This window comes from Chelatococcus sp. GCM10030263 (assembly GCF_042666455.1).
Lineage (GTDB): Bacteria > Pseudomonadota > Alphaproteobacteria > Rhizobiales > Beijerinckiaceae > Chelatococcus.
Map to the genome: position 1 here is coordinate 509,424 of NZ_JBHTDB010000003.1, position 55,678 is coordinate 565,101.

Genomic DNA, 55,678 nt, shown 5'->3' on the forward strand with positions numbered 1-55,678 from the left:
GATCATCGATCGTCCCCGATAAGCCCCTGCAACGGTCAGGCTAGCGCCCGAGCGTAAACTTCAGGTTCTCGAATGGAAACAACCGCGACCGGAGAGTGCTGCTGATGGTTAATCGCCGCCGCCTCGGCGAGACGCCGCGGGCTTAGGGCGAATAGATCTCGAACGAGCCGTCGAGACCGTCGAGCGTATAGAGCCCGAGGCTGCGCGGATCGGCCCAGAGATGCTCGACGAAGGCGCGCGACAAAAGCAGCGGCTCCCCGAGCACCTTGTTGAGCCCGGCGATGCGGCTCGTCAGATTGACGTCGCGGCCGACGACCGTGAAATCGAGCCGCTGGCCGGAGCCGACATTGCCATAGGCCGCCTCGCCGTGATGCAGGGCGATGCCGGCCTGCAGCGGCACGCCGGCGACCCCACTTGCATTCGCCGCATCGATCCGTGCCAGCGCATCGAGCGCCGCCGAAAGTGCCGACTGCGCCGCCGCGCCCGTATCGTCGCCGCGGTCGCGGAAGATGGCGAGCAACCCGTCGCCGAGATATTTGAGCACCTCGCCGCCCTCCGCCTCGATCGGCGGCACGAGGCAATCGAAATAGATATTGAGGAGGCTGACCACGTCCTCCGGATGCATATTCGACGTGAGCCGCGTGTAGTTACGCATGTCGGCGAAGAGAATGGCCGAGCGGATGCGGCTGACCTGCCCCCGCCTGACGTCGCCGGAGAGAACCCGCTGGTGGGGCTCGTCGCCGATATAGACCCTCAGGATCTGGTCGAGCGTCGCATAACCGGCACGGATTTCCATGGCGGCCGCCAGCGCCGGCACGATGCCTTCGAGCAGCGACATATCCGATTTCGAGAACCCTTCCGGCGATTGCGTCGCGAAAGACACGCCGTTTTCGTCACCATTGGTGAAGAACACCGGAAAGCAGGCATAGCCGACATAGCCCGCAGCCTTCAGCTCCGGGACAATTCCGAAGCGCTCGTCCGGCGTCTCCCGCAGATCGAGCAGCAGCGGCCTTTTTGTCTGGTGGACGTGGTAGAAGGGGCTACGCTCATAGGTATCATCCGCCATGCCGGAATAGGGAAAGGCACGCCGCTCACTGGTGCCCCCCTTGAGCCACAGGCTCGTGACCGCGGAATGCTCGGTGTGCAGGGTCACCATCGTCATCGATGCACGATCGATCAGCACGCCAGCCGCATTGAGCTGCTCGGCAAGCGTGGCGAGCAACGAATCCTGGTCTTTCTTTTCCCGCGCCTCGGTCAGCAGCCAGTCCCGGATGGTGATCATCGACCGCAGCGCTTCCGGCGATAAGCCCTTCAGCGACTTCTCGAGCGCAACCGCCGCCCAGTTCGCGTCGCCGAGCGTCCGCTCGTTCGATCCGACAGCCGGACCAGACGCCGGCGCAACGGCGGGTGCCGCGCTCATCAGCGTCATATCGGCTTCGGTCAGCGGAGGATCTCCGGTCATGCGCACATTCATTTGTGCATGCCTTTCCGAAACTGCAATCCATCGACGGGCGACAAACGCGACCTGTCGCCAATCGCGGCGGAACGAGAGTCATCCATTGATGTTCTCATTATGTTCTCACCGATCTAAGCCGTCAAGGTAACAGGAACCGCGCCAGGGAACGAATCGGGGACTTGGCCGTCAAGTCCTACGACAGGCGAGATTGCTCGATGGGAAATCCGGCGGGCGATGAAAAGCCGCTATTTGAAGAGGCGGTCGCCCTGCTCGTCGACGATCTGCCGGCCCTTCGTGAGGGAAAACTCGGCCGTCTCCTCAAGCGAGCTGAACCGATCAGCGCGAATGAAACGATGTTCCTTGCGCACGCCGTCGATTTCCTTCTCGATCACTCCGGCGGTCTGATATTGGCCCTCGGCCAGAAACGGCTCGGCGCGGATGTGGAAGCCGTTGTGGTCGAGCGTCTTGACCGTTTTGGGCGCAGCCGGCTCCTCTGCAGGGCGGCGTGAGAAAAGCGACTTGAAGAAAGACATGACACACTCCGCTGCCATGGCCGATGGCGATCGCTCAATACCGCCAGTGACCTGAAGCCGCTCCCATCGCGCCGAAAACCTCGACGCGCGTAGCGCAATCCGGATCATCCTAAGGCCCTGAGAATGCCGATCGGCATCCCAGAGCCCATTCGATTCAGGAGCGCCAAGCTCTCAGTTGTCGAGGAAGCTCCTGAGCTTCCGCGAGCGGGACGGGTGCTTGAGCTTGCGCAGGGCCTTCGCCTCGATCTGGCGAATGCGCTCGCGCGTCACCGAAAACTGCTGGCCGACCTCTTCCAGCGTGTGATCAGTGTTCATGCCGATGCCGAAGCGCATGCGCAGCACACGCTCCTCGCGCGGCGTGAGCGAGGCGAGCACCCGCGTCGTGGTCTCGCGCAGGTTCGACTGGATCGCCGCATCGATCGGCAGGATGGCGTTCTTGTCCTCGATGAAGTCGCCGAGATGCGAATCCTCCTCGTCGCCGATCGGCGTCTCCAGGGAGATCGGCTCCTTGGCGATCTTCAGCACCTTGCGCACTTTCTCGAGCGGCATGGCGAGCTTCTCGGCCAGTTCCTCCGGCGTCGGTTCACGGCCGATCTCGTGCAGCATCTGGCGCGAGGTGCGCACGATCTTGTTGATCGTCTCGATCATATGCACGGGAATGCGGATGGTCCGCGCCTGGTCGGCGATCGAGCGCGTGATCGCCTGGCGGATCCACCACGTGGCATAGGTCGAGAACTTGTAGCCGCGCCGATACTCGAACTTGTCGACCGCCTTCATGAGGCCGATGTTGCCCTCCTGGATGAGGTCCAGGAACTGCAGTCCGCGGTTCGTGTATTTTTTGGCGATGGAGATCACGAGGCGGAGATTGGCCTCGATCATTTCCTTCTTCGCCTGGCGGGCTTCCTTCTCGCCCTTCTGCACCATCGAGACGATCTTGCGGAACTCGAGAATCTCGAGCCCGGTCTCGGAGGCGAGCGTCTGGATTTCCTGGCGGAACTCGCGGATGCGATCCTTCTCGTTCGCCACGAACTCGCGCCACCCGCGCGTGCCGAGCTTGGAGACGCGCAGGATCCATTTGGGATCGAGCTCCGAGCCCTGGTGCTGCTTGAGGAAGTCCTCGCGCGCCACGCCATAGCTCTCGGACAGGCGCATCAGCCGGCCTTCGAGGCCGATCAGGCGCTTGTTGATGTCATAGAGCTGCTCGACCAGCGAATCGATGCGATTCTGGTTGAGCGACAGCGACTTGACATCGACGATGATGTCTTCCTTGAGCTTCTTGTACTTGCGCTCCTGGGAGGGCGAGAGCTTCAGGTTCTGCAGCCGGTTCTCGATGTCCTGGTCCTGCAGGCGGCGCAGCTTCTTGTAGTTCTCCGCGACCGCATCGAAGGTGGCGAGGACCTTCGGCTTCAGCTCCGCTTCCATGGCCGACAGCGAGACGTTGTTCTCGAGGTCGTCGTCGTCCATGTCGCTGTCGGGCAGCGGCGGCTCCTCGGCGAGCATCGCCTCCGGCGCGTCCTCGCCGCTCTCCGGCTGGGGGCTCGCCTTGCCATCGGGGCCGGCATAGGTCGCTTCGAGGTCGATGATGTCGCGCAGGAGGACCTTGCCCTCCATGAGCTCGTCGCGCCAGATGATAATGGCCTGGAAGGTCAGCGGGCTCTCGCACAAGCCGGCGATCATCGCCTCGCGGCCTGCCTCGATGCGCTTGGCGATGGCGATTTCGCCCTCGCGCGACAGCAGCTCGACCGAGCCCATCTCGCGAAGATACATGCGCACGGGATCATCCGTGCGTTCCGCCGGCTCGCTCGCCTTCTCGACCTTGGCGGGAACGGAGCGCGCAGCCTCGACGAGGTCGCCGCCTTCCGATTCTTCCTCTTCGCTGCTTTCGCTCTCGGGCGTTCCCTCTTCCGCTTCCTCGGACTCGATCACATTGATGCCGAGTTCGGACAGCTGGGCGTAAACGTCCTCGATCTGGTCGGAGGTGAATTCCTCCGACGGCAGAACCTCGTTCAATTCGTCATAGGTCACATAGCCGCGCTTCTTCGCGACCTTGATCATGCGCTTGACGGCGCCATCCGTCAGATCGAGCAACGGGCCGTCGGCTTGCGGTTCAGCGACGTCCTGGTTGTCTTCGCGCTCGGTCGTCTTGGTCGCCATCTTCATGCTCCACTCGCACCGGCCATTCGCAAGCCGGGTGCGCTCATAGCCAAAGGGGCAGCGTGGGCGAAAGCCCCGCCACCCATCTCTTCACTGATACAAGCGCGTGACCGCTTGACTAATCGTTAACCACCCTCCGGTCGCAGCATGCCGCGCCGAAAATACGTAAAATAATGACGGCCTGCGCTTGACCCCTGCCAAGCGATCGGCCCTCGCAAACCGGCCCGTCGTCACGAACGCCGCCCCGGATTAGGGGCCTGACCGGCCACCAAACCGAAGAGACCAGAGCCGGCTCCCGCCTCCCGATCAGCCGCCGCGCCTTCGAGCGACGTCAGCTGGGCACGGATCTCCGCCAGCCATGCAAGGCTCGCCTCGCTCTCCTCATCGACCAGGGCACGCTCGGCAGCTCTCAACTCGCTATGTAGCGTGTAAGCGCGCCGATGCAAGATGAATGCCTGACAGAGCATCTCATCGACGGCGGAAATATCCGCCTCCCCATCGAGCGCCCAGACGTCGCCGGGGCGTACGGCGGCCCGCAGCCGCGCGGCGCTCGCCGTGAGTTCAGACGCCAGGACGATGGCCTCACGCCCGTCCAGTTGCTCCCGTCCCGCCAGGTCGACGAGCCAGGCGCGCAGCCGGATCGCGTCCGCATGCGTGAATTCGAGGGTCGCTACCTCCTCGCCGTAGCGGTGCAGCAATTCGGGATGGGCAAGGAGCGTCAGCATGATCAGCGCCTCGCGCGGCGCGCCCGATCCCGCCGATGCGAAAAGCGGATGGCGCGCCAAGCTCGGGCTCGCCTTGAGTGGCGCCGTTCCCCGCGCACGGAAATCCGGCCGGTACGGCTGACGACCTCCCCGGCCGCCACGGCCGCCTGCATAATCCGACCGCCCTTCGTTGCGGCGGCCGCCTTGCGGCAGCAGCTGCCTGAGCCGATCGCCGATCTCGGCGCGGTAATGCCGGCGCAGATCCTCGTCGCGGATGCCGGCGAGCAGGCCGAACAGGCGTTTTTCGAGCGCCGCCCGCCGCTCGGGCGTGTCGAGCGGGGCCGCCTCCACCTCGCGCGTCCACAGAAGGTCGACGAGCGGCCGGGCGGCATCGAGCACGGCGCCGATGGCGCTCGCGCCACCGCTGCGGGCAAGATCGTCCGGATCCTGTCCCTCGGGCAACAGCGCAAAACGCACCGACTTCCCCGGCACGAGATGCGGCAGCGCCACGTCGATCGCCCGGTATGCGGCGCGCCGGCCTGCGCCATCGCCGTCGAAGCAAAGAATAGGCTCCGGCGCCATGCGCCAGAGAAGTGCCAGTTGCTCCTCAGTCAAAGCGGTGCCGAGCGGCGCTACCACATGGGGAAAACCCGCGAGCGCCATGGCGATGACGTCGACATAGCCCTCGACGGCGATCACCGTGCCCTTGTCGTGGGCCGCCTTGCGTGCCGCATGGTGGTTGTAGAGCACATGCCCCTTATGGAAGAGCGGCGTCTCCGACGAGTTGAGATATTTCGCCTGCACATCGGCGCTCATGGCGCGACCGCCGAAGGCGATCACCCGGCCGCGCAGATCGCAAATGGGGAACATCACGCGGTCGCGGAAGCGGTCATAGGGCACAGCGACATCGTCGCGGGTCGCGAGAAGCCCCGCCTCGACCATCGCATCCACCGAAACGCCTTGTGCGGCGAGATGGTCGCGCAAGGCGAAGCGCTCGGGCAGCGCATAGCCCAGGCGAAACTGGCGTCGCGCCTCCTCGCCGAGCCCACGACCCTCCAGATAGCGCAGGGCCTGAACGCCCGCCTTGCCCGCCAGATTCGCCTCGAAGAATTGGGCCGCCAGATCCATCACCTCATGGAGGCCGCGACGGCGCTTTTCCTCGACTTCCGCTTCCTCCGAGATCTTGGGCAGTGCGACCCCCGCCTCCGCCGCGAGCCGCTCCACGGCCTCGGGGAAGGAGACCCCCTCGGTCTCCATCAGGAAGGTGAAGATGTCGCCGTGCTTGCCCGAGGAGAAGCAGTGATAGAAGCCCTTCTGGTCATTGACATAGAAGGACGGCGTCTTCTCGGCATTGAAGGGCGAAAGCCCGCGCCATTCCCGCCCCGCTTTGGCCAGGCGCACGCGCCGGCCAACCACGGCCGTGACCGGCAGACGGGCCCGGATCTCCTCGAGGATGGACGGCGGAAAGCGCATGAGCAGGTTATAGGCCCCGACGGGTCGAAACTGTCACAAAGCCGATTACACCCGATCGCTCTCCGAGGAGTGAATGCGACGGCACAAGCGAATGCAGTGTACTCCTCATTTACCCTGCCAGGCTCGCCTTATCCACAGTTTCCACAAGGATCGCCGCCAATCTTTGTTGCTCGCCGCGCGAGGCGGCAGGTGCAACCTGATTGCTCGCGAATGCAAGCCGAAGTCACGAAAGCGCCGGTAATCTCCCACCCTGCGGCCATCAGTTCTACGCATCAAGGGCCGATCGGAACAGCCACGTTTCGGGAGTTTGGCCATGAGTCTTCGGTTGCCTGTTGCTCTTTCGATCGCCTGTGCGCTCGCCGGTCTCGGCACGGCGCGTGCGACGACGGCCTGCCCTCCGCATGGGGCTTCTCGACGCAGCGAATCGCCTGGACGATCCCCTATTTTGCAGTCAATGCCGGCTTCACCGCCACGTCGCTGTCGGGCATGACGCTTGCAGGTCCGAGCCTGGGGGGCTCGGCCGGCTTCTGGCAGCCGGCGGGCCCTGTCTATTGGGGGCCGGCCTTCGACGTGGCCATGGAGCCGGCCTGCGGGCATCGTTTCGCAGGCCCCTCGCGCATCGACGTCAACCGCTACGCAACCGCCCGCGCGAGCCTGCGCCTCGGCACCCTCGCAACAGATAGGCTGATGATCTACGGCTTTACCGCCCTCGACAACACATTCTACGTCAAGGACGATCCTTACGGCCGTCAGACTATCCTCAAGCCGGAGCCTATCGTGGGCGTCGGGGCGGAATACCGCTTAGACAACGGCACTTCGATCGGCGTGAGCGTCGGTATGAAGCCGAGGATATAGCTGCTCGACGCCGGCACGGGGGGCCACAATGGCCCCTTCTTGTTGACAGCCTTGGCGGTTGCCCCGACATTCCGGCATGGTCGAGGAACCAGACAATATCGCTCTGCACTACCTCGGGCGTCTCGACGAGAAGGTCGATGCGCTACGCGAGGACAATCGCGAGATCAAACAGCGCCTCGGCCTTCTTGAGCAACGATACGTGCTTCTCGAACAGCAGTACGCCTCGCTCTCCTCCCGCATGGACCGCATCGAGACGCGCCTCGACCGGATCGAGAAAAGGCTCGATCTCGTCGAGGTTTGACATCAGCCGCCGGAGAGCTGTGCCTTCACGAGCCCGCTCGCCTTGGCGAAGTCCATCTGGCCGGCATGCCGGCCCTTCAGATGCCCGATGACCTTGCCCATGTCCTTCATGCCGGCAGCCCCCGTCTCGGCGATCGCGGCCTTGATGGCCGCCGCCATCTCGTCGTCGGAGAGCTGGGCGGGCAGGAAGCTCGCGATGACCTCGGCCTCTGCCTTCTCCTGCGCTGCGAGCTCGGGGCGTCCGGCCTGCTCGTAGATCGCGGCCGATTCCTGGCGCTGCTTGATCTCCTTTTGCAGCAGGGCAAGGATTTCCTCCTCGCTCGACTCGCCGCGTCCGGCACCCCGCGCCTCGATATCCTTGTCCTTGAGCTTGGCCTGGATGAGGCGCACAGCCGAAAGCCGGCTCTTGTCGCCGGCCTTCATGGCTTCCTTCATGGCCGTGGTGAAGCGCTCGCGTAGCATGGCGACCTCTCGACGAATCTCTCGGTGACGAATGAACGTTGACGTATATGGTGGCAGTTCATTAAACGACCACCCATATGACCTGCGGGCGGCCTTCGGGCTTTTTGGCCCGTTTTTGTTGCGCCCGCACTCCGGGCTGACCGAGGGCTTAAACGCATCATGACGAAGCTGCAAGACGATGCGCCGGCGCAGGCCGGGCTGTCGGACGGCTGGGACGAGCCGCGTCCCACCGCCCTCCTGGTATTGGCGGACGGCACCGTTCTCGAAGGCTTCGGCTTGGGGGCGATCGGCGAGGCGCCCGGCGAGGTCTGCTTCAACACGGCGATGACCGGCTATCAGGAGATCCTGACCGACCCGTCTTATGCCGGCCAGATCATCACCTTCACCTTCCCGCATATCGGCAATGTCGGCGTCAATGACGACGACATCGAGACGGTGAATATCGCCGCCTCCTCCGGCGTGCGCGGCATCATCGTGCATGCGGATGTCACCGAACCCGCCAACTGGCGCGCCACTCGCCATCTGGACCAATGGCTGAAATCTCGCGGCATCGTCGGCCTCTCGGGCATCGACACCCGCGCCCTGACCGCGCTGATCCGCGAAAAGGGCATGCCGAATGCCATCATCGCTCATGCCCCAGACGGCAATTTCGATTTTCCCCGCCTGAAGGCGGAGGCTGCCGCCGTCCCGTCCATGGACGGCCTCGACCTCGTCCCCCTCGTCGGCACGACGCAGCGCTACGAATGGGACGAGACCACATGGGTGCTCGGCAAGGGCTACGGCCGTCGCGAGGGCGCAGCCAAGCACCATGTGGTCGCCGTCGACTTTGGCGTGAAGCGCAACATCCTTCGGCTTCTCGCCGAACGCGGCTGCAAGGTCACCGTCGTGCCGCCGACCGCGACCGCCGAGGACATCCTGGCGCTCGAGCCGGACGGCGTCTTCCTGGCCAATGGCCCGGGCGATCCGGCAGCGACGGGCGAATATGCCGTGCCCGTCATCCGCCGGCTGCTCGACGAGAAGCTGCCGACCTTCGGCATCTGCCTCGGCCACCAGATGCTCGGCCTCGCGGTCGGCGCCAAGACGGCCAAGATGCACCAGGGCCACCACGGCGCCAATCACCCGGTGAAGGACGAGACGACCGGCAAGGTGGAGATCGTCTCCATGAATCACGGCTTCGCCGTGGACCGCGAGACCCTGCCCGCCAACGCGGTCGAGACGCATGTCTCGCTGTTCGACGGCTCGAACTGCGGCATCGCCCTGACCGACCGGCCGGCCTTTTCCGTGCAGCATCACCCGGAAGCATCGCCCGGTCCGCAGGACAGCCACTACCTGTTCGACCGCTTCGTGGCGATGATCGAGGAGGAGAAGGCCAAGCGCGCCTGAGCCCATATGCGGCGCGCTTGAACGCTCTATATATCCAGGGAAAGACTGACGAGGAGGCCCAGCGATGAGCCAAGTCTTTCCCCCACGCCATGCCTGCTTCACCTTCATCGGCGACGGCAGGGTTCCCAACAGTCGCCTGCCGCTCCTCCTCTACCGCGGGGTCGTCAAGCTCGACGAGAACGATCCGGCGGCGGCGATCGAACGGCTGTTTACCGAGAATGGCTGGACCGGCCTCTGGCGCGACGGCATCTACCCCTTCCACCACTATCACTCGACGGCGCACGAGGCGCTCGGCATCGCCCGCGGCAAGGCCCTGGTGCGTTTCGGTGGCGAGAATGGGCGAGACGTGGAGGTCGAGGCTGGCGACGTCGTCGTCATCCCCGCAGGTGTCGGGCACAAGCGCCAGTTGGCCTCGGACGATTTCCTGGTGGTCGGCGCCTATCCGCCGGGCGTCGAGGTCGATCTCATCAAGGCCGACCCGGCCGGTTACACGGCGGCCGCGGCGCGCATTGCGCAAGTACCGATGCCGGCAACCGATCCCGTTACCGGCAGGACGGGCGGCCTGACGGATCTCTACCGCGCCTGAACGGGCAGGCGTACCGGCGGCTGCACGCCTCGCATGTGCACGGCTGAGCTTTCAGGGCTTCCTTTGCCGGGCCGCGCCGTGTAAACGAGGCCTTCAGCCGTCATCCTTCAATCCTGCGGTCCTTCCGCGCATACTGGCGAGCCTTGCCGAGGCATGCCGGGCGGATCGCGCTGCCGAAACTTGTCAGAGTCTCACACCGACCGGACGATCATGCCAAAACGCACCGATATCTCCTCGATCCTCATCATCGGCGCGGGGCCGATCGTCATCGGACAGGCCTGCGAATTCGATTATTCCGGCACCCAGGCCTGCAAGACGCTCCGCGCCGAGGGCTACCGCATCGTCCTGGTCAACTCCAATCCGGCGACGATCATGACCGACCCCGATCTCGCCGATGCGACCTATGTCGAGCCGATCACGCCCGAGGTCGTCGCCAAGATCATCGAGAAGGAGCGTCCGGATGCGCTCCTGCCGACGATGGGCGGGCAGACCGCGCTCAACTGCGCGCTGTCGCTGCGCAAGATGGGCGTGCTCGAGAAATTCGGCGTCGAGATGATCGGCGCGACGGCGGAAGCCATCGACAAGGCCGAGGATCGCGAGCTCTTCCGCGAAGCGATGAAGAAGATCGGCCTGGAGACGCCGCGCTCGCACCACGTCAAGACCTTGGCACAGGCGCTTACGGCACTCGACGATATCGGCCTGCCGGCCATTATCCGCCCCTCCTTCACCATGGGCGGCACCGGCGGCGGCATCGCCTACAACAAGGGCGAATTCATCGACATCGTCGAGCGCGGCATCGACGCCTCGCCGACGAGCGAGGTGCTGATCGAGGAGAGCGTCCTCGGCTGGAAGGAATATGAGATGGAGGTCGTCCGCGATAAGGCGGACAACGGCATCATCGTCTGCTCCATCGAGAATATCGATCCGATGGGCGTCCACACCGGCGATTCGATCACCGTCGCGCCGGCGCTGACGCTCACCGACAAGGAATATCAGATCATGCGCAACGCATCGCTGGCGGTGCTGCGCGAGATCGGCGTCGAGACCGGCGGCTCGAATGTGCAATTCGCCGTCAATCCCGCCGACGGGCGCATGATCGTCATCGAGATGAACCCGCGCGTGTCGCGCTCCTCGGCGCTCGCCTCCAAGGCGACTGGCTTCCCCATCGCCAAGGTCGCGGCGAAGCTCGCGGTTGGCTACACCCTCGACGAAATCGCCAACGACATCACCGGAGGGGCGACGCCCGCCTCCTTCGAGCCGTCGATCGACTATGTCGTCACGAAAATCCCGCGCTTCGCCTTCGAGAAGTTCCCCGGCGCCGAGCCGACCCTGACGACCGCCATGAAATCGGTCGGCGAGGCGATGGCCATCGGCCGTACCTTCCAGGAAAGTCTGCAGAAGGCCCTGCGCTCGCTTGAAACCGGGCTCACCGGTCTCGACGAGATCGACATTCCCGGCCTCGGACATGGCGATGACCGCAATGCCGTGAAGGCAGCGCTCGGCACCCCGACCCCCGATCGCCTGTTGATCGTCGCCCAGGCGCTGCGGCTGGGGCTCACCACGGCGCAAATTCACGAATCCTGCCGCATCGACCCCTGGTTCCTGGAACAGCTCGCCGAGCTCGTCGCGACGGAGACCAAGGTCCGCACCCACGGACTGCCGCAGACGCCGCGCGCCTTCGCCAAGCTCAAGTCCATGGGCTTCTCCGACGCCCGGCTCGCGGTTCTCTCCGGCCACAGCGAGGCGGAGGTGAAGACGCATCGCCGCGCCCTCGGCATTCGCCCAGTGTTCAAGCGCATCGACACCTGTGCGGCCGAATTCGCCTCACCCACCGCCTATATGTATTCGACCTATGCCGCGCCCTTCGCCGGCACGCCGGCCGACGAGGCGGCGCCGAGCGGGCACAACAAGGTGATCATTCTCGGCGGCGGACCGAACCGCATCGGCCAGGGCATCGAGTTCGATTATTGCTGCTGCCATGCGGCCTTCGCACTGAAGGACGCGGGCTACGAGACCATCATGGTCAATTGCAATCCGGAGACGGTCTCGACCGATTACGACACCTCCGATCGGCTCTATTTCGAGCCGCTCACCGCAGAGGACGTGCTCGAAATCATCGACACGGAACGCCAGGCGGGGCGGCTGCACGGCGTCATCGTGCAATTCGGCGGCCAGACGCCGCTCAAGCTCGCACGCGCCCTGGAGGCTGAGCAGGTGCCGATCCTGGGCACCTCGCCCGATGCCATCGATCTCGCGGAAGACCGGGACCGCTTCAAGCGCCTGCTGGACCGGCTCAACCTGAAACAGCCGAAGAACGGCATCGCCTATTCGGTCGAGCAGGCGCGGCTTATTGCCGCCGAGGTCGGGCTGCCGCTCGTCGTGCGGCCCTCTTACGTGCTCGGCGGACGTGCCATGGCGATCATCCGCGATGACGAGGCGCTCTCCGATTATCTGCTCGACAGCCTGCCGGCGCTCGTGCCGCACGACATCAAGGCGCGCTATCCCAACGACAAGACCGGCCAGATCAACACCCTGCTCGGCAAGAATCCGCTGCTCTTCGATCGCTACCTTTCGGACGCCATCGAGGTCGATGTGGACGCGCTCGCGGACGGGCGCGACGTCTATATCGCCGGGATCATGGAACATATCGAGGAGGCGGGCATTCACTCGGGCGACAGCGCCTGTTCCCTGCCCCCGCATTCACTCGGTGCCGATATCCTCGCCGAACTCGAACGCCAGACAAAGGCATTGGCTCTCGCTCTCGAGGTGGGCGGCCTGATGAACGTGCAATATGCCATCAAGAACGGTGACATCTACGTGCTGGAGGTCAATCCCCGCGCCTCGCGTACGGTGCCCTTCGTCGCCAAGGTGATCGGCCGGCCGATCGCCAAGATCGCGGCCCGGGTAATGGCCGGCGAGGCTTTGACCGCCTTCGACCTGACCGCGCGCAAGCTCGATCATATCGGCGTCAAGGAAGCGGTGTTTCCCTTCGCCCGCTTTCCGGGCGTCGACGTCCTGCTCGGCCCGGAGATGCGCTCGACCGGCGAGGTCATCGGCCTCGATCGCTCCTTCGGCATCGCATTTGCCAAGAGCCAGCTCGGCGGCGGCACCAAAGTGCCGACCGAGGGCACCGTCTTCGTCTCGGTGAAGGATGTGGACAAGGAGCGGATTCTGCCGACCATGCGACTCTTGGCCGGGCTCGGCTTCAAGATCGTGGCAACCTCAGGCACTCAGCGCTTCCTTGAGGAGAACGGCATCGCCGCCTCGAAGATCAACAAGGTGCTCGAAGGCCGGCCGCATGTGGTCGACGCCATCAAGAATGGCGGCATCCAGCTCGTTTTCAATACGACCGAGGGCGCGCAGGCGCTTGCGGACTCGCAATCGCTGCGCCGCGCCGCCCTCTTGCATAAGGTCCCCTACTATACCACTCTTGCTGGTGCCGCCGCCGCCGCCGAAGGCATCAAAGCCTATCGCGACGGCGAATTGGAGGTGCGTGCCTTGCAGGAATATTGGCCGGCACAGCACTGATCCTCCGCCCGACGCGACAGATGATAGTGAGTGTCGCGTTTAACCCCGGCCGTGCCGTCAACCGGTTCTCGCAAGACGGGAACGGCGCGGCTAGTTCGGCATGACGAGAGAAGGACGAATGGAGAAGATCCCGATGACCGCGGCGGGCTATGCCGCCCTGGAGGCGGAGTTGAAGCGCCGCCAGCAGGAGGAACGTCCGCGCATCATCCAGGCAATCTCCGAGGCGCGTGCGCTGGGCGATCTGTCGGAGAACGCCGAGTACCACGCCGCCAAGGAAGCGCAGGGCTTGAACGAAAGCCGCGTGCAGGAGCTGGAGGCGCTGATCTCGCGCGCGGAGATCATCGACGTATCGAAGCTCGATGGTCAGGTCATCAAATTCGGCGCGACCGTGACCCTCGTCGACGAGGACACGGAGGAGCAGAAGGTCTACCAGATCGTCGGCGAGCCGGAGGCGGACGTGCGCCTCGGACGGATGTCGATCACCTCCCCCGTTGCGCGCGCCCTCATCGGCAAGACGATCGGCGACTCCGTCGAGGTGAATACGCCGGGTGGCGGGAAATCCTACGAGATCGTCAATGTCGCCTTCCGCTGACCTCGCGGAGACGGGGGAACCGGTAAGCGACAGCGCCCCGGGCGAGTTGGCCGGCCGCCCGGATGGCGTACGGTCTCGCAGGGCCATTGTGGCCGGCTTGGCGGCGCTCGCCGTTCTCGGCGGAGCAGGCTGTGTGTCCGCCCGCAATACCCCGCTGCCGGCGGGGCTCGCCTCATCTTTGGTCATCTCCTCGATCCGGGTCGATGTCTCGCAGCTGCGCGCCAAGGGGCTCGGCCCCTGGTCCGACCTCATCCAGCAGGCGACGGCCGACCAGCTCCGGCGGGAATTCGCCGGGCGCATGGCGAGCGGCGGCGCCCAGCTGAGCGTGGTGATGCAGGGCGTGACGCTGGAGAGCTACGTCGGTGGTGGCGGAAGCGACTTCCCCGGCGATGCCGAAAACACCAATGACTATCTCGAAGGCGATGCCTTCGTGCTGTCACGCCGCGGCGAGGTGCTGGCCAAATACCACATTCTGCTCGCCCTGCCGTCCTCGACCGCCGGCGCGTGGTATCTTCCCAATATCGACGAGCGACGCATCGTCAGCCTCTCGCAGAACTTTGCGCGCTGGGTAAAGCGCGACGTCCTCGGCTAACCTCGCAGTCGCGTCAGCTGCGCTCCATGGGCACGATCGGCTCGTCCTTGACGACGTCGAGCGTCACCGCTGTGCGCACGTTTCGCACATTGGGCAGTCCGGTCAGCTCCAGCACGAAGCTCTGGAAAGCCCTGAGATCGGGCGCGACGCATTTCAGGATGTAGTCGATATCGCCCGAGAGGGTCCAGCATTCACGCACCAGCGGCCAGGCGCGGATGCGCTCCTCGAACTGGGCGAGGTCGGTCTCGGCCTGACTCGCCAGATGCACCATCGCAAAACAGGTCACCTGGTAGCCGAGCTGCTTCTCATCGAGAAGCGCGCGATAGCCCTTGATGATGCCGGCTTCTTCGAGCGCACGCACCCGCCGGAGGCAGGGAGGAGCCGACAACCCCGCCCGCTTGGCGAGTTCCACATTTGTGATGCGGCCGTCGGCCTGAAGCCCGCTGAGGATCTTCCAATCGGTGGCGTCCAAGGTGAAACGCAAGGGGAAACCATCCCTTCCCGCGGCTGCGCAGGCTGTGTAGACCGGACGGCAGAGTGACACAAGGGCGCGGCAGGCGCCCGCTGATCGGAGCCCATCGTGACGCTACCGGCGAAGACGAGCGCATGGGTGCTGACGGACGGCAAGATCGGCGACGAGGCTCAGTGCCTGGCCATCACCGATGCGCTCGGCCTCGAGCCCGCCGTGCGGCGCGTTGCACCCCGCCCGCCCTTCTCCTGGGCCATGCCTTACGGGCCGATCGACCCGCGCGAGGCGCCTGGCCGGCCGGCAAGCCCGGTCGCGCCGCCCTTCCCCGATCTCCTCATCGCCTCCGGGCGGCGCTCCATCGCCTATGTCCGCCATGTGAAGCGGGCTTCGCGGGGGCGTACCTTCACCGTCATTCTCAAGGACCCGCGTACCGGCACCGGCGCGGCGGATTTCATCTGGGTGGCGCAACATGACCGCCTGCGGGGCGACAATGTCCTCGTCACCTTGACGAGCCCGCATCGCGTCTCCGCCGAGCGGCTCGCGGCGGCACGCGAGAACCCGCCGCCGGCGCTCGCTGCTCTGCCTGCCCCGCGCGCGGCGGTGCTCGTCGGGGGCAACAGCCGCCATTACCGCTTCACCGAGGCCGACATCGCCCGCTTTCTGGCCGACCTGCGCCGCCTCGCCGACTCAGGCGTTGCGCTGATGATGACCGCATCGCGGCGCACGCCCCCGCCCCTTGCCGCCGCACTCGCCGAGCTCGCCGCATCGGGGGCCGGCTATCTATGGGACGGCATGGGCGACAATCCCTATATCGCGCTTCTCGCATTGGCTGATTCGGTCGTGGTCACCGCTGATTCGACCAATATGTTGAGCGAGGCAGCGGTAACGGGAATGCCCATCCTCGTTTTCGAGCCCTCCGGCGGCCACGATAAGATCAAAGCGTTGCTCCAAGGCCTCAGGTGCGCAGGAGCTGTGCGCACTTTCGCGGGAAGGCTTGAACAGGGCGCATACGTGCCATTAAATTCAACATCAATCATCGCGGATGCGATCGCCGTAGCTTTTCGACGGTATCAGGCGCATCTGTGATCCCCTCCCGCGGCGCGAGCGCCGCATCGGCAGCGGTCGAAAAGGCCGCGCACCGGACCAGACTATGACCCACACGCATGCCCAAGTTCTCATCGTCGGCTCCGGGCCTGCCGGCTATACGGCCGCCATCTATGCAGCCCGGGCAATGCTCGAGCCGGTGCTCGTCACCGGCATTCAGCAGGGCGGGCAACTCACGATCACCACGGATGTGGAAAACTACCCGGGTTTCGCCGATGTCATCCAGGGCCCGTGGCTCGTCGAGCAGATGCGGCTTCAGGCAGAGCACGTCGGCACCCGGCTCGTCAGCGACCATATCTCGTCCGTGAACCTCGGCCGCAGGCCCTTCGAGCTCAAGGGCGACGGGGGCGACACCTATTCGGCCGACACGCTGATCATCGCGACCGGGGCCCAGGCCCGCTGGCTCGGCCTGCCGTCCGAGCAGAAATTTCAGGGCTTCGGGGTCTCGGCCTGCGCCACCTGCGATGGCTTCTTCTTCCGCAACAAGCAGGTGGTCGTGATCGGCGGCGGCAATACCGCGGTCGAGGAAGCGCTCTATCTGGCCCAGATCGCCGCGGAGGTCACGCTCGTCCACCGCCGCGATAGCCTGCGCGCCGAGCGCATCCTGCAGCAACGGCTGTTTCAGCACCCGCGCATAAAGGTGCTCTGGAATACGGAACTCGAGGAAATCTGCGGCTCCGAGGCGCCGCTCTCGGTCAGCCACGTTCGTCTCAAGAACGTGTTGACGAAAGAGATCACGGAACAGAAGACGGACGGCGTCTTCGTGGCGATCGGGCACAAGCCGGCGAGCGAAATGGTCGCCGGGCAGCTCGACCTGACCCCTTCCGGCTATATCCGCACCGTTCCCGGGTCGACGGCGACCTCCATTCCCGGAGTCTTCGCCGCCGGCGACGTGACCGATGAGGTCTTCCGCCAAGCCGTCACCGCAGCCGGGCTCGGCTGCATGGCGGCCTTGGAGGCAGAACGATGGTTGGTCACACAAAAGGCCGACCTCAGGGCGGCCGAGTGACGGGACGTCGCGGATCCGAAATCAGAACATAGAAGACGCCCGGGGGGCGGCCGTGGATTGGGATAAAGTTCGCATTTTCTACACCGTCGCCGAGGCGGGCAGCTTCACGCGCGCCGGCGATGATCTCGGACTGAGCCAGTCCGCTGTCAGCCGACAAGTCAGTGCGCTCGAGCGGGAGTTGCGAGCGCCCCTGTTTCATCGGCATGCCCGCGGTCTCATCCTGACCGAGCAGGGCGAACTGCTTTTCCGCGCCGCGCGCGATATGACCATGCGACTCGATTCGACGCGGGCGCGGCTCGCCGAATCACGCGAGCGCCCCTCCGGCAATCTGCGCGTCACGACGACGCTTGGCCTCGGATCCCATTGGCTGACGCCGCGGCTGGGCGAGTTCCTCGATCTCTATCCGGATGTCCGGGTGGAGTTGATCCTGACCGACGACGAGCTCGATCTTTCGATGCGCGAAGCCGACGTGGCGATCCGCCTGCGGCAACCCGTGCAGGGCGATCTCATCCAGCGCCGCCTCTTCACGGTGCATTTTCATGTCTATGCGTCCACCGAATACCTCAAGCGATTTGGCCAACCCGACAAATTGGCGGACCTGGACAGCCACCGCATCCTGACCTTCGGCGGGTCGATTCCCCATTACCTGTTGGCGGTGCATTGGCTCGCTACCGCCGGCCGCGACTCCAAGGATCCGCGCCCCTACCATCTCGTGGTCAACAACATGACCGCTCTGAAGAAAGCAACCGAGCGGGGCGCCGGCATTGCGGTGCTGCCGGATTACATCGTCGAGCCTGGGCTTGGCCTTGTGCAAATTCTGACCGACGTCGAGATGCCTTCGCTGGACAGTTACCTGGTCTTTCCGGAGGAGATGAAGAACGTCGCTCGCGTCCAGGTTTTCCGCGATTTCCTGATCGGCAAGGCCCAGCGGTGGACCTACTGATAGGGTTGTGAGGCCGATTAAATATGCGGCATCTGCATAGCAGTCATGCCACGTGTTGCATTGCAAAAAGGCAGTTCCGGGATCATATTGATGGTGGCTGAAGACGTTGGGCTCCGCACCACCTCCCGGCGTAGAGCTTGTTTTCGGCCGTTCCCCTCTGGAAGTGTTCTGACTTCGGTCAGGCATTAACTCGGGCCGGATTTCCTCACGGATTTCCGGCCCCTTTTATTTGCACCGGCTGCATTGCACGCCGCCCCGGCCCCAGATGGGCCTCGGCATCCCCCTTGCGCGAATCAAAACGTCGGCCATGCGCCTGCTTCGGCCGTCACAGGCGCGAAGGGCGTTACTCAGCCGTGCGGGATCGAGCGCCGGCACGCTCCGATGCGGCGACGCCTACGTCTTGGGCCGGCCGCCGCTCACATGAACAGCTTTTCCCCGTCCATGCCCTTATAGAGATCGGCGACATACTCGCCGTAACCGTTGTAGATCAGCGTCGGCCGATAATCGCCGGTTCCCAGGATCTCCTCGCGCGCCTGGCTCCAGCGCGGATGCGGCACCTCCGGATTCACATTGGCCCAGAAGCCATATTCCGAAGATTGCAGGCTCTCCCAATAGCTGACTGGCCGCTTCTCCGAAAAGGAGACGGCGACGATCGATTTGATGGACTTGAAGCCGTATTTCCACGGCGTCGCGAGCCGGATCGGCGCGCCCATCACTTTGGGCAGCGGCTTGCCATAGGCGCCCGTGACGATGAAGGCGAGATCGTTCGTGGCCTCGGCGATCGTGAGCCCCTCCGTATAGGGCCAGGGGTACCAGGTCTGCTTTTGCGCCGGCGCGATCTTGGGATCGAGGAAGGTCTTCATCACCACATATTTTGCGGAGCCGAGGGGCTTTGCCATCTCGACGAGCGCACGCATGGGAAAGCCCGTCCAGGGCACGGCCATCGACCAGGCCTCGACGCAGCGGTGGCGATAGAGGCGTTCCTCCAGCGTCACCCGCTTTACGAGATCCTCGAAAGCGATCTCGAAGGGTTTCTCAACGAGCCCGTCGACCTTGATGGTCCAGGGATGAGTCGGCAGGGCCTCCGCCGCCGAAGCGACGCGCTTGGAAAAGCCGAATTCGTAGAAATTGTTGTAGTTGGTGTTGTCGGCCTCGGGCGTGATCGGCCGGTCGAGCGTGTAGTGACTGTTGCGTGCGGCCGGATAGAGGCTCGCGGTCGGATCCGCCGCAGCCCGTGCCAGCCCCGGTAGGAAGGCGGTGCCGGCGATCGCGCCCGTCCCAGCCATGACGGCCCGTCTGTTGAAGAAAAGCGGCTCGGCCGTTGCGTCCTGCTCGGGCAGTTCCCAGCCACGTCTTTTTTTCACGAACATCGAGAGCCTCGCTTCCTCGTTTGTCAGGAAACAAGCGCGCATTTTGCGCCGGCTGCAAGTCACGCCTTCGGGAGTGATCAGGCCTGCGCGCCCGCCGTTTCGCCCGCCAGCACCTCTTCGCGCAACACGCGGCGCAGCACCTTCCCGACATTGGACTTTGGCAGGCTCTGCCGGAACACGATGCGCCGCGGCAGCTTGTAGCCGGTCAAGCTCTCCCTGGCGAAGGCGCGGATCTCCTCCTCGGTGAGCGAGGGATCGCGTGGCACGATATAAGCGGTGACGATTTCACCGGATTGTGCATCGGGCAGGCCGATGACCGCGACTTCCAGCACCTTCGGATGGCGGGCAATGACGTCCTCGACCTCCGTCGGATAGACGTTGAAGCCGGACACGATGATCATGTCCTTGATGCGGTCGACGATGCGCAGCACCCCGTCCGGCTCCATCACCGCGAGATCGCCGGTGCGGAAGAAGCCGTCGGCGGTCATCACCGCCGCCGTCGCCTCCGGGTGGCGCCAATAGCCGGCCATGACCTGCGGGCCGCGCACGCAGATCTCGCCGACCTCGCCCAGGCCGAGATCCGTGTCGCTGCCCGGCGCGCGGATGACGACCTCCGTCGAAGGCAAGGGATAGCCGACCGTGCCGGTGAAGGCTTCGATATCCAGCCGGTTGACCGAAATCACCGGTGAGGTTTCCGAGAGCCCGTAGCCCTCGATGATCGGCCGGCCGGTCAGATCCTTCCAGCGCCGGGCGACCGCCTGCTGCGTCGCCATGCCGCCCGATACGCAGAAGGCGAGATGGGAGAAATCCACGCTCTTCGCCGCCGGGTGATTGGCGATGGCATTGAAGAGCGTGTTGACGCCGCACAGCATGGTGAAGCGCTCGCTCTTCATCGTCTTGATCAGGCGGCCGATGTCGCGTGGATTGGCGATGAGCAGCGAGGTCACGCCCGCCGTCAGCCGGCTGACGCAACACGCCGTGAGCGCGAAGATGTGGTAGAGCGGCAGCGCCGTCACCATCACCTGCCCAGGTGTATCGTCCGGCACCCAGGTGCCGACCCAGGCGCGGATTTGCGCGGCATTCGCGACGATATTGCGATGGGTGAGCATCGCGCCCTTCGGAATGCCGGTCGTGCCGCCGGTATATTGCAGGAAGGCGATATCCTCGCCGGCGATCGTCACTGGTGCGGGCGCCGCCTTTCGGCCGGCGGCGAGGGCCTTGGCGAAACTGATGCCGTTCGGCAGCGAGAAAGGCGGCACGGCCTTTTTGACATGCCGCGAGACCAAATTGACGATCCCGCCCTTCAAGCCCATCAGGTCGCCGGGCGACACCACGACGACCGCCTCGAGCGGGAGTTCCGGCAGGACTTCCTGCACTACATGCGCGAAGTTCTCGAGAACGAAGACGACGCGCGGCTCGGCGTCGGCGAGCTGCAACCTCAGCTCGCGCGCCGTATAGAGCGGATTGACATTGACCACCGCATAACCGCCGCGGATCGCGCCGATCATGATCGCCGGATAGGCGAGCACATTCGGCATCATGATGGCGATGCGATCGCCTTTACGCAGCCCGCGGCTCTGCAGCCAGGACGTCACCGCGTCGGCGGCGCGGCCGAGGTCGCGATAGCTCAGGCTGGCGCCAAAGCTGCGGAAGGCGGCACGCTCGCCGTAGCGGTCGATGGCCGTCGTGAAGAGATCGGCGAGCGTGCCGAGGCTTGCGCTATCGATCGCCTGCGGCATGCCCGGCGGATAGGCCGAGAGCCAGGGGGCAGCATGGGCCGATGATGCCCCCGGGCCCCTCCCCTCGTTCACGCTCTTGGCGGAGGTGGCACTTGCCCCCGGCGAACCCGTCTTGGCCATCGATCGTTTCCTGCCCGGCCCTCAGGCCAATCTGACAAGCATCTTACAACGAAGTCTCTCGTTGGCATGGCCATTATGCATGCGCGGCGCTATGCGTGCGCCGCTTGCGCCACGCTTTCGGCAGCTTTGCCGGTGAGCTCGGCGAAATGATCGAAGCGGGCAGAGAAGGTGCCGACCCCGGCTGTGGCCGAGCGCAAATCGACGATCAGGTCGCCGATCTCCGCTTCGGGGATCTGGGCGCGAACAACATCCCATCCATCCCAGCCCGGGCGGCGATCATAGCCGAGGATCTGCCCCCGGCGCGCCGAGATCAGCCCGGTGATTCTCACCATCACCTCCGACGGCAGCGCGAGCTCGACGCCGAGCACCGGCTCGAGCAGCACGGGGCTGGCCTTCGGCAGGGCCTCGGCGAGCGCAAGCCGCGCCGCCGCCCGGAACGCCATATCCGAGGAATCGACGGAATGGTACGAGCCGTCCTTCAGCGTCACTTCGAAATCGACGACCGGGAAACCGAGCGGCCCGCGGCCTGCCGCCTCGCGCACCCCGGCTTCGACGGAGGAGATATACTGCCGCGGCACAACCCCGCCGGTGATCATGTCGGTGAAGATCAGCCCCTCACCGCGCGCCAGCGGCGCGACGTCGATCACCACGTCGCCATACTGGCCGTGGCCGCCGGATTGCTTCTTATGCCGGCCGCGCGCCGAGGCCGGGCTGCGAATCGTCTCGCGATAGGCGACATTGGGGCGACGGACGGAAACCTGCACGCCGTAACGACTCTGCAGGCGCTCCAATGCGACCCGCAGATGCATCTCGCCCTGACCGCACAGGCGCATTTCGCCGAGATCGGGCCGGTGCTCCACGGTAAGCGATGGATCATCTTCCATGAACTTGGCGAGAGCGGTGGCCAGGCGGACGTCGTCCTTGCGATCGCTGGTGGCGAGTGCGCTCGCGAAAACAGGCTGCGGGGGAGCGACCGGTGCCAACGCCAGCGGCGCGACACGGCCCTCGGCGATCGTTTCGCCCGTGGCGATGCCTTCGAGGCGCGCGAGGGCCACCGTATCGCCTGCCTGCGCGGCCGAGAGCCGCGTCGTGGCAGCGCCTTGGAGCCGCAGGATGCTGGCGACGCGCGCCTCCGCGCCGCTCGATCCGGTAACGGTCGTGCCCTCGCTGAAGCTGCCGCGCAGCACGCGCACCAGGGAGAGCTTGCCGCCCTGGGCCACATGGGAGGTCTTGATCACCTGCGCGAGCGCCGGGCCCTCGGTGGGCACACCGAGCCGCACCGCAACCGCGCTCACATCCGGCGCCTCGTGGCGCAAGGCCTTCAGGAGCCTCGTGACGCCGTTGCCGCGCTCGCCGGCCCCGAGCAGCACCGGAACCACATGCTGCTCGCGCAATTCGCGCGACAGATCGTCGAAAATGCGGTCTCGCGGCGGTTCGATGTCGTCGAGAAGCGCTTCGAGAAGGGCGTCGTCATAGTCGGCGAGCTTCTCGAGCATCGAGTAGCGCGCTTCCTTCTCGGCCGGCAGTTCGGTTTCCGGCAACTCGACCACCTCGCTCGCCGCATGCTCGCGATAGACGAAGGCCCGCTCCAGGGCGAGATCGATGAAGCCGACGGCGATGCCGTCCTTCCAGATCGGGATCTGGCGCAGGAGAAGGCGCGTGCGCGACGCGCTCTGGAGAAGCGTGAGGGCGTCCCAGAGTTCAGCCGTCGCCCCATCGACCTTGTTGAGAAAGACGAGGCGAGGAATGCCGGCTTCCTCGAGCTCGCGCAGCACCACTTCGAGGGCGCGCAGCTTGCGCGGGTCTGCCTCGCACACGACCACTGCCGCATCGCAGGCCGGCAATACGGTGCGCATCTCGTGCTGGAATTCGACCGACCCCGGACAATCGATGAAGGTATAGCGGTCGCCGAGATAATCGATCGAGGCGACATTGGCCTCGACGCTCATGAGATGAGCGCGAGCCTCCGGGCTCGCGTCGCCAAGGGTATTGCCGTCGGCCACCCGGCCCTGCCGATCGATGGCGCCGGCCCGCGCCAGGATAGCTTCTAGGAGTGTCGTCTTGCCGCTCTGCTGGGGACCGACGATCGCGATCAATCGCGGCCCCGCGGCGTCTCTGCCGCTTTGCGCAACCATGGCATTCTCCTCTCCCGCGGAGCCACCGCCATGGGGCGGTGGTCGCATCTGTCGGGCTCTTTGCGGCCCCTCGGGAGATGGTCACGCCATCGGCGTCGCGAATCAAGCTGTATTCGGAGGGCCGTCGCTGCGCGTCACGAATCGGCGCGCGGCGTCAGCGACGCCGGCCGGTGACGCGCGCCGGCGCCAGTTCGAGCGCAGCCACACCGAGCGCGATATTGACGCCGCGCTGTCCCTGGACGGACAGGGGTTGCAGGCTGAACGACCGGCGCGATCCACCGACCAGGAGATTGGCCCCGACGCCGGCACCCGCTGTGGCTTCGCCGGATACGCCGCCATAGCCACCCGCAAGGGCCCCACGGCGTGCGCTCCTGCTCGTCGAGAGCACATCCCAGACGAGCGTGCCGCCGGTGGTCGCGCCGAGGTCGAGACCGAAGCGCCGGATCGTGCCGACATAGTGGTCCTGCCAGCCGGCGCGGTCGTGATAGACGCAGCTCAGCGCCTTCGCCGAGGTGATGAGGAGCCCCGGCCCGCCGGAGACGTTGCAGGTCAATCGGCCGACGCGGTTCTCGCCGCGTTGGGCAGCCGCCGGAAGACTCGTCGCGACTACGACGACACCGAGAGTCGCGGCGCCGAGAAGGCGCGGAAGGATGCGGTTGTTCATGGAAGCTCTCCGTCGATCGTCAAGAAATCGATCGCTGTCGATGCTTCCCCAACGCGCCCTTCCGCCGCCGAGTTCCGGTCCGGCGCGCTCGCCTCAGCGGAGCTCCGCGCAAAAACGCTGGATGCGCGAGCAGGCATCTTCCAGCTTGTCGACGGAGGTGGCGTAGCTCACGCGGAAATTCGGCCCGAGGCCGAAGGACGAGCCGTGCACGGCCGCGACGCCTTCGATGGCGAGCAGCTCCATGACGAAGTCCTCGTCCGTCTCGATGACCTTGCCGGACGGCGTCCTCTTGCCGATCAGCGGCGCACAGGAGGGATAGACGTAGAATGCGCCCTCCGGCGTCGGGCAGGTCAGGCCGCGCGCCTGGTTGAGCATGGAAACGACAAGCGCGCGACGCTCCTCGAAGGCTTTGCGGAAGACCTTCAGATGGTCCTGCGGACCGTCGAGGGCCTCCACCGCCGCCCATTGCGCGATCGAGCAGGCGCCGGAGGTCTGCTGCCCCTGCACCATGTCCATGGCGCGGATGAGCTGTTCGGGGCCGGCCGCATAACCGATGCGCCAGCCCGTCATGGCATAGGACTTCGACACGCCGTTCATGGTCAGGGTGCGGTCGTAGAGCGCGGGCTCGACCTGCGCTGGCGTCACGAACTCGAAGTCGCCATAGACGAGATGCTCGTACATGTCGTCCGTGAGCACCCAGACATGCGGATGCCGGACGAGCACGTCGGTGAGCTTCTTCATCTCGTCGTGGCTATAGGCTGCGCCGGACGGATTCGACGGCGAGTTGAGCAGAACCCACTTCGTCTTCGGGGTAATCGCCCGCTCCAAGTCTTCGGGTTGCAGCTTGAAGTTTTTCTCCATCATCGTGTTGACGATCACCGGTGTGCCGCCGCACAGCGCGACGATCTCCGGATAGCTGACCCAATAGGGCGCGGAGATCACCACCTCGTCGCCCGGATTGAGGGTGGCGAGCAGGGCATTGTAGATGACATGCTTGCCGCCCGTCCCGACGATGACCTGCGAGGGCTTGTAGTCGAGGTGGTTCTCGCGCTTGAACTTGCGGGTGATCGCCTCGCGCAGCTGCACGATGCCGGGCACGGGGGTATATTTCGTCTCGCCCCGGCGAATGGCGGCGATCGCGGCTTCCTTCACATTCTCCGGCGTGTCGAAATCCGGCTCGCCGACGGACAACGAGATCACGTCGCGACCGGTGGCTTTGAGATCTCGGGCCTTTTGCGTCAGCGTGATCGTCGCGGACGGCTTGATGCGCGAGAGGGCATCAGCAAGAAAGGCCATGGCACCGGCTCCTCAAGGGGTTTTTCGAAAGGCGCCGGACACTAGTCGCTCGGGCATTGCCGCGCAAGGCGACACCGCGCAGCGGCGGGAACTTTCCGTTAACTGCCCCATTGACTTGCAGAAGCCACGCCGACCGGCATCTGCCATGGTGTGCCATCGCACCGCTGGCAATCCCAGGCAGATCTACGTTCGGAACATCAGTCGTAGGGCTCGGAGGGAGCTCGTATGAATATCAATGATCCCATCCGGATGGCGGATATCCGCAAGTCGCGTACCGTCGCCGCATCCATGTCGCGTTTCGAGGTCGAGCGTCAGTTCAAGATGTCGCTCATGCTCGTTATCGTGCTGACCGTAGCCACTCTCGCAATCACCGCGATCAATCACATTTCCACGACCGATACCGTCCGCCTGCCCGTCCCGACGCGCGTTTCATAGGGACGCGCTTGACGAACCGTCCTCCGGCCCCATGTGCACGCTTGATGCGTGCCTATGCTGGGCAACGACGGAGGACGGACGATGCGTGCACTCGCGCTGGGCTTGCTCGCCTGTTCGGCGATCTTGGCGGCTGAACAGGGACGGGCGCAAAGCGCTCCGGACCGCGCCCGACGTGGGCAGGCTGTCGATGGGCAGGTTGTGGTGGAGACGGTCGCGAACGGCCTGAACCGCCCTTGGAGCCTCGCCTTCCTTCCGGACGGACGGATGCTCGTCACGGAGCGTGGCGGCAGCCTGCGCGTGGTGTCGAGCGAAGGGGCGAAATCTCAGCCCGTCGCCGGCGTTCCCGAAGTGAAGGCACGCGGCCAGGGCGGACTGCTGGACGTTGCGCTCGATCCCAATTTTTCCAGCAATCGCCTCATCTATCTGAGCTATGCCGAGCCGCGAGCCGGCGGGCGCGCCGGCACGGCGGTCGCGCGGGGACGGCTCGACGAGGACGCGCTGCGCTTGAGCGACGTCGCGGTCATCTTCCGCCAGGAGCCGGGCTACAGCGGCAACAATCACTACGGCTCGCGGCTCGCCTTCGCGCCCGACGGCACGTTGTTCGTGACCCTCGGCGAGCGCTTCGACCTGCGCGACAGGGCGCAGGACCTGTCGACCGATCTCGGTAAGGTGGTGCGCATCAACCGCGACGGGTCGATCCCGAGGGACAATCCCTTCGTCGGACGAGAAGGCGCGCGGCCGGAGGTCTGGAGCTATGGCCACCGCAATCCGCAGGCGGCAGCGATCAACCCACGCACGCGTGTGCCGTGGGTCATCGAACATGGGCCGCGCGGCGGCGACGAGGTCAATATCATTCGTAAAGGCGCCAATTACGGCTGGCCGGTGATCGGCTATGGCGTGCACTACTCCGGCGCCAAGATCGGCGTCGGCACAACGCGGCCCGGCATGGAACAGCCCGTCTTCTATTGGGACCCGTCCATTGCCCCCTCGGGCATGGCCTTCCTCACGAGCAACCGTTATCCCGGCTGGCAGGGGAACCTGTTCACCGGCGCGCTCGCCGGCCAGATGCTGGTGCGGCTGGAGCTCTCAGGCGATCGCGTGTTGCGCGAAGAGCGGCTGCTGACGGACCTCGGCGCCCGCATCCGCGACGTGCGCCAAGGACCCGACGGGCTGCTCTATCTCCTGACCGACGAGAGCAATGGCCGGCTGCTCAGGCTCAGGCCAGCGGGCTCTTGAAAATGAAGGCCGCCCCGAGCGCGATCAGCGCGAAGCCGATGGCATGGTTGATGGTGAGCGGCTGCTTCAGGAAGAACACCGAGAAGCCGGCAAAGACGACAAGCGTGACGACCTCTTGAATGGTCTTCAGCTGGGCGGCCGAGTAGACGCTCGCGCCGATGCGATTTGCCGGCACCGCGAGACAATATTCGAAGAAGGCAATGCCCCAGCTCACCACCACCGCGGCCCAGAGCGGGGCGGACTTGTAGTTGAGGTGCCCATACCAGGCGAAGGTCATGAAGACATTCGAACAGATGAGCAGGGCGATCGGCAGGATTGTGGCAGTGGACTGAAGCGCGAGGAATTGCGGCATGGAGGCTCGGAAGGCTCACGGGAGACGGGCGACGAGACCGGCACGATAGAGCCTTGTCGCCCTCCGTTGAATGCGAATGCTGCGCCCCAGCCTTGCGCAGTCAGCTTATTGGAAGCCCTTGAACGTCAGACGCAGCATGGCCGCCGCATCGAGTTGCCCTGCGCTGCTCGCCGTCACGGGAATCGAATAGCCGACGCGCGTGTCGATATTGGCGTCGAGCCAGCCGCGGTCCGAGTGGAAGATGCGTGCCGACGCAGCGACGCTCGGTTTGACAGTGGTGCCCCAGCGCGAGGCATTGTCGGGCTGATAGGTCGAGTTCACGGCAACCTCGGGCGTCACCCGCCAAGCGCCATCGTCTTTGCCGCGGCGCAGGCCGAGGCTCACCGCGAAGGCCTGGCTTGGCGTCCCCTGCACGTCCACGCCGCCCGAGGCGGAGCCGCCCCAGATGAACCCCTGCGTGGACTGCGGCGCCTGACGCGTCAGGGCCCAGTCCATACGTGTACCCTGGTGACCCCACCGTCCGTCGTCGCTGGCAACTTCAGTCGACAGGCTGAGCCCCGGCATCGGCCCCACGACCATCCCGACCGCCTTCTCCGTAGGCTGCGGAACGGCGGGTAGCGGCAGGGTGGGCTTGGACGCGCTGACTCCACGGACCAGCGGCGAGACGTTCCATGCGGCCGTCGCGCGGGACGTCTTTCGCCGGCCGGTATAGGGTGTCAGTGAATTGAGGTCGGGCAATTCGAGTTGCTTCAGCGTCTCGTCGTCCATCCACTGGAGCAGCGGTTCGGCAACCGTCAGTTCAGCCAAGCTCGGCATTTCGAAGCCTGCATGCGGCGTCCGGCCGGCGGCGGCGGCTGCCGGTGTCTGCCCGTTCGCCGCCGGCTCCTGCGCCAGGGCGGGTGCGACTGGCCCGATTGCCCAGGCGGATAGCGCCAAGCAAGCGCCAAACAGGCGAGAATACCGCAAAACTCGCATTGATCGCGCCGACCCCACACAGCTCATGTCAATGTCGCAGTGATCGTTTGCGGGCCAGATCAACAGGCCCCGAACACCCCCGTACAGCCCTCACGCTAGCTGTCCAGCCATGGGCCCTTCCGTGCGCTGCCGCACGCCCGACCCGGCTCGTTACGCTGCACTGCAACACAAATCGCCGGAAGCCGCAAGGCAGATGCAAGGAAAAGTTAGGGCGATCAGCCGAAGCGTAGCTTTACCTGCAGGATGAGCAGCGTCAGCAGCAGGGTGACGGCGTTGGCGCCGATCAAGGGCCAACTCGCCACCAGGATGCCATAGAGCAGCCAGAAGAAGACGCCGGCCGCGAAGGCGACTTGCGTGGCGAGCGACAAGGCCCGCGTCTCACGCGTGCGGATCACCCGGACGGCTTGGGGAATCCAGCACAGCGTCGTCAGCAGCGCAGCAAGGGAACCGAGGAACTCGGTAATGATGGCATCAGTGAGGATGATTGGCATGGACGACAGTCGAAATTGCAGCTCCAAGCGAGCCGATAACTTTCTGCCATACTCATCTGTGTCGGGCAATAGTTTCCCATAGATAAAATGTAAAAAAATATAAACCGATTTTATCCCCCCTTTACTTATGTAAAACAAGTTAATTCTCGAACTATCACTGAGCAAATATTGTCGCACTGTGCGATCATGCGGCAATCGTCACCCGATACGCCTGCAAAGATGCCGCTTCGTTCCGCTCAAATGCGCAGGTCCGCCCTTCGCACAGCGAATATGCTGGTGCCGCTAAACCCGGACCAGAGGTGCTGCGGAATATTGGCTTCGCGCAGCACGGCCTCCGGAAATGCGCGGGTGGCGTCGAAGACGGGATCGATGTGGAAAATCATGCCGAGCGTATCGGCGATGAAGCGCCTGCCGAAATGCCGGCGATGGCCGTGCAGGCCGAAGCGCGCCGGATCGACCGTCTCCGGCCTTGTGATCTCCTCCCAATAGTCATCGCCGACGATGGGCACAGAGAACAGCATCACGCCGGTATCAGTGAGGGCGCGGGCAAGCTGCACCAGCACCACGGTGTAATTGCAGGCGATATGCTCGAGCACGTGGTGGTGCAGGATGAGGTCGAAGCTGCCGGCTTTCAGCGAAAAGCCGTCGCGGCAGAGATCGAAGGCGGCGACGGCCACGCCCGCGTCGGCATAGCGTTCTGGGTCGATATCCACGGCGCGGTAATTCTCGCCGCCAATGGCGTGGAGCTTCGCCGCGAGGCCCCTCTCCGGCGCGAAATGGAGAATATGCGCACCCGGATCAAGGTTGAGCCGGTCGATATGCAATGCCGCCATGCGCGTGCGCTCCAGCGATCCGCATTGCGCGCAGCGCACGGCCGGCCGCTTGGCCATATCGACGAAAACGCTGCCGCCACAAATATTGCAGTGCATCGGGCCTCTCATGGCCGGCGGTTCGGACCGGCCTAAGCGTAACCCAATGCCCGGCGTCCATGTGAGATGGCAAGCGGGAAAGTGGGACGTGTCGCACCCTCGTTGCCCGCGCCGCTCTCTCCCGGCTCTCGCGATCGATCAGTGCCTGCCGAGCAGGCCCCGCAGCACGGGCCCCATTTCTCCGTAGACCACCGGTGCTTCCCGCTCGCATGCGAAGCCGTGGGCGAGCTCATCCGCGGCGCGGCGTGCCAGAACATTGGCATTGGGGTTGGCGCGCGCATCCACATAGGCCACATGGCAGACCCGCCCGGGCGACAGCCGCGTGACCACGAGGAGGCTCGTGCTCAACTCCTCCGAACGAACGGACCAGCGCTGAATGGTAGCGAAAGGTGAACCGCCGTCCCGACGCCATTCGATCGTGCGGCCGACGTCCGTGAAAGCCGGAAAGCGCTGCCGCGCGGCAGGCTCGGCCTGCGCCTCGCCGGCCGTTCTGCCGAAGGACACCGTCTGGCGATCATCCTCGTCGTTCACGAGCACGAAATAGCCGTCTCGCCCGCGGCAAAGCTGAGTTGTCCCGTAGACCTGCCGTCCCACATGGGTTCTCTCGACGGTGCGGCAGGTTCTCGCATCCAGCTTGCTGTAGCTGCTGTCGAGAGCCATCGCCACGTCTCCTTCCAGGGGCACGAGACCACCGAAAAAGAGGAGCAGCCCATTACGGAAAAGCGCAGCGACTTTGGTTACATTCACTTGACGCATATCGTCCTCGGCACTCGATTACGGGTCGAGGACTGTTTGAAACGCAGGAGCGCCTGTCGCGGGACGCGCGGCCGGAGATGTCGCAGACCATGCCCTCGTCTTTTCCTGGCCGCTATTCCGTACCATATTGGGAACCATGAGCCGTTCCCCCAAGACGCCCCGCTCCAAGGCCGCGAAACCGGCGGTCCAGCCGCTAGACCCCTTCCTCGCGGATCTCCTCAATCCGGCGATCAATCGCGGCCGGGCCGGTCCCGGCGGCTCGGCATCCGGTACGGGCGAGACGGCCCCGCGCGGCTTCGAGGAGATGCCGCAGGCCGGCTTCGATGCCGGCGTAACGGCCTGGGAGCCCGGCGCCACGGCGCCCGTCGGCCGGGCCCGCGGTGGCAAGCGCGGCGCGCCCGGCGCCGCGACCACGCCTGCCGATCCAGAAACCTCATCCGGCGTCTCGGCCACCGTACAGGCACTGTCGGCGCTGCTCGAAAGCGGCAACCCACTTTTCAAGCACGGCAAGCTGTGGACGCCGCACCGGCCGCCCCGGCCGGAGAAATCGGAAGGCGGCATTCCCTTCCGCATGCAGGCGGATTTCGAGCCGGCCGGCGACCAGCCCGCCGCGATCGCCGAACTCGTCGACGGCATCCGTCGCGGCGACATGGACCAGGTGCTGCTCGGCGTGACCGGCTCGGGCAAGACCTTCACCATGGCCAAGGTCATCGAGGAGACGCAGCGCCCGGCCCTCATCCTGGCGCCCAACAAGACGCTCGCGGCCCAGCTCTATGGCGAGTTCAGGAGCTTCTTTCCCGACAACGCAGTCGAATATTTCGTCTCCTACTACGACTATTACCAGCCGGAGGCCTATGTGCCTCGGTCGGATACCTATATCGAGAAAGAATCCTCCATCAACGAGCAGATCGACCGCATGCGCCACTCGGCGACGCGCGCCCTGCTCGAGCGCGACGACGTGATCATCGTCGCCTCCGTATCCTGCATCTACGGTATCGGCTCGGTCGAGACCTATACGGCCATGACCTTCTCGGTGAAGGTGGGCGAAACCATCGAGCAGCGCCAGCTCATCGCCGACCTGGTCGCTCTGCAATATAAGCGCACGAGCGGCGACTTCGGCCGCGGCACATTCCGCGTGCGCGGCGACGTCGTCGAGATCTTCCCCGCCCACTATGAAGATCGCGCCTGGCGCATTTCCCTCTTCGGCGACGAGGTCGAATCGATCGTCGAGTTCGATCCCTTGACGGGGTCGAAGACGGCGGACCTCGGCTTCGTCAAGGTCTATGCCAATTCGCATTATGTGACGCCGCGCCCCACCCTCCTCCAGTCCATCAAGGGCATCAAGGAGGAGCTGAAATGGCGGCTCGATGAATTGCACCGCATGGGGCGGTTGCTCGAGGCGCAGCGGCTCGAGCAACGCACCACCTTTGACTTGGAGATGATGGAGGCGACCGGCGCCTGCGCCGGCATCGAGAATTATTCGCGCTATCTCACCGGCCGCAGGCCAGGCGAGCCGCCACCGACCTTGTTCGAATATCTGCCGGACAATGCTCTTGTCTTTGCCGACGAGAGCCATGTGACGGTCCCGCAGATTGGCGGCATGTATCGCGGCGACTTCCGCCGCAAGGCAACGCTTGCCGAATACGGCTTCCGCCTCCCCTCCTGCATGGACAACCGGCCGCTCCGCTTCGAGGAATGGGACGCCATGCGCCCGCAGAGCGTGCATGTCTCCGCGACCCCGGGCTCCTGGGAGATGGAGCGCACCGGCGGCGTCTTCGTCGAGCAGGTCATCCGCCCGACCGGCCTCGTCGACCCGCCGGTCGAGATCCGCCCGGCCCGCAGCCAGGTCGACGATCTGCTCGGCGAGGTGAAGGAGGTTGCCGCCCGCGGCTACCGCAGCCTGGTCACCGTGCTCACCAAACGCATGGCCGAGGACTTGACCGAATATCTGCACGAGCACGGCGTGCGCGTGCGCTACATGCATTCCGACATCGACACCATCGAGCGCATCGAGATCATCCGCGATCTCCGGCTCGGCGCCTTCGATGTGCTCATCGGCATCAACCTTTTGCGTGAGGGCCTCGACATTCCCGAATGCGCGCTGGTCGCTATTCTCGATGCCGATAAGGAGGGCTTTCTGCGCTCCGAGACCTCGCTGATCCAGACCATCGGCCGCGCCGCCCGCAATGTCGACGGCCGTGTCATCTGCTATGCCGACAAGATCACCGGCAGCCTGGAGCGGGCCATGGCCGAGACGGGCCGGCGCCGCGAGAAGCAGCTCGCCTACAACGCCGAACACGGCATCACGCCGCAGTCGATCAAGAAGAACATCGGCGACATCCTCGATTCGGTTTATGAACGCGACCACGTCCGGGTCGACACCGGCCTTTTGGCGCCTGCCGCCGCGGGGGCCGGCCACAATCTGAAGGCAGTGATCGCCGATCTCGAAAAGAAGATGCGGGAGGCCGCCGCCAATCTCGAATTCGAGACCGCCGCGCGCTTGCGCGACGAAATCAAGCGCCTGCAGGCGACCGAGCTCGCCATTGCCGACGACCCGCTCGCCCGCCAGGAAGAGGTGGAGGCCAAGGCCGGCCGCTTCGCTGGCCAGCGCAGATACGGCGCCAAGGCCAATCAACCACCCGCCGATGAGGAGGGGTCGGCAACGCGCGCGCGCAAACCGACGCTCGACGAAATGGGCCCCCACAACCGCGAAATCCCGCTCGGCGCCGAAGAGTTCAAGCCGCGCCCGCCCGGCGACTGGACCGCCACCGCCAAGGTGAAAAAGGGTGGGAGACGGCGGCGGTAAATCGCCCGGGGCCGCAATAATTACGGCCAATCCGCAAGCGGCCCGCGGCGACGGCCCGTCTCTGCGAGCTGAAAGCGAACAGTTCCGCAGTTGAGCATTTCAGAGCCTGACAATCAGAGATATTTTTTGCGGGTAAGTACTAACCAATGATACTCATTTCTTGAGATTATATATTTGTAATATACAATTGCCAGTTGAACTATGACATGTATATGAGTATCCTGCTTCTTCAATGGCAGGACATCGATGAAACGCCCGCGAATCTACATTCTCGACAAGACTGAGAAATTAACTAAAGATAATAATAAAACAATCGCAGACATAATAGAAGAATCTGTATACGACTGGAGTAAATTTATATCAATACAAGAAGAACTCACTCTTTCTATCACGATAGAGTCCTCTTTAGGAGACGCAATAGCCAACACAGAGGTCGAATATACAGTTCAAGTCGGCAGTATAGGGGAGCATAAAGTCGTCACATCAATCCCGGCGTACAAGGCGACAACTGGGACGGATCTTAACGGTGACGCACCAGATATAAATATAAATTTCACCTATTATATGGTAGAACGCTGCCTCAAAGGCGACTTTAAAGCTTTTAAGGCAACATGCCTTCACGAGCTCGGCCACAACTTCGGAGTACACGAGCAAAAAAGATATAACTTCTATGATGCGATTACAGTATTTGATAAATATACCATACATGGCCCATATGGACATGAGTTTCATGGGCCAAATACGAAAAAAATCGCAAAGGACGGCGTTCCATTATCAGCGTCGACAGGAACACATATCGCGTCAAACTTCGCTGAAGCATTCCAATCGCCTTTGGGCGCGGCGCTTCAGCGCGGAACCTCTTCTTCGCTCAGCGAGCTGGACGTGAGAATTGTTTCCGACTGCGGCTTGGCAACCGATTTGAACGATGTGATCCCGGTGGGTCATTTTCCCGGCCAAATCGATGGCCGGAAAGGCACAGATACGGTCATCATCGATGGTGATGCCGGCTCCTACATTGTCTCCTCCCGGGAAACGGATTGGGTCGTCGCGCACTACCGTGGAGATTATGAAATAGAGCTTCGCAACGTCGAATTGCTGCAGTTCCGGGATGGGAAGTTGCTGCTGGACAATTGAATGGCATCGGCGACCGGCACGGCCGACCGCGTTTTTCCTGATTGTGAAGATCCGCCCGATTGTACGACCGCCCGCGAACGGCATAGGCTGCGCTCCGGCTTTCATGTGTGGAGAAAAGCGCCTATGACGTTTCGCCACTCTGTCCTGGCGGCCGTGAGCATTGCCGCAGGCCTCGGTTTTCATATCGATCAGGCAGAAGCCCAGCAACGCATTGAAGCCGGACAGCGAAGCTGTTCAGCGCTGCAAAACCTCGTGCAGCGCAACGGACATGTCCTGCTCTACACCGGTCCCTATCTCTACGACACCTATGTCACGAGCTGCGGTATCCGGCAGAGCCAGGTCCCGGCCTATCTTCAAAGCCGCGACAATCCGCAATGCCTCGTCGGCTACACCTGCGGGCCGCTCAACGGCGGCAACTGACGCCCACTGATCGCATCACGCCCGCATCCGCGGCGTCGCGCACAAAAAAACCCGGGTGGTCCGTGACCACCCGGGCATGTCTTATCCCGTCTTCCGCCTGTCAGGCCTGCTGAACAGCGGCGACCATCCACTGCCCGCCGCGGGCGCGGCGGAAGGTCCAGAGTTCAGTCGCCTCGACGGGCTCGGTCGCATTGCCCTCGACGATCCGGCCGGTCTCGCGCTCGACGACGGTGTCGATCAGCGAGAAGCGCATGGCGACGGTCGCATAATCGGTGTCGCCCTCACGCCAGGATTCGGCGAGGTCGCCCTGCAGCAGCTTGACGTCTGACAGGCGGTTCACCTGCCCCTGGGAGGCCATCTCGGCCAGATCGTCGGCCATGAAGGACACCACCTCAGGCGTCGCAAACCGCCTCAGTGCATTGAGGTCCTCATTGGAATAAGCGGCCTGCACCTCGCCCAGCCTACGCTCGAAGGTCTCGAAATCGGCCGCATCGATGCCGATGCCGTCAACCGGCTGCGTCGGATTGCGCGGCGCCGCAGAGCCGCCGCCGAGACCGCCCATGCCCGAACCGCCCATGCCCGCGCCGAGTGCAGTGCGCGGCAGCGGGCCGGCGCCCGCCATCGCGGGCTCCTGCCGGCGCCGGAAGAAGCGCATGGCGAGCGCGATGACGCCAACAATGAGGAGCGCCTGCAAGAGAAGCCCGATCAGCGAGCCGAAGCCCGACATGCCGCCGAACAAGCCGCTACCGGAGAGCAGGCCAAAAAGACCGGCGCCCAAAAGACCGCCCATCAGCGCGGTGCCGAAACCGCCACCGAACAGGCCGGGGCGCGAATTGGCGCGCATGCCCGGTTGTGCCATTCCGGGTTGGTTCATGCCAGGCTGAGCAACGCCCGGCTGGGTCGTAGAGCGTTGCAGCGGCGCGGCCTGGCTCGGCGCGGTTGCAGTCGGCGGCGGGGCGCTGTAGCTGCGCGTGCCGCGACTGCCGAAGCTGCCGCCGCGCCCCATGCGGGCCTCAGCCACGCTGACTGCGAGCGTCAAAGCGACGGTCGCTATCGCGAGAAGGCGGCCATGACGGCCGAAAGACATCAAACTCATCACCGACAACCCCTCTGGGAGGCTTGCGCCTCGATACTCGGTTGATATGGGGAACCACGCCCGTCCGAACAAGACGATCCAAGCCCGATCCGCGATGCGGATGCAGGTGACGGACGACATGCTGACGACCGACATGCCGTCTCCGGACCGCGGCCCCCGGTCCGGAGACGATTCGATGCGATCGGCCCTACTGCGGCACGACGAGATAAGTGAAGGGCGGCAACTAGGCCTGCAGGAATGCGAGGATACCGACGAGGCAGGCGAGTGTGATCGAATGCCAGCAGCGAGTTGATCTTTCACAGGCCGCCGAACATGAGGTCCGATCCCATGTCCGCTCTCTCAAGGCGCGCCTGGTCAGCCGAGCGGGTGACGAAGAACGGTAGAGTGCCCCCTCTCCCCATGCGGACCAGCACAACCCTGAGGTGCATCGGCTGAATGCCGCCCGTCCTCTCGCGATGCAACGCGTTGATGATCCGTTAGGAAAATTCCGTGCATTCTCTCCACTAGATCTGCGCTTTTTTCCACTCGATGACGCGCGCGGAGTGTTGCGTATGGCGCGCCCGATTGGTCCGCTTTCCCGGAAGGTCATTGTTGCGGCGCTGCTTTGTGCGGCTGTGGCCGGTTGCGGCCTCTTCGCCATCGAGCAGCGTGCCGCTTGGCGCGGCCAGGCCGAGGAGGCCTGCCTCGCTTCAAGGCAGGTGCAGGCTTCCGCCTATGTCCAGCCGATGCGCGCGATGTCCGGCCCCGGCGTCTGCGGGATGGATCATCCCTTTCGCGTCACCGCCTTTGCCGAAGGCAGTGTCACGCTGACCTCGCGCGCCACCCTCGCTTGTCCCGCCATCTCCACGACCGATCGCTGGCTCGCCGAGATCGTGCAGCCAGCCGCCATGCTCTATTTCGGCTCACCCGTCGCCAAGATGAATGCCGGGTCCTATTCCTGCCGTTCCATGAACAATCAGGCCGGTGCGTCGCGATCGGAGCATTCCTATGGCAATGCCGTCGACATCATGTCGCTCAGGCTCGTCGACGGGCGCGTCATCGATGTCGAGAAGGGATGGCGCGGGGCGCCCGCGGAGCAGGAGTTCCTCCGGGAGATCTTCGTCGGCGCATGCCGCTATTTTTCCACCGTCCTGGCGCCAGGGTCAGACCGCTTCCACTACAATCACCTTCATCTGGATCTCGCCCGCCACGCCAAGGGCCGCAAGATCTGCAAGCCCATCCTGAAATTCACGCCGCGCATCGACCCGGACAATCCAACCCCGGTTTATGACCCGCAGGCGGTGAGCGGATTAGGCGGCGAGAGCTATCCGATGACGCAGCCAGCATCAGGCATCGATGCGGCCGACCCGCAGCTGCCGGCTGCCCCGGAGCTCGAGGGCATGACGAGCCATGACCACGGCCCCTTGGAGGAGGCGCCGATCTCGCTCGCCCCCGCTGCCTCGCCGTCGCCGGAATTCGGGAGCCCGCCACAACGGCCGGTCGCCGCACGTTATTCCCCATCGCCCGTTCCGCCGGTAGCGCCGCCCGTGCGCAGTTGGGGCGACGCGGGTTTGCGGCCCCCTGGCCTCGTCGGACGCTGATAGGTTCTCTCGAGCCGGGAGCGCTCACGCGCCGATGAGCGTGTAGACATCTGCCCTTGGAATGGCCGACAGGAGCGCCAATCCCATCAAGCCCCTGGTGCCGGCCAGGACACCTCGAAGAGGGGCGGATACCCGACCTGTGCCGGTAGGCTGTGTCGCGCAATATTAGAGCGTGACTGTGGCTTAGCTGCGCTTGACCTGGCATGCGGCTTTCCGCATGGTCGGCAGATCCATGTTGGCGTCGGAGTTACCATGCGCAGGTTGATCGCCGTTCTTCTGGTCCTCGCTGCGGCGAGTTCTCCGGGTCTGGCCGAACAGCGGATGCCGCTGGATCTCGATCCCATCCCCTTGCCGAGTTCGCTGCCGGCCTGCGATTCGGTTGCCGTTCTGGGGAAAATCAGCTCGGAATTCGCCAGCAAGGAATCCGAATACTGGCATTCCAACCTGCAGCTCGCATTCTTCGAACGCATCCGGATGATCGCCTGGAAGCCCTGGGGCGAGGACTTCGTGCCACGGCGGTTCTGCAAGGCGGTATCGCTCGTCACCGATGGCGTGAAGCGCGAGGTGATCTATTCGGTGCGCGCCGGCCTCGGCGGCATCGGCCTCACCTGGGACGTCGAGTGGTGCGTGCGTGGCATCGATCGTGGCTGGAGCTACGCGCCCTGGTGCAAGATGGCGCTGCCCTAGGCCCCAAGGTGCGACGCAAGGCAGATCAGGCGACGCGGCCGGCGGCCCGTCTGGCGAAATGGCCGAGGCGCCTCGCCGCTGCGATCCTGGTGTCGCTTGCGACGATATCTGTCATGTCAGCTTCCACCGCCACTGCGCAAAGCGGCGGTGAACGTAAGGGCGCTCGGCCCGGTCAGTTTGATTTCTATGTGCTCGCCCTGTCCTGGTCACCCGGCTTTTGCGCGCTCGGCGGTGCCGAGAAGAATCGCAAGCAGTGCGACAGTGAACTCGGCTTCGTCGTGCACGGCCTTTGGCCGCAATATACCAGCGGCTATCCAAGTGAATGCGCGACCTCCGCGACGCAGCCATCACACGCCGCATTGGCAGCCACGGCAGGCGTCTACCCGGATCTGGGACTTGCCCGCTACGAGTGGCGCAAGCACGGCACCTGTTCCGGCTTGAGCCCGACCGACTATTTCGCGGCCGTACGCAGGGTACGCGAGGCGGTTGTCATACCGCCCGCGATCGCGACGATGAACCAGGACGCGACCTGGACGCCGATCGATCTGGAGCGGGCTTTTGTCGCCGCCAATCGGGGCTTGCGCACCGACATGATGTCGGTTTCCTGCCGCAGGGGCGTGCTCAGCGAAATACGCATCTGCTTCACCAGGGACCTGCGCGGGTTCCAGACCTGCCCGGAGCTCGACCGCCGCGGCTGCCGGGGCGGCTCCGTGAAGCTTCCGGCCCCATGAACTACCGCCATGGCTATCACGCCGGCAATTTCGCCGACGTGATGAAGCACGTGCTTCTGACGCGAATCCTGGCTCACCTCCTGAAGAAGGAGACACCTTTTCGTGTCATCGACACGCATGCCGGCATCGGGCTCTATGACCTGGCCGGCGAGGAGGCGAGCAAGACCGGGGAATGGAGAGGCGGCATCGGCCGCATGGAGGAGCCGTTCACCGACACGGTCGAGGCCCTGCTCGCGCCCTATCGAGAGGCCGTCGCGGCGGCGCGCCTAGACAATCCGCAGGACACCGCGCAGCACGATGCGATGGCTTATCCCGGTTCACCCCTGATCTGCCGGTCCATGTTGCGGCGTCAGGACCGCGCCATCTTGATCGAGCGCCATCCGCAGGATGCTGCGCGGCTCATCCGCCTCTTCGCGCGCGACCGCCGGTTCAGGGCGCTCGAGCTTGATGGCTGGGTTGCCCTGCACGCCATGATTCCGCCGAAGGAGCGCCGCGGCCTCGTGCTCATCGATCCGCCTTATGAAGAACCGGGGGAACTCGCCCGCCTCGGACGAGAACTGGTGCGGGCGCAGCGCAAGTGGCAGACTGGCATCTTTGCCGGATGGTATCCGATCAAGAACCCAGTCGATGCAGATCAACTCGCCGCAGGGCTCGCGGCCGAGATCCCGGCGGAGGCACTGCGCCTCGAACTCATGGTCGACACCCCGACCGATCCAGCCCGGCTCAATGGATGTGGGCTCCTGGTGATCAACCCGCCCTGGCGGCTCGCCGAGGAGGCGGACGTCCTTTTGGCCGCGCTTGCCGAGCGGCTGGCGCGCGACGCCGTTGCCGGTTTCCGCTGCGAACGGCTCGGCCGTTGACGTTATTCCGCCGGACCTCCAGCGGCTCATCGCTCGCCTTGCGGTTAGGCGGCTCACAGAAGGACACTGTCATGCTGATACTGCGTTCCTCGCCGTTTTCTCCCTTCGGCCGCAAGGTGCAGATAGCCGCCAACGTGCTCGGCCTTGGCGACCAGATCGAGGTGGTGGCTGCCGATACCGCGGACCCGCGGGATTCGATTCGCCGGCAAAATCCGCTGGGAAAGATCCCCGCGCTCGTCCTCGAGAATGGGCAGGTACTCTATGATTCGCGCGTGATCACCGACTATCTCGACCATCTCGCCGGTGGCGGCCGCATCATTCCCACGGGCGAGGCGCGCTATGCGGTTTTGGTCATGCAGGCGCTCGCCGACGGCATCCTCGATGCGGCGCTCCTCGCCGTCTATGAAAAACGCTGGCGTGAGCCCGACATGCACGCGCCGAAATGGCTGGCACATCAGGGCGGCAAGATGGAGCGCGGCTTGGCCGTTCTGGAGGAGACGACACCGGCAGCACCGGGCGCCATCCCCGATGTCGGTCAGATCGCAGTCGCCTGTGCGCTCGGCTATCTCGATCTGCGTTTCGAGGGTGAATGGCGCTCGCAGCACCCCCGTCTCGTCGAGTGGCTCGACGACTTCTCGGTGAAGATCCCCGCCTTTGCGGCAACCCGTCCGGCCTGAACGGCTCGCCATCGTAAGCCCGGACACCGGTCCGCGCTCACGCCTTCCGACCCATGCCCCCGATTCTCCACACGACTTCCGGGGGTAAGGGGCTGCCGCCTCTGGCCTGGACCGCGGCGGTATTCACGAGCGAGCTGGCTTCTCAACGAAAAAAGCCGGCGGGTTGCCCCGCCGGCTTCATGTTCTCTAACCGAGCTTGGATTAGAAGCCGGAGAACTTGTAGTTGAGACCAGCGCGGACGACGGCGAACTCCGTGTCCTTGCGGTTGTTGTAGACGCCGGAGAAGATGTTGCCGTCTTCTTTGCCGAGGTTCACATAGAGACCCTCGACCCGGGCCGTCAGGTTGTCGGTGAAGGCGTATTCGAGACCACCACCGAGCGTCCAGCCGGTGCGGACGTCGTCACCGTTGTCGTAGTAGTAGCCGTCATAGTAGCCGCCGCTGCCGTTGCCGCCGCCGCCGTAGGCAAAGCCGCCCGTGGCATAGATCAGCGCGCGGTCAATGGCGAAGCCGAGGCGAGCGCGCACGGTGCCGAACCACTCGATGCCGTGGCTGCCGTAGCCGGCGCCGTAGTTACCGGCGTAGTACGAGCCGTTGTCGTCGGAGTTCAGGTCGGCATACTGGATGTCGGCCTCGACACCGGCAACGAACTGACCGAACTGGTAGTTGTAGCCGATCTGACCGCCGCCGACGAACCCGCCGTCGTTGCTGTCGGTACCGGCATAGCCGACGCCCGGGATGAACACTTCGTCATCGCTGTTGGTGTTCCAGCCATAACCGGCGTTCACACCGACATAGAAGCCGGTCCAGGTGAAGATCGGCACGACGATCGGCGCCACAGGAGCAACCTGGCGGCTCGGGAGGTCAGCCGCGAAGGCTGCGAAACCGGAAGCCAAGAGACCTGCGGTAGCCACGCCCGCAAGAAGAACCTTCTTCATCACTCACTCCTTTTTTCTTCCATCAGGCGTTTCAGGGGCGCCCTGGAGTTGTTCTCTTGTAACCCAACCCGGGCTCCGCGTCTGTTGCAAGCCGGCCACAGCAAACTTAATGATATGTGGCGAGACGATGGCAATCCGCCGCCAGAACGGCGGCGAATGGTTAACAGAAATTAGGAGTGATTAATATCCCCGCTCAAAGGCCGGGGAATGCCGGACCAATTCGTTAACGAAGCGCGAGCTTAGCACTTTCCGGACGACCAGCGAATGCTCGCGATGCGCGGGGATGAGCTCGCTCACCCCCGGCAAAGCCCCGAGCCACGGTTACGGAACCGTGAACGGGTACAACTCTACTGACGTACCGCCGCTTCGCTTAGAACTTATAGTTCATGCCGGCGCGGACGATCGAGAAGGTCGCGTCCTTGTTGCTATAGCCGCTTTTTTCGCTCGAAATCGAACTGCTGTTCAGCGGATTGAGCTTGGCATAGAGATATTCGCCCTTGACGCTAACATTGTCGGTCACGGCGTATTCGACACCGCCGCCGACGACGAGACCGCCGAGATAGGAGGTGCGTTTCGACGTTTCGACGTCAAAACCGCCGGCGTCGCTCGTATCTGTCACGCGCTGGCTCGACTTGGCGACGCCGTAACCCGCAGTGCCGAACACGAGAAGGCGGTCGAAGGCATAGCCGATCCGGCCCCGAACCGTGCCAAGGCCGCTCAGCGTCTGCTTCAATGTTCCATTATAGCCAAGGTCCTTTTGCGTGACCGTCGCTTCTCTGGATAATGTCAGCATCTGCACGTCGGCTTCGACACCGAGAACGACTTGGCCGAGCTGGTAGTTATAGCCGACCTGAGCGCCGCCCATAACGCCACCCTTGGACTTCTCGGAGAAGCTATAGCCCTTCTCCTTGAAGCCTTGCCGGTCTGCCTCGCCATAGCCACCGCCACCGCCACCGCCACCGAAGAACGGATCCGCCTTCTTGCCGCTCGCGAAGTCGTAACCGAGGTTCACACCGGCATAAAGGCCGGTCCAGGTGAAGATCGGCGGCGCCACGACGACCGGAGCGATCGGTGCGCTGTTTCGCAACGGGAGATCTGCAGCCGAGGCCACCCCCGCCAGCGCGCAAACGCCAAAGGCGATGCTGCATGTAACGCTCGCAATACGTGAATACCCTTGCATACATATCTCCGTGAAATTTGATCTGCAGAATAATTCGCAGATGTCCCGCTCCGGATACGCTCCAACCAGGGACATCTTCATTCAGGTATAAGCATCGTTATTCATGTTTGCGCAACAAAAACCAAGACGTACTATCGATATACTTAGAAGATATAGACGATATGGAAGCCGCCACGCATCAGACGGCAAGATCTTGAGAGTATTTCCGATGGGCAGCTCACCTTGCGGGGCCGCCTCGGAGGCGACGCCCATCGGCATTCATGCTGGAAATCTTGCGGGTCGCTGCAGACCGTGCCTTAAAGCAGCATGCCAACGCCGCAGCCGCTTCCTCTGTCCGTGTTCATCATCGCCCGCAACGAGGCCGACCGAATCGCGGCAACGATTCGCGCCGTCCGGCATCTGACGGACGATCTTCTGGTCGTTGATTCGGGCTCGGATGATGAGACCGTCGCCATTGCGGAGGAGCTCGGCGCCCGCGTCCTTTATAATCCCTGGCCCGGTTACGGCCCGCAGAAGCGCTTCGCCGAGGAGCAATGCCGCCATGACTGGCTGTTGAACATCGATGCGGACGAGGTGATTCCGTCTGATCTCGCGGATGAGATTGCGGCGCTCTTCACCGCCGGCGAGCCCGGCGCCGATGCCTATGAAATCCGCATCGCCGAGATCTTCCCGGGCGAGGGCCGCCCGCATCCGCTCGCCTATGCGCTCGCCCCGGTCCGCCTCTACCGGCGCGACATGGGCCGCTATTCGCCCTCGACCGTGCACGACCGGGTCGAGCTCGTGCCGGGCGCGCGGGTGAAGCGGCTCAAGGGCACGATCCATCATTTTTCGGTGCGCTCGCTGGGCGATCAGCTCGCCAAGCTCAACAGCTATACCGATGCCCTCGCCGACGACCTCGATGTCCGCGGCCAGCGTGTTTCGACCTTGCGCCTGTTCCTGGAATTTCCTGCTGCCTTCATCAAGGCTTATATTGGTCGCCGGCACGCGGTGCGTGGCCTCTACGGTTTCATGACGGCCATGAATTTCGCCTTCTACCGCTATCTGCGGGTCGCGAAACACATCGAACGGCGGCTGCTCGCCCGCGCAAAGCGGGAGGGGCGGCTGTGACGAACGAGGTCGCACTCGTCACAGGCGGGGCCCGGCGCATCGGCCGGGCCATTGCGCTCACCCTCGCTCGCGCCGGCTATGCGGTCGCGGTGCATTATGGCCGGTCGGGCGCCGAGGCGCAGAGTGTGGTCGATGAGATCCGCCAGGCGGGCTCCCGCGCTGATGCCTTCGCCGCCGATCTCGCGGCCCATGACGCGCCGACGCGGCTCATCGAGGCCGCCGATTCGGCGCTCGGGCCGGTCACCCTTCTCGTCAACAGCGCCTCGCTGTTCGAGCCCGACACGCTGCCGGCGCTCAGCGAAGATCTTTGGCAGGCCCATATGACAGTCAATCTGCGCGCGCCCATTTTCCTGGCGCAGCAGATGGCGGCCCGCTTGCCGGCCGGGCGCAGCGGCGCGATCGTCAACCTGCTCGACCAACGGGTGCGCAAACTCACGCCCGATTTCTTCTCCTACACCTTGGCCAAGGCGGCCCTCGCCACGGCCACCTGCACGATGGCGCAGGCACTCGCACCGCGCATCCGCGTCAACGGGGTGGCGCCTGGCCCTACCCTGCCCAGCAAGCGGCAGACGCCGGAGGTTTTCGCGCGTCAAAGGGCCGCGGCCCTCCTCGGTCATGGCCCCTCGGTCGATGAGATCGCCGAGGCCGTGCTTTATCTCGCGCGCGCCAGGAGCATTACCGGCCAGGTCCTCGCGGTGGACGGCGGGCAGCATCTCGTCTGGCGGACCCCAGACGCCGAGGTCGGCGAGTGATCAGCCGGTCAGGGCAATGGCCGCGATCAGCCGGCCGTAATCGGGTTCACCGCGGTGCGTCGCCCGGCGGTAGCTGAAGAAGCGGTCCTCGTCCCCATAGGTGCAAAGGTCGAGATCGGCGAATCGCCCGACTCCGGCCGCCGTCAACCGCGCGCCGATATAGGCCGGCAGATCGAACATGCGATGGTCGGCGCGGGTTGAAGGCGTAAAGAACCTGGCATTGTCCGGATCCGCCTCCCTGAAGCGGGCGGTGAATTCCGGCCCGACCTCATAGGCCGCACGGCTGATGGTAGGGCCGAGCACCGCGGTCACGCGCTCACGTTTCGCGCCGAGCCGCTCCATCGCGGCGAGCGTCGCCTCGCCAACGCCGGTGAAGGCGCCGCGCCAGCCCGCATGGGCAGCGCCCACCACACCCGCCTCGGCATCCGCAAACAGCAACGGTCCGCAGTCGGCACTGGAGACGCCGAGGGCGACCCCGGGGCGTTTGGTCACCATGGCATCGGCCCGCGGCCGCTCGCCTTCCGGCCAGGGCTCTTGCACCGTGACGACCTCGGGTGAATGGATCTGGTAGAGGCCGAGAAGATGCTCGCGCTTCAGGCCGAAGCGCGCCGCCATGCGGTGCCGGTTCTCGGCGACCGCATCAGGGTCGTCGGCCGAGCCTGCGCCGCCGTTGAGGCTCGCATAGATGCCGCCCGACACACCGCCCTGCCGTGTGAAGAAGCCGTGGATCACCCCGCTCAGGCGCAGAGCCTCGGCCTCGATGGCAACGGCAATGGACGTATCGGTCATGACGGTACTCGCGTTACGGCGAAAAGCCCGGCAGGGGCGGTAGGGCGGGATGCGCGAAGGCGGCCACCTTGAAGAGACGGCCCATGCCCGCCTCTGTTCTAGCGCCTTCCCCTTTCCCATTGGTTTCATCGCCGACAAGGCGGGCGAGCGCCTCGTCGATGGCAGCCGTAGCGGCGGCATCGCGATTGCGCTTCAGCACCGCCGCCCGCTCCCGGATGCCGAGGCCTGCGAGAAAGTCGCCCTGCGACACCGGGCCATGCACGGCAAGCCCTGCCTGCCGCGCTGCCCGGCCGAACAGCGCGAAATCGACATGGCTCGTGAGATCGGCTTCGCCGGGGTCAGCCAGCACATCGATATAGCGATGCTGGCGCACCGCCTGCAGGGTGTCGCCGAAGCCCTGCTCCGTATGGCCGTAATCGATGGCGACGAGCACCCCGCCGTCGCGCGCGAGCCGTGCGCCGAGTTCGGCCAGGAGCGCGAGCCCGTCGCGCGGCAATTCGAGCACAGCCCCGACTGGCGCCGCCGTCGTGATCTCGCGGGTGGGCTCGGCATCGAGGCCGAAGACGAGGGCGCCGTCCTCCCCGAGCCCGACGCGGCGCTCGCACCAGCCGGCCGGCGTGCGCACGAACTGTCGCACCGGCAGCGCGTCGAAGAATTCGTTGGCGAGGATGATGGATGGCCGTTCCGGCAAGGTCGCCACTGTCCCGTGCCAGGAGACGCCTTTCTCCCCGGCGAGCGTCGCCTGCTGGCGGGGGCGCAGCACCGGGCTCGTCTCCACGAGATGGATATCGAGAGCGTCGCGGAAGGCCGGCATCACGCGGGCGGCGCGCAGCGCATCGGCCATCAGCGTGCCCCGGCCCGGGCCGAGTTCCACGAGATTGACCGTCGCCGGCTCGCCCATCAGCCGCCAGGTCTCGGCCGCCCAGAGCCCCAGAAGTTCGCCGAACATCTGCGAGATCTCGGGCGCGGTGACGAAATCGCCGCTGGCGCCGAAGGGATCGCGCGTCATGTAATAGCCGTAACGGGGATGGCCGAGGCAGTGCGCCATATAGGCCTCCACCGTCAGCGGCCCCTCGACGGCGATGAGGCGCTTCAGTTCGGCGGCGAGTGGCGTCGTCACGCCGGCGCGTCCTTGACCGGCGCAGCCGCCTCCGCGTCCGGTGCAGGGCGCCTGAGGGCGCGAACGATCAGGATGAGGCCGGCGATGAGCACGGGTATCGACAGGAGCATGCCCATGGTCACGCCGCCCTCGAGCGCGCTGACGTTCTGGCCGAAGAGAAAGCCGAGCTGCGGATCGGGCTCGCGGAAGAATTCGCAGACCGAGCGGGCGATCGCATAGCCCACGCCGAAGATGCCGGCGACGAGACCGGGACGGCGATAGCCGACGATGCGTACGGTGAGCCCGACGACGATGAAGAGGAGAAGGCCTTCGGCAAAGGCTTCGTAGAGCTGGCTCGGATGGCGCGGCACCGGCCCGCCGGACGGAAAGACGATCGCCCAGGGCAGATCCGCCGGCGCCTGGCGTCCCCACAGCTCGTCATTGATGAAATTGGCGATACGGCCGAGGAAGAGGCCGATCGGCGCAACCGTCCCGGCGAGATCGAAGATCGGCAGGATGGGCAGACGCCGCGCCCGCGCAAAGAGGATCATCGCCACGATCGCGCCGGTGAGGCCGCCGTGAAACGACATGCCGCCGCGCCAGACGGTGAAGATTTCGCTCGGCGCATGCAGGTAGTAGCTGAAGTTGTAGAACAGCACGTAACCCAGCCGGCCACCGAGGACGACGCCGAGCGCGATATAGACCAGCAGATCGTCCAGATCGGTGGCGCTCGGCCGTTTGACGGCGCCCCAGAGCGTAGGCCGGCCGACCAGGCGGCGCATCAGGAGCCAGCCGCCGACGAGCCCCACCACATAGGCGAGCGCATACCAGCGAATGGCGAAGGGGCCGATGGCGACGATCACCGGGTCGATGACCGGAAAGGCGAGAACGAAAGGTGTCACGTCGACCTGAACCCCTTGCACGACCGCGGCAGCGGACCGACCTAGGGCCTTGCGCGGCGCGCCGACACTGTCAATCCCGAGACCGGCCGGTCAAGCCGTGATATCGAAGGCGAGAGGGAGCTTGGAAATCCCCGGGCCAACGAGCGGCATCGAGCGAATTCCGCCTCCATCGCATGCAATGAGGTTCTTATCATGACGCAGACCACGGGCCGCCTCTTCGATGACGTCGCCCGCCTCTTTTCGGACGCGGCCGGTATGGCGGAAGGTGCGCGCCGGGAGGCCGAGACCATTTTGCGCGCGCAGATCGAGCGGCTATTGCGCGGCATGGATGTCGTTACACGCGAGGAATTCGAGGCCGTTCGGCAGATGGCGATCCTTGCACGCGAAGAGAACGACCGGCTGAAAGCCCGGCTGGACACTCTGGAAGCGCGACTTTCCGCCGCAGATCCTGGCACGACACAGGGATTGTGACGGCGTTTCCACATGCGCAATTCTCGTTGCAGTGATGCAATAATGCAACGAGTCTTCGGCAAGACTTGTGGACGGCGCCCAAGGAGCAGTTGTGCCGCGAGGGCGAATCCCGGAGCGTCCGTTCCGTCTTCTTGCGGTGGGACTCATGCGGGATATAGTCAATCAGACAAGTGATTCGCTCGATGGCGGAGCCTCGTTGGTTAGCGAGGTTCTGTTCGGCGGATACGCCCGTGGATGTATCGACTCTGTGTTCGGTCTTTCGCAGCGTGGTCGCGTCGTCGGTTTTTATGTTTGCCCGATGTTCTCCCGTGCCTTTACGGCAACCGTCTCGATTGACCCCGTACGAGCCGAGGGATCGGCATGACCCACGTCGAGTTTGAAGTGCACCGCTCCGAACATCCGCTCGACGTCGTCGAGCGGCTGGCGTCCGATCACGACTGGACCTTCGACCGGGCCGAAGACGACGAGATGTCGGTGTCGGTGTCCGGCAGCTGGACCGACTACCACATCGCCTTCACCTGGATCGAGGATGTGGAGGCGGTCCATATCGCCTGCGCCTTCGATCTCAAGGTTCCCGACCGCCTGCAGACCGAGGTGATGCGCCTCGTCGCGCTCATCAACGAGCAGCTGTGGGTCGGGCATTTCGATCTCTGGCTCCAGGAAGACGTGGTGATGTTCAGGCATGCGCTGCTGCTCGCCGGCGGCGCGGAGCCGAACCACGGCCAGTGCGAGATGCTGCTGCGCACCGCGACCGAGGCCTGCGAGCGCTACTACCAGGCCTTCCAGTTCGTCATGTGGGCCGGCAAGAGCGCCCGCGAGGCGCTCGACAACGTGCTCTTCGAGACCGAAGGCGAGGCCTGAGGCCAGCGAACTATCCACCCTCCGCCCCAGCCTCCCCGCTGGTGCCGAGGGTGAGCGGCGCACCTCGCAGGCCGATCCGGCTTGACCTTCCCCTCCGCGCGCCTGACAAGAGGGCGAATGCTGGAGGTCCCTCGGGTCATGACTGTCCAACTCCCCACCTCGCTCGCTCTCGTCGGTGCCGGAAAGATGGGCGGCGCCATGCTCGACGGCTGGCTGAAGACCGGCCTCCCTCCCGAGCGCATCACGGTCATCGATCCCAATCCCTCGCCCGCCATAGCCACCCTTGCGGGTGAGCGGGGCATGATGCTGAACCCGGCGGCCGGCGGCACGCCGCCACAGGCGGTGCTCGTGCTCGCGGTCAAGCCGCAGATGCTCGACGAGGCGGCGCCGCATCTCGGCAGCTTGTTGAAGTCCGACAGCCTCGTCCTGTCCATTCTTGCGGGCAAGACCATCGCCGACATTAAGGCGCGCCTACCGCGAGCCGGCGCAGTGGTGCGGGCCATGCCCAATCTTCCGGCCTCGATAGGGCGCGGCATCACCGCCGCGGTGGCGAGCCCGGAGGTCTCAGCGGGCCATCATGAGCTGGCGCAGATCTTGCTCGCCGGTGTCGGCGCGGTGGAATGGCTCAGCGACGAGCGCCTCATCGATGCGGTCACGGCGATCTCCGGCTCCGGCCCGGCTTACGTCTTCCATCTCGCCGAATGCCTGGCGGAGGCCGGCCGGGCGCTCGGCCTTCCCGCCGATGTCGCGGTGCGGCTCGCCCGGGCGACGGTGAGCGGCGCCGGCGAATTGCTGCACCAGTCGGATCTGCCGGCCGGGACCTTGCGCGAGAACGTCACCTCACGCGGGGGCACTACCGCGGCTGCTCTGCAGATCCTGATGGCGCCCGATGGCTTGCAGCAGCTCATCACGCAGGCGGCCGAGGCGGCGCGCTGCCGGGCTGAAGAGCTGTCGGGCTGAAAAAGCGTCGCAGCGGCGCCTTTTTAACGAGTGACGCTTTTTCGCCATGCCGGGCGTACTATCTTGTTCTGATGGAGCATGAAGAGGAGCACGGCCATGGCTGACATTCCCAATACAGACGCGCCTGCCGCGGGGCAGCCCAAGCCGAATAACCGCGATGCCGCCATCGACGCCTTGATGAAGCTTGCCGCTGAGCGGGACTGGCGGGAGATCGGCCTCGCCGATATCGCGCGCGAAGCAGGCATCGGCCTCGCCGACCTGCGCGATGCCTTCCCCTCCAAAGGCGCCATTCTCGGCGGCCTCATTCGCCGCATCGACCGCCAGGTGCTGGAAGGCACCACCGCCGATTTGGCGGAGGAGCCGGCGCGCGAGCGGCTGTTCGACGTGCTCACCCGGCGCCTCGATGCTTTCGCACCCTACAAGGCGGCGCTGCGGCGCATCAGCGCGGAGTTCCGGCGCGATCCGCTCTCGCTCGCTGCCATGAACAAGCTCGCGCTCAACTCGCACCGCTTCATGCTTGCCGCGGCGGGCATCAATACCGAAGGGGCCATGGGTCTCATCAAGATCCAGGGCTCGGTATGTGTGTTCTCGGACGTGTTCCAGACCTGGCTCGACGACGACGACCCGGATATGGCGCGGACATTGGCGCGGCTCGACCGCGAATTGCGCTCCGGCGAACGCCTGCTCGTCTGCTTCGAGGATGTTGGCCGTCTCACCGCACCCTTCCGCGCCATGGCCCGCACGTTCCGCTCAGGCCGGCACCGCTACCGGCGTGACGACTACCGGGACCGCAGCCGCGACGAGGGGGAGGATTTCGTCCCCGCGATCTGAATGGTCTTTGCATCCCGGCCTTCGGCAGGATACGAAAAAGGCGAAGCGGCGAATGCACGATTCGCCTTGCCCCACCGTGCCGAGATGCCCGCGATCTCCTCTCCGCCGACCGCGACCTACGACGACTTCCTGAAGCTCGACATTCGGGTCGGCACGGTCGTTGAGGCATCTCCCTTTCCGGAAGCGCGCAAACCCGCGATTCGGTTGGTCATCGATTTCGGCGGCGAGCTCGGCCGCAAGAAGTCCTCCGCCCAGATTACGCGCAACCACCGGCCGGAGGCCCTCATCGGCCGGCAGGTGCTCGCCGTCGTCAATTTTCCACCGCGCCAGATCGGCCCGATGATGTCGGAGGTCCTGACCCTCGGTGTTCCCGACAAAGCCGGGGAAGTCATGCTGATCGGGCCCGACCGCAAGGTCCCCGATGGCGGTCGTCTTTATTGATGAGAGATTGCCGACTGTCGGCGGATAGATCCCGCGTGCTATGACCAATTCGTCATGGTGATATTCGAACTTCTGGTCGTCGCCGTTCTCGTTTTCCTGAACGGCTTGCTGGCGATGTCCGAACTCGCCGTCGTGTCGTCGCGGATCCCCCGTCTCAAGGCGCTCGCGGCGAACGGCCGCAAGGGCGCCAATGCGGCCCTGCAACTCGCCGCCGATCCCGGACGCTTTCTCTCGACGGTGCAGATCGGCATCAGCCTCATCGGCGTGCTGGCCGGCGCCTTCTCCGGCACGACGCTCGCCGGGCGGCTCACGGCGGTGCTGGTGAGCCGGGGCATGAGGGCGGAGGTGGCCGACCCGCTGGCCTTCGGCCTTGTCGTCGGGCTCATCACCTATCTATCGCTCGTCGTCGGCGAGCTCGTGCCCAAGCAGCTCGCGCTGCGCAATCCGGAATCGGTGGCCTCCTCCGTCGCCCCGGCGATGGTCGTGCTGTCGCGGATCTGCGCGCCACTCGCCTGGTTGCTCTACGTTTCCCAGGAAGCGGCCCTTCGCCTCCTCGGGGCGCGCCAGGAGCAATCGGCGGGCGTCACCGACGAGGAAATCAAGACACTGGTCGCCGAAGCCGAGACTGCCGGGGTGCTGGAACCCGAGGAGCGGCAGATGATTGCAGGCGTCATGCGGCTGGCGGACCGCTCGGTCGGCGCCATCATGACGCCGCGGCCGGACGTGGACTGGGTTGACCTCACCGACGACGAGGAGACGATCCGTCGGACCGTCCTCGACAGCCGCCGCTCCCGCCTGCCGGCCATGGACGCGGAGGGCGTCGCCGTCGGCGTCATCCAGGCGAAGGACATGCTCAACGCCTTTCTCTCCGGCAAGCCATGGAACGTGAACGAGCTGGTGCGCGAGGCGCCGGTGGTGATCGACACCTTCAGCGCCCTGTCGGTGCTGGAGCGGCTGCGCGTCTCGCAGGTGCCGATGGCGCTCGTGCATGATGAGTACGGCAATTTCGAAGGCATCGTCACGCCGGCCGATCTGCTCTCCGGCATCGCCGGGGCCTTCCACGGCGAAGACGAGCACCACGAGCCGCGGGTGGTCGAGCGCGCCGACGGCTCCTTCCTCATCGGCGGCTCGACGCCCGCCGATGAATTGGCCGATCTCCTCAATATCCGCCTCGACCCGGACCGGGACTATCACACCGTCGCCGGTTTCGTGCTTGCCGTGCTGAAGAGCCTGCCGCAGGTCGGCGAATCCTTCGAATGGCACGGCTGGCGCTTCGAGATCGTCGATCTCGACGGCGCGCGGATCGACAAGCTTCTCGTCTCGCGCGCTCCCCTCACCCACCGGCGGCGCTGAATTCCGTCGCGCCGATCCCTCCCTCAGGGGAGGACAATTCCGCCATGAGGTAAGGCCCGCGTCCCACGATCAGCTGCGATGCCGCCCCCTTGAGGAATCGACAACACACGCCCGCAGCACGCTGATTACACCGGCAGGCGCACAAGCGCCCTCAAGCCGCCGAGCGGACTATCCGTCAAGGTCACCTCTCCACCGTGCGCCCGGGCGATGTCGCGCACGATCGCGAGGCCGAGGCCCGTTCCGCCCGAATCCATGTTGCGGGCTTCGTCGAGCCGGAGGAAGGGCTTGAAGACCTCCTCGCGCATGTCGACCGGCACGCCCGGGCCGTCGTCGTCCACGGTCAGCGTCAGCCAGCGTCCATCGGAGGTCGCCGTCACCACGACCCGGGTGCCGTGGCGGATGGCATTGGCGAGGAGATTGAGGAGCAGCCGACGAAAGGCGTCCGGCCGCAGGGTGACCATGAGCGGCGCCTCAGCCTCGATGCGCACGTCGTCGCCCTGGCGCTCGAGGTCCGATCGCACCGCCTCCAATAGCTCGGCGATGTCGGTCGGTACCGCTTGTTCGGTGGTGTCGCCACGCGCGAAGGCGAGATAGGCCTCGAGCATCCGCGCCATCTCGTCGACGTCGCCGCGCAACGCCTCGAGCTCCGGCCCCTCCTCCATGAAGGCGAGCGAGAGCTTGAAGCGGGTCAGGATCGTCCGCAGATCGTGGCTCACGCCATTGAGCATGGTGGTGCGCTGCTCCATGGCGCGCTCGATGCGCCGGCGCATTTCGAGGAAGGCTTGGCCCGCCCGCCGGATCTCGCGCGCGCCGCGCGGCATGAAGCTGACGTCGCGCCCCTTGCCGAAGCTCTCGGCGGCGCTGGCGAGCCTCAAGATCGGCTTGATCTGGTTGCGCAGGAAAAGAATGGCGATGACGAGCAGCACCATCGAGGTGCCGAGCATCCACATCAGGAAGATATGCGAGTTCGACGCATAGGCCAGGCTGCGCCGGGCGATGATCCGCATGATGCGATGGTCGAGCTTGATACGGATCTCGATGAGATTGGAGCGCCCGACCGTATCGATCCAGAACGGGCGGCCGATCTGCCGGCGGATCTCATCGGAGAGAACCGCGTCGAGGATCGAGAAGAAGGGCTTCGGCCCGGGCGGCGGCAGATCCGTCTCCGGCAGGAAGTCGACGTCGAGGCCAAGCCGCTCGCTGGCGATATTCGTCAGGGTCGTCGCATCCGCGTCCTGCGGGTAGCTTTCATAGACATCAATGAGCGCGGCGATATCGGCCGTCACGGCCGACGACAGCCGCCGGGTCACGAGCTGCCAGTGGCGCTCCATGAAGACATAGGCGACGACCGACTGCAGGATGATGAAGGGCGCGATGACGATGATCAGCGTGCGCGGATAGAGGCCCTTCGGCAAGAGGCTGCCGATCCGGCGGGCCATGCGGTCGAGCAGGGGGCCGGGTCCATTGATGGTCTTGACCAGCTGCAGAAAGGTCATCCGTCCACGACGAGCCGATAGCCGATGCCTCGCACGGTTTGCAGATAAACGGGATTGGCCGGGTCACGCTCGACCTTGCGCCGCAATCGGTTCATTTGCACGTCGACCGTGCGTTCGCTGGCCGCGGCGCCATTGCCGGCGAGGTCTTCCCGCGGCACCTGCTCGCCGGCGCGATCGGCGAGGATCGTGAGGATCTCCCGTTCACGATCGGTGATGCGTACGATCTCGCCGTCGCGGCGCAGTTCGCCGCGATCCAGCCGAAAGATGAAATCGCCGAAACGCACGGCCTCGCGCTGCGGCCTCGTCTCGTTCGCCTCGTTGGAGAGGCGTTTCAGGATATTGGCGACTCTGAGCAGCAGCTCGCGCGGCTCGAAGGGCTTGGGCAGATAATCGTCCGCGCCGATCTCCAGGCCCTGGACCCGGTCGGCCGGCTCGGCGCGCGCTGTCAGCATGACGATGGGTACACCCGAATCCTGCCGTAGCCGGCGGGCGAAGTCGAAACCGCTCTCGCCCGGCATCATGACGTCGAGCACGATGAGATCGAAGACGAGATGGGCGAGCTTGGCCTCGGCCTCCGCCGCCGTGGCCGCCGCCGTCACCCGGTAGCCGTGCTGATTGAGAAAGCGCGTCAAGAGCTGCCGCAGCCGGCGGTCGTCGTCGACCACGAGCAGATGCGGCGCGTCGTCCGCCAGTCTCGGTTCCACCACGTCGATGCGGGTCACGGCCTCGGTGCGGCTCCTTTCCAGACGAGGCGTGCCACATGGGCGCTGTCGTCCGGATCGATCATGGCGAACAGGAAGCGCAGCGCAGCCTCGCGCGTTCCAGCGTCGCATTTTGCGAGCGCGCGGGCAATGCGTTCCTGCTGCACCTCGGACATGGCGAGCGCGAGCTCCTTGCCCTTCTCGGTAAGGAAAAGAAGCCGCTGGCGGCGGTCCGTGACGCCGGCCCGCTGTTCGACGAAGCCGTCGCGAATGAGCTCTTTCAGGACGCGATTGAGGCTCTGTTTCGTGATGCGGAGAATGTCGAGCAGCTCGGCGATGGTCAGCCCGGCCTGCCGACCGACGAAATGCAGAATCCGGTGATGGGCGCGGCCGAAGCCGTAGTCGCCGAGCATGCGATCCGGATCGCTCACGAAATCGCGATAGGCGAAGAAGAGGAGCTCGATCAGCTCGTAATCCGGGCTCGGAGTAGTCTCGCCTGCCGCCACGGGGCGATCGTCTGCGGGGCGGGTCGAACCGGGCACAACAGTCTCGATACTCGATCGTGCCACTCCGGTCCTCCTCATTTTTATGTCAGCCTTATTGACATATTTCAGGCTGATTGTTACTCGTCAAGTGTCATCCGCGAAAGGAAAGAACCTTAACGGGTTGGTGCGCGAACAGATTAGCTGTGCGTCACGCACCGGGCCCACCGCGGGGAATCGCCGAGGAGATCCCGAGATGTCTGCTATCCCCTTCGACCAACGCGAAGGTTCCATCTGGTTCGATGGCGTTCTTGTGCCGTGGAAGGATGCCACCGTGCATGTGCTGTCGCATGGACTGCACTATGCGTCCTGCGTGTTCGAAGGCGAGCGCGCCTATGGTGGCGCCATCTTCAAGAGCACCGAACATTCCGAGCGCCTCCTGCAGTCGGGCCGGCTGCTCGATTTCGAGATCCCTTATACGGCGGCCGAAATCGACGCCGCCAAGGCCTTGGTCGTGAAGACCAACGGCAAGCCGGACGCCTATGTGCGGCCCGTCGCCTGGCGCGGATCGGAGATGATGGGCGTCTCCGCCCAGAACAACAAGATCCACCTCGCCATCGCCAGCTGGGAATGGCCGAGCTATTTCGATCCGGCGGCACGCCTCAAGGGCATCCGCCTCGACATG

Annotated in this window: 55 protein-coding genes (2 of these 55 only partly in view); 29 read left to right on the forward strand and 26 right to left on the reverse strand. The window is 64.8% G+C overall.

Annotated elements, in window-relative coordinates; genetic code table 11:
* The 5 genes from ACFQU1_RS06935 to dnaG all read right to left on the reverse strand — a co-directional run.
* A protein-coding gene (locus ACFQU1_RS06935) for a pilus assembly protein TadG-related protein (protein ID WP_378130684.1) crosses the window boundary here: on the reverse strand, nt 1-6 show its 5' portion. The gene continues 1,773 nt to the left of window position 1, outside the view; 6 of the gene's 1,779 nt are visible here — the first part of the coding sequence; it begins with the start codon at nt 4-6; the stop codon falls past the left edge of the window.
* A gap of 136 nt (nt 7-142) precedes the next feature.
* Nucleotides 143-1,462 carry an adenylate/guanylate cyclase domain-containing protein gene (locus ACFQU1_RS06940; protein WP_378130687.1) on the reverse strand — a complete coding sequence of 440 codons (1,320 nt, stop codon included), beginning with the start codon at nt 1,460-1,462 and terminating at the stop codon, nt 143-145.
* Nucleotides 1,463-1,701: 239 nt separating this feature from the next.
* The gene (locus ACFQU1_RS06945) at nt 1,702-2,097 is read right to left on the reverse strand and encodes an HlyU family transcriptional regulator (RefSeq protein WP_378130689.1); all 396 of its coding nucleotides are present in this window, start codon (nt 2,095-2,097) and stop codon (nt 1,702-1,704) included.
* Between the two features lie 63 nt (nt 2,098-2,160).
* On the reverse strand, nt 2,161-4,143 hold the full coding sequence (rpoD, locus tag ACFQU1_RS06950; RefSeq protein ID WP_378130691.1) for an RNA polymerase sigma factor RpoD: 1,983 nt from the start codon (nt 4,141-4,143) through the stop codon (nt 2,161-2,163).
* A gap of 230 nt (nt 4,144-4,373) precedes the next feature.
* Entirely contained in the window at nt 4,374-6,320 is a 1,947-nt protein-coding gene (gene dnaG / locus ACFQU1_RS06955) for a DNA primase (protein WP_378130693.1), read from the reverse strand.
* Nucleotides 6,321-6,806: 486 nt separating this feature from the next.
* Between dnaG and ACFQU1_RS06960 the strand changes: the two genes are divergently transcribed.
* Together ACFQU1_RS06960 and ACFQU1_RS06965 are read left to right on the forward strand one after the other, a co-directional pair.
* The gene (locus ACFQU1_RS06960) at nt 6,807-7,175 is read left to right on the forward strand and encodes a hypothetical protein (protein WP_378130695.1); all 369 of its coding nucleotides are present in this window, start codon (nt 6,807-6,809) and stop codon (nt 7,173-7,175) included.
* Between the two features lie 76 nt (nt 7,176-7,251).
* A complete protein-coding gene (locus tag ACFQU1_RS06965; RefSeq protein ID WP_378130697.1) occupies nt 7,252-7,476 on the forward strand; it encodes a hypothetical protein in 225 nt (74 codons plus the stop codon).
* Between the two features lie 2 nt (nt 7,477-7,478).
* Here ACFQU1_RS06965 and ACFQU1_RS06970 read toward each other — a convergent pair whose 3' ends face one another.
* A complete protein-coding gene (locus ACFQU1_RS06970) occupies nt 7,479-7,937 on the reverse strand; it encodes a GatB/YqeY domain-containing protein (RefSeq protein ID WP_378130699.1) in 459 nt (152 codons plus the stop codon).
* A 159-nt stretch (nt 7,938-8,096) separates the two neighbouring features.
* Between ACFQU1_RS06970 and carA the strand changes: the two genes are divergently transcribed.
* The 5 genes from carA (at nt 8,097) to ACFQU1_RS06995 (ending at nt 14,618) form a co-directional block, all read left to right on the forward strand.
* Nucleotides 8,097-9,320: a glutamine-hydrolyzing carbamoyl-phosphate synthase small subunit gene (gene carA, locus ACFQU1_RS06975; protein WP_378130701.1), complete on the forward strand. Its 1,224-nt coding sequence runs from the start codon at nt 8,097-8,099 to the stop codon at nt 9,318-9,320.
* A gap of 64 nt (nt 9,321-9,384) precedes the next feature.
* Nucleotides 9,385-9,906 carry a cupin domain-containing protein gene (locus tag ACFQU1_RS06980; RefSeq protein ID WP_378130704.1) on the forward strand — a complete coding sequence of 174 codons (522 nt, stop codon included), beginning with the start codon at nt 9,385-9,387 and terminating at the stop codon, nt 9,904-9,906.
* A gap of 210 nt (nt 9,907-10,116) precedes the next feature.
* Nucleotides 10,117-13,434: a carbamoyl-phosphate synthase large subunit gene (gene carB / locus ACFQU1_RS06985; RefSeq protein WP_378130707.1), complete on the forward strand. Its 3,318-nt coding sequence runs from the start codon at nt 10,117-10,119 to the stop codon at nt 13,432-13,434.
* Between the two features lie 118 nt (nt 13,435-13,552).
* Nucleotides 13,553-14,026, forward strand: a complete 474-nt coding sequence (gene greA / locus ACFQU1_RS06990) for a transcription elongation factor GreA (protein WP_378130709.1) — start codon at nt 13,553-13,555, stop codon at nt 14,024-14,026.
* Nucleotides 14,010-14,618, forward strand: a complete 609-nt coding sequence (locus ACFQU1_RS06995) for a hypothetical protein (RefSeq protein WP_378130711.1) — start codon at nt 14,010-14,012, stop codon at nt 14,616-14,618. The genes greA and ACFQU1_RS06995 overlap by 17 nt, the downstream gene beginning before the upstream one ends.
* 13 nt (nt 14,619-14,631) lie before the next feature.
* On the opposite strand, the gene ACFQU1_RS07000 is transcribed toward ACFQU1_RS06995, so the two are convergent.
* The gene (locus ACFQU1_RS07000; RefSeq protein ID WP_378130714.1) at nt 14,632-15,102 is read right to left on the reverse strand and encodes an Lrp/AsnC family transcriptional regulator; all 471 of its coding nucleotides are present in this window, start codon (nt 15,100-15,102) and stop codon (nt 14,632-14,634) included.
* Between the two features lie 96 nt (nt 15,103-15,198).
* On the opposite strand from ACFQU1_RS07000, the gene ACFQU1_RS07005 reads away from it, so the two are divergent.
* The 3 genes from ACFQU1_RS07005 (at nt 15,199) to ACFQU1_RS07015 (ending at nt 18,143) form a co-directional block, all read left to right on the forward strand.
* A complete protein-coding gene (locus ACFQU1_RS07005; RefSeq protein ID WP_378130716.1) occupies nt 15,199-16,173 on the forward strand; it encodes a mitochondrial fission ELM1 family protein in 975 nt (324 codons plus the stop codon).
* Nucleotides 16,174-16,237: 64 nt separating this feature from the next.
* Nucleotides 16,238-17,200: a thioredoxin-disulfide reductase gene (gene trxB / locus ACFQU1_RS07010; protein ID WP_378130718.1), complete on the forward strand. Its 963-nt coding sequence runs from the start codon at nt 16,238-16,240 to the stop codon at nt 17,198-17,200.
* Nucleotides 17,201-17,252: 52 nt separating this feature from the next.
* Nucleotides 17,253-18,143, forward strand: coding sequence for a LysR family transcriptional regulator (locus ACFQU1_RS07015; RefSeq protein WP_378130720.1), 891 nt, complete (start codon nt 17,253-17,255; stop codon nt 18,141-18,143).
* A 416-nt stretch (nt 18,144-18,559) separates the two neighbouring features.
* Here ACFQU1_RS07015 and msrP read toward each other — a convergent pair whose 3' ends face one another.
* From msrP to ACFQU1_RS07040, 5 genes are all read right to left on the reverse strand, one after another.
* Nucleotides 18,560-19,513 (reverse strand): protein-methionine-sulfoxide reductase catalytic subunit MsrP, encoded by a 954-nt coding sequence (msrP, locus tag ACFQU1_RS07020; RefSeq protein WP_378130722.1) that lies wholly within the window; start codon nt 19,511-19,513, stop codon nt 18,560-18,562.
* A gap of 77 nt (nt 19,514-19,590) precedes the next feature.
* Nucleotides 19,591-21,372, reverse strand: coding sequence for an AMP-binding protein (locus ACFQU1_RS07025; RefSeq protein WP_378130724.1), 1,782 nt, complete (start codon nt 21,370-21,372; stop codon nt 19,591-19,593).
* A gap of 89 nt (nt 21,373-21,461) precedes the next feature.
* Nucleotides 21,462-23,507: an elongation factor G gene (locus ACFQU1_RS07030; RefSeq protein WP_378130726.1), complete on the reverse strand. Its 2,046-nt coding sequence runs from the start codon at nt 23,505-23,507 to the stop codon at nt 21,462-21,464.
* A 154-nt stretch (nt 23,508-23,661) separates the two neighbouring features.
* Nucleotides 23,662-24,171: a DUF992 domain-containing protein gene (locus ACFQU1_RS07035; protein WP_378130728.1), complete on the reverse strand. Its 510-nt coding sequence runs from the start codon at nt 24,169-24,171 to the stop codon at nt 23,662-23,664.
* Nucleotides 24,172-24,264: 93 nt separating this feature from the next.
* Nucleotides 24,265-25,467, reverse strand: a complete 1,203-nt coding sequence (locus ACFQU1_RS07040) for a pyridoxal phosphate-dependent aminotransferase (RefSeq protein WP_378130730.1) — start codon at nt 25,465-25,467, stop codon at nt 24,265-24,267.
* 225 nt (nt 25,468-25,692) lie between these two features.
* Between ACFQU1_RS07040 and ACFQU1_RS07045 the strand changes: the two genes are divergently transcribed.
* Both ACFQU1_RS07045 and ACFQU1_RS07050 read left to right on the forward strand, forming a co-directional pair.
* Entirely contained in the window at nt 25,693-25,902 is a 210-nt protein-coding gene (locus ACFQU1_RS07045; RefSeq protein WP_378130732.1) for a hypothetical protein, read from the forward strand.
* Nucleotides 25,903-25,983: 81 nt separating this feature from the next.
* Nucleotides 25,984-27,138, forward strand: coding sequence for a PQQ-dependent sugar dehydrogenase (locus ACFQU1_RS07050; RefSeq protein ID WP_378130735.1), 1,155 nt, complete (start codon nt 25,984-25,986; stop codon nt 27,136-27,138).
* Here ACFQU1_RS07050 and ACFQU1_RS07055 read toward each other — a convergent pair.
* The 5 genes from ACFQU1_RS07055 to ACFQU1_RS07075 all read right to left on the reverse strand — a co-directional run bounded on the left by ACFQU1_RS07055 (nt 27,119) and on the right by ACFQU1_RS07075 (nt 30,545).
* Nucleotides 27,119-27,490 (reverse strand): DMT family protein, encoded by a 372-nt coding sequence (locus ACFQU1_RS07055; protein WP_378130737.1) that lies wholly within the window; start codon nt 27,488-27,490, stop codon nt 27,119-27,121. The genes ACFQU1_RS07050 and ACFQU1_RS07055 overlap by 20 nt on opposite strands.
* 105 nt (nt 27,491-27,595) lie before the next feature.
* Nucleotides 27,596-28,426 (reverse strand): hypothetical protein, encoded by an 831-nt coding sequence (locus ACFQU1_RS07060; RefSeq protein WP_378130739.1) that lies wholly within the window; start codon nt 28,424-28,426, stop codon nt 27,596-27,598.
* Nucleotides 28,427-28,680: 254 nt separating this feature from the next.
* Nucleotides 28,681-28,956 carry a SemiSWEET family sugar transporter gene (locus ACFQU1_RS07065; RefSeq protein ID WP_378130740.1) on the reverse strand — a complete coding sequence of 92 codons (276 nt, stop codon included), beginning with the start codon at nt 28,954-28,956 and terminating at the stop codon, nt 28,681-28,683.
* A gap of 236 nt (nt 28,957-29,192) precedes the next feature.
* On the reverse strand, nt 29,193-29,885 hold the full coding sequence (locus tag ACFQU1_RS07070; RefSeq protein WP_378130742.1) for a methyltransferase domain-containing protein: 693 nt from the start codon (nt 29,883-29,885) through the stop codon (nt 29,193-29,195).
* A 138-nt stretch (nt 29,886-30,023) separates the two neighbouring features.
* Nucleotides 30,024-30,545: a hypothetical protein gene (locus ACFQU1_RS07075; protein ID WP_378130744.1), complete on the reverse strand. Its 522-nt coding sequence runs from the start codon at nt 30,543-30,545 to the stop codon at nt 30,024-30,026.
* 232 nt (nt 30,546-30,777) lie between these two features.
* Here ACFQU1_RS07075 and uvrB point away from each other — a divergent pair, with 232 nt between their 5' ends.
* The 3 genes from uvrB to ACFQU1_RS07090 all read left to right on the forward strand — a co-directional run bounded on the left by uvrB (nt 30,778) and on the right by ACFQU1_RS07090 (nt 35,001).
* Nucleotides 30,778-33,447: an excinuclease ABC subunit UvrB gene (gene uvrB, locus ACFQU1_RS07080; RefSeq protein WP_378130746.1), complete on the forward strand. Its 2,670-nt coding sequence runs from the start codon at nt 30,778-30,780 to the stop codon at nt 33,445-33,447.
* A gap of 246 nt (nt 33,448-33,693) precedes the next feature.
* Nucleotides 33,694-34,581, forward strand: coding sequence for a hypothetical protein (locus ACFQU1_RS07085; RefSeq protein ID WP_378130749.1), 888 nt, complete (start codon nt 33,694-33,696; stop codon nt 34,579-34,581).
* A complete protein-coding gene (locus ACFQU1_RS07090) occupies nt 34,582-35,001 on the forward strand; it encodes a hypothetical protein (protein WP_378130751.1) in 420 nt (139 codons plus the stop codon).
* A gap of 100 nt (nt 35,002-35,101) precedes the next feature.
* Here the strand turns inward: ACFQU1_RS07090 and ACFQU1_RS07095 are convergent, their stop codons facing one another.
* A complete protein-coding gene (locus tag ACFQU1_RS07095) occupies nt 35,102-36,097 on the reverse strand; it encodes a Tim44 domain-containing protein (protein WP_378130753.1) in 996 nt (331 codons plus the stop codon).
* 551 nt (nt 36,098-36,648) lie between these two features.
* On the opposite strand from ACFQU1_RS07095, the gene ACFQU1_RS07100 reads away from it, so the two are divergent.
* The 5 genes from ACFQU1_RS07100 (at nt 36,649) to ACFQU1_RS07120 (ending at nt 40,632) form a co-directional block, all read left to right on the forward strand.
* The gene (locus tag ACFQU1_RS07100; protein ID WP_378130755.1) at nt 36,649-37,677 is read left to right on the forward strand and encodes an extensin family protein; all 1,029 of its coding nucleotides are present in this window, start codon (nt 36,649-36,651) and stop codon (nt 37,675-37,677) included.
* Nucleotides 37,678-37,929: 252 nt separating this feature from the next.
* Nucleotides 37,930-38,364: a hypothetical protein gene (locus ACFQU1_RS07105; RefSeq protein ID WP_378130757.1), complete on the forward strand. Its 435-nt coding sequence runs from the start codon at nt 37,930-37,932 to the stop codon at nt 38,362-38,364.
* Between the two features lie 113 nt (nt 38,365-38,477).
* Nucleotides 38,478-39,095, forward strand: a complete 618-nt coding sequence (locus ACFQU1_RS07110) for a ribonuclease T (protein WP_378130759.1) — start codon at nt 38,478-38,480, stop codon at nt 39,093-39,095.
* Nucleotides 39,092-39,955, forward strand: a complete 864-nt coding sequence (locus tag ACFQU1_RS07115; protein WP_378130761.1) for a 23S rRNA (adenine(2030)-N(6))-methyltransferase RlmJ — start codon at nt 39,092-39,094, stop codon at nt 39,953-39,955. Before ACFQU1_RS07110 ends, ACFQU1_RS07115 begins: the two co-directional genes overlap by 4 nt.
* A 71-nt stretch (nt 39,956-40,026) precedes the next feature.
* Nucleotides 40,027-40,632 carry a glutathione S-transferase family protein gene (locus ACFQU1_RS07120; RefSeq protein WP_378130763.1) on the forward strand — a complete coding sequence of 202 codons (606 nt, stop codon included), beginning with the start codon at nt 40,027-40,029 and terminating at the stop codon, nt 40,630-40,632.
* Nucleotides 40,633-40,833: 201 nt separating this feature from the next.
* Here ACFQU1_RS07120 and ACFQU1_RS07125 read toward each other — a convergent pair whose 3' ends face one another.
* Nucleotides 40,834-41,568, reverse strand: coding sequence for an outer membrane protein (locus ACFQU1_RS07125; protein WP_378130765.1), 735 nt, complete (start codon nt 41,566-41,568; stop codon nt 40,834-40,836).
* Nucleotides 41,569-41,938: 370 nt separating this feature from the next.
* On the reverse strand, nt 41,939-42,655 hold the full coding sequence (locus ACFQU1_RS07130; RefSeq protein ID WP_378130767.1) for an outer membrane protein: 717 nt from the start codon (nt 42,653-42,655) through the stop codon (nt 41,939-41,941).
* Nucleotides 42,656-43,054: 399 nt separating this feature from the next.
* Between ACFQU1_RS07130 and ACFQU1_RS07135 the strand changes: the two genes are divergently transcribed.
* Nucleotides 43,055-43,855: a glycosyltransferase family 2 protein gene (locus ACFQU1_RS07135; RefSeq protein ID WP_378130769.1), complete on the forward strand. Its 801-nt coding sequence runs from the start codon at nt 43,055-43,057 to the stop codon at nt 43,853-43,855.
* Complete coding sequence (locus ACFQU1_RS07140) at nt 43,852-44,607, forward strand: SDR family oxidoreductase (protein ID WP_378130771.1); 756 nt, start codon at nt 43,852-43,854, stop codon at nt 44,605-44,607. Before ACFQU1_RS07135 ends, ACFQU1_RS07140 begins: the two co-directional genes overlap by 4 nt.
* On the opposite strand, the gene pgeF is transcribed toward ACFQU1_RS07140, so the two are convergent.
* From pgeF to lgt, 3 genes are read right to left on the reverse strand one after another with little or no spacing between them, the layout of a single operon-like run.
* On the reverse strand, nt 44,608-45,396 hold the full coding sequence (gene pgeF / locus ACFQU1_RS07145) for a peptidoglycan editing factor PgeF (protein ID WP_378130773.1): 789 nt from the start codon (nt 45,394-45,396) through the stop codon (nt 44,608-44,610).
* A gap of 13 nt (nt 45,397-45,409) precedes the next feature.
* The gene (locus ACFQU1_RS07150; RefSeq protein ID WP_378130775.1) at nt 45,410-46,516 is read right to left on the reverse strand and encodes a class I SAM-dependent methyltransferase; all 1,107 of its coding nucleotides are present in this window, start codon (nt 46,514-46,516) and stop codon (nt 45,410-45,412) included.
* Nucleotides 46,513-47,397 carry a prolipoprotein diacylglyceryl transferase gene (gene lgt, locus ACFQU1_RS07155; protein WP_378130777.1) on the reverse strand — a complete coding sequence of 295 codons (885 nt, stop codon included), beginning with the start codon at nt 47,395-47,397 and terminating at the stop codon, nt 46,513-46,515. The genes ACFQU1_RS07150 and lgt overlap by 4 nt, the downstream gene beginning before the upstream one ends.
* A 192-nt stretch (nt 47,398-47,589) precedes the next feature.
* On the opposite strand from lgt, the gene ACFQU1_RS07160 reads away from it, so the two are divergent.
* The 6 genes from ACFQU1_RS07160 (at nt 47,590) to ACFQU1_RS07185 (ending at nt 52,314) form a co-directional block, all read left to right on the forward strand.
* Nucleotides 47,590-47,868, forward strand: a complete 279-nt coding sequence (locus ACFQU1_RS07160) for an accessory factor UbiK family protein (protein ID WP_378130779.1) — start codon at nt 47,590-47,592, stop codon at nt 47,866-47,868.
* A 360-nt stretch (nt 47,869-48,228) separates the two neighbouring features.
* Complete coding sequence (locus tag ACFQU1_RS07165; RefSeq protein WP_378130781.1) at nt 48,229-48,729, forward strand: YbjN domain-containing protein; 501 nt, start codon at nt 48,229-48,231, stop codon at nt 48,727-48,729.
* Between the two features lie 138 nt (nt 48,730-48,867).
* Nucleotides 48,868-49,689, forward strand: a complete 822-nt coding sequence (gene proC / locus ACFQU1_RS07170; RefSeq protein WP_378130783.1) for a pyrroline-5-carboxylate reductase — start codon at nt 48,868-48,870, stop codon at nt 49,687-49,689.
* Between the two features lie 96 nt (nt 49,690-49,785).
* Nucleotides 49,786-50,520, forward strand: coding sequence for a TetR/AcrR family transcriptional regulator (locus tag ACFQU1_RS07175; protein WP_378130785.1), 735 nt, complete (start codon nt 49,786-49,788; stop codon nt 50,518-50,520).
* 84 nt (nt 50,521-50,604) lie between these two features.
* On the forward strand, nt 50,605-50,961 hold the full coding sequence (locus ACFQU1_RS07180; RefSeq protein WP_378131598.1) for a tRNA-binding protein: 357 nt from the start codon (nt 50,605-50,607) through the stop codon (nt 50,959-50,961).
* Nucleotides 50,962-51,015: 54 nt separating this feature from the next.
* Entirely contained in the window at nt 51,016-52,314 is a 1,299-nt protein-coding gene (locus ACFQU1_RS07185) for a hemolysin family protein (RefSeq protein ID WP_378130787.1), read from the forward strand.
* 125 nt (nt 52,315-52,439) lie between these two features.
* Here the strand turns inward: ACFQU1_RS07185 and ACFQU1_RS07190 are convergent, their stop codons facing one another.
* The 3 genes from ACFQU1_RS07190 to ACFQU1_RS07200 are packed head-to-tail and all read right to left on the reverse strand — an operon-like array spanning nt 52,440 to nt 55,095.
* Nucleotides 52,440-53,810 carry an ATP-binding protein gene (locus tag ACFQU1_RS07190; protein WP_378130789.1) on the reverse strand — a complete coding sequence of 457 codons (1,371 nt, stop codon included), beginning with the start codon at nt 53,808-53,810 and terminating at the stop codon, nt 52,440-52,442.
* On the reverse strand, nt 53,807-54,532 hold the full coding sequence (locus ACFQU1_RS07195; protein ID WP_378130791.1) for a response regulator: 726 nt from the start codon (nt 54,530-54,532) through the stop codon (nt 53,807-53,809). The genes ACFQU1_RS07190 and ACFQU1_RS07195 overlap by 4 nt, the downstream gene beginning before the upstream one ends.
* Nucleotides 54,529-55,095, reverse strand: coding sequence for a MarR family winged helix-turn-helix transcriptional regulator (locus tag ACFQU1_RS07200; protein ID WP_378130793.1), 567 nt, complete (start codon nt 55,093-55,095; stop codon nt 54,529-54,531). The genes ACFQU1_RS07195 and ACFQU1_RS07200 overlap by 4 nt, the downstream gene beginning before the upstream one ends.
* Nucleotides 55,096-55,249: 154 nt before the next feature.
* Between ACFQU1_RS07200 and ACFQU1_RS07205 the strand changes: the two genes are divergently transcribed.
* Nucleotides 55,250-55,678 carry the beginning of a branched-chain amino acid aminotransferase gene (locus tag ACFQU1_RS07205; protein WP_378130795.1) on the forward strand. It continues 459 nt past the right edge of the window, so only the first 429 of its 888 coding nucleotides appear in the window; its start codon is at nt 55,250-55,252; its stop codon lies off the right edge, out of view.

Excerpts from the sequence above, each read along its gene's own strand:
- trxB (WP_378130718.1), top strand. The coding sequence starts at position 16,238 with ATGACCCACACGCATGCCCAAGTTCTCATCGTCGGCTCCGGGCCTGCC.
- greA (WP_378130709.1), top strand. The coding sequence starts at position 13,553 with ATGGAGAAGATCCCGATGACCGCGGCGGGCTATGCCGCCCTGGAGGCG.
- carB (WP_378130707.1), top strand. The coding sequence starts at position 10,117 with ATGCCAAAACGCACCGATATCTCCTCGATCCTCATCATCGGCGCGGGG.
- carA (WP_378130701.1), top strand. The coding sequence starts at position 8,097 with ATGACGAAGCTGCAAGACGATGCGCCGGCGCAGGCCGGGCTGTCGGAC.
- ACFQU1_RS07185 (WP_378130787.1), top strand. The coding sequence starts at position 51,016 with ATGGTGATATTCGAACTTCTGGTCGTCGCCGTTCTCGTTTTCCTGAAC.
- ACFQU1_RS06970 (WP_378130699.1), bottom strand. The coding sequence starts at position 7,937 with ATGCTACGCGAGCGCTTCACCACGGCCATGAAGGAAGCCATGAAGGCC.
- ACFQU1_RS07180 (WP_378131598.1), top strand. The coding sequence starts at position 50,605 with ATGCCCGCGATCTCCTCTCCGCCGACCGCGACCTACGACGACTTCCTG.
- ACFQU1_RS07050 (WP_378130735.1), top strand. The coding sequence starts at position 25,984 with ATGCGTGCACTCGCGCTGGGCTTGCTCGCCTGTTCGGCGATCTTGGCG.
- ACFQU1_RS07120 (WP_378130763.1), top strand. The coding sequence starts at position 40,027 with ATGCTGATACTGCGTTCCTCGCCGTTTTCTCCCTTCGGCCGCAAGGTG.
- ACFQU1_RS07040 (WP_378130730.1), bottom strand. The coding sequence starts at position 25,467 with ATGGCCTTTCTTGCTGATGCCCTCTCGCGCATCAAGCCGTCCGCGACG.
- ACFQU1_RS07075 (WP_378130744.1), bottom strand. The coding sequence starts at position 30,545 with ATGGCTCTCGACAGCAGCTACAGCAAGCTGGATGCGAGAACCTGCCGC.
- ACFQU1_RS06960 (WP_378130695.1), top strand. The coding sequence starts at position 6,807 with ATGACGCTTGCAGGTCCGAGCCTGGGGGGCTCGGCCGGCTTCTGGCAG.
- ACFQU1_RS07035 (WP_378130728.1), bottom strand. The coding sequence starts at position 24,171 with ATGAACAACCGCATCCTTCCGCGCCTTCTCGGCGCCGCGACTCTCGGT.
- ACFQU1_RS06945 (WP_378130689.1), bottom strand. The coding sequence starts at position 2,097 with ATGATCCGGATTGCGCTACGCGCGTCGAGGTTTTCGGCGCGATGGGAG.
- ACFQU1_RS07110 (WP_378130759.1), top strand. The coding sequence starts at position 38,478 with ATGTCAGCTTCCACCGCCACTGCGCAAAGCGGCGGTGAACGTAAGGGC.
- ACFQU1_RS06995 (WP_378130711.1), top strand. The coding sequence starts at position 14,010 with ATGTCGCCTTCCGCTGACCTCGCGGAGACGGGGGAACCGGTAAGCGAC.
- ACFQU1_RS07030 (WP_378130726.1), bottom strand. The coding sequence starts at position 23,507 with ATGGTTGCGCAAAGCGGCAGAGACGCCGCGGGGCCGCGATTGATCGCG.
- ACFQU1_RS07105 (WP_378130757.1), top strand. The coding sequence starts at position 37,930 with ATGCGCAGGTTGATCGCCGTTCTTCTGGTCCTCGCTGCGGCGAGTTCT.
- ACFQU1_RS06980 (WP_378130704.1), top strand. The coding sequence starts at position 9,385 with ATGAGCCAAGTCTTTCCCCCACGCCATGCCTGCTTCACCTTCATCGGC.
- ACFQU1_RS07085 (WP_378130749.1), top strand. The coding sequence starts at position 33,694 with ATGAAACGCCCGCGAATCTACATTCTCGACAAGACTGAGAAATTAACT.
- ACFQU1_RS07200 (WP_378130793.1), bottom strand. The coding sequence starts at position 55,095 with ATGAGGAGGACCGGAGTGGCACGATCGAGTATCGAGACTGTTGTGCCC.
- dnaG (WP_378130693.1), bottom strand. The coding sequence starts at position 6,320 with ATGCGCTTTCCGCCGTCCATCCTCGAGGAGATCCGGGCCCGTCTGCCG.
- ACFQU1_RS07160 (WP_378130779.1), top strand. The coding sequence starts at position 47,590 with ATGACGCAGACCACGGGCCGCCTCTTCGATGACGTCGCCCGCCTCTTT.
- ACFQU1_RS07045 (WP_378130732.1), top strand. The coding sequence starts at position 25,693 with ATGAATATCAATGATCCCATCCGGATGGCGGATATCCGCAAGTCGCGT.
- ACFQU1_RS06965 (WP_378130697.1), top strand. The coding sequence starts at position 7,252 with ATGGTCGAGGAACCAGACAATATCGCTCTGCACTACCTCGGGCGTCTC.
- ACFQU1_RS07125 (WP_378130765.1), bottom strand. The coding sequence starts at position 41,568 with ATGAAGAAGGTTCTTCTTGCGGGCGTGGCTACCGCAGGTCTCTTGGCT.
- ACFQU1_RS07095 (WP_378130753.1), bottom strand. The coding sequence starts at position 36,097 with ATGAGTTTGATGTCTTTCGGCCGTCATGGCCGCCTTCTCGCGATAGCG.
- uvrB (WP_378130746.1), top strand. The coding sequence starts at position 30,778 with ATGAGCCGTTCCCCCAAGACGCCCCGCTCCAAGGCCGCGAAACCGGCG.
- ACFQU1_RS07165 (WP_378130781.1), top strand. The coding sequence starts at position 48,229 with ATGACCCACGTCGAGTTTGAAGTGCACCGCTCCGAACATCCGCTCGAC.
- ACFQU1_RS07070 (WP_378130742.1), bottom strand. The coding sequence starts at position 29,885 with ATGCACTGCAATATTTGTGGCGGCAGCGTTTTCGTCGATATGGCCAAG.
- ACFQU1_RS06940 (WP_378130687.1), bottom strand. The coding sequence starts at position 1,462 with ATGACCGGAGATCCTCCGCTGACCGAAGCCGATATGACGCTGATGAGC.
- ACFQU1_RS07090 (WP_378130751.1), top strand. The coding sequence starts at position 34,582 with ATGGCATCGGCGACCGGCACGGCCGACCGCGTTTTTCCTGATTGTGAA.
- proC (WP_378130783.1), top strand. The coding sequence starts at position 48,868 with ATGACTGTCCAACTCCCCACCTCGCTCGCTCTCGTCGGTGCCGGAAAG.
- ACFQU1_RS07175 (WP_378130785.1), top strand. The coding sequence starts at position 49,786 with ATGGCTGACATTCCCAATACAGACGCGCCTGCCGCGGGGCAGCCCAAG.
- ACFQU1_RS07055 (WP_378130737.1), bottom strand. The coding sequence starts at position 27,490 with ATGCCGCAATTCCTCGCGCTTCAGTCCACTGCCACAATCCTGCCGATC.
- ACFQU1_RS07100 (WP_378130755.1), top strand. The coding sequence starts at position 36,649 with ATGGCGCGCCCGATTGGTCCGCTTTCCCGGAAGGTCATTGTTGCGGCG.
- ACFQU1_RS07025 (WP_378130724.1), bottom strand. The coding sequence starts at position 21,372 with ATGGCCAAGACGGGTTCGCCGGGGGCAAGTGCCACCTCCGCCAAGAGC.
- rpoD (WP_378130691.1), bottom strand. The coding sequence starts at position 4,143 with ATGGCGACCAAGACGACCGAGCGCGAAGACAACCAGGACGTCGCTGAA.
- ACFQU1_RS07065 (WP_378130740.1), bottom strand. The coding sequence starts at position 28,956 with ATGCCAATCATCCTCACTGATGCCATCATTACCGAGTTCCTCGGTTCC.
- ACFQU1_RS07190 (WP_378130789.1), bottom strand. The coding sequence starts at position 53,810 with ATGACCTTTCTGCAGCTGGTCAAGACCATCAATGGACCCGGCCCCCTG.
- ACFQU1_RS07115 (WP_378130761.1), top strand. The coding sequence starts at position 39,092 with ATGAACTACCGCCATGGCTATCACGCCGGCAATTTCGCCGACGTGATG.
- msrP (WP_378130722.1), bottom strand. The coding sequence starts at position 19,513 with ATGTTCGTGAAAAAAAGACGTGGCTGGGAACTGCCCGAGCAGGACGCA.
- ACFQU1_RS07135 (WP_378130769.1), top strand. The coding sequence starts at position 43,055 with ATGCCAACGCCGCAGCCGCTTCCTCTGTCCGTGTTCATCATCGCCCGC.
- pgeF (WP_378130773.1), bottom strand. The coding sequence starts at position 45,396 with ATGACCGATACGTCCATTGCCGTTGCCATCGAGGCCGAGGCTCTGCGC.